Here is a 57,671-nt window from a genome sequence, read left to right as displayed (position 1 = left end):
AATGTAATTTCTGAACTAAAATTAAGAGCCGGTTACGGAGTAACGGGTAACCAGGAAATTGGAAATAATTACGGATATATCAGTTTCTTTACTCCAAGTGTACAGGGAGCCAGTTACCAGTTTGGCGACCGTTTTTATCAAACCCTTAGACCTGAAGAATTTGACGCAGATCTTAAATGGGAAGAGCTTCAAACCTATAACGTTGGTATAGATTTCGGTTTCTTTACCAACCGGTTCACCGGTAGTGTGGATGCTTACCATAGAACAACAGACGGACTTTTAGCTGTTGTCCCTGTTCCCGCAGGTTCCAACTTATCAGATCAACTGGTCACCAACGTAGGAGAAACTGTAAGTAAAGGTATAGAGGTGGGGCTTAACGCAGGAATTGTCAGGACAGATAACCTGGATTGGAATGTAAATTACAATATAACCTTTGAGGATCTTGAGATCACCAGGTTGGATTTAGGTGAAAACCCAAACTTCTTCATCCCACAGGGAGGTATCAGTGGAGGAGTTGGTAATACAATTCAACTATGGAAAACAGGAATTGATCCTACTACTTTCTTCGTGTACAGACAGGTTTATGAACAAAACGGTGAACCTGTAGAAGGTGCCTATGTGGATGTTAATGGAGATAATGTGATCACTGAAGCCGACAGGCAGCCTTACAAAAAAGCAAGTCCTGATTTCTTTATGGGATTAACCAATAACTTTACCTATAAGGATTTTGATTTCAGCTTTACCTTTAGAGGAAGTTTTGGAGGTTATATGTACAACAACACTCAATCCAGTAGTGGATTTAGAACTGCGGGTACAGTCACCCCACAACCATATTACTCCAATTTCAACGTTAACGTACTTGAAACTAATTTTCAGAACAGTCAGTTTTTCTCAGATTACTATGTGAGAAGTGCTGATTTCGTAAAACTGGATAACATTTCGGTAGGATATTTAGTTCCGGGTGACAAAGTAGATTTCAGAGCTACTTTAACTGCGACCAATGTTTTGACCATTACAGATTATGAAGGACTTGATCCTGAAATCGCGGGAGGAATTGACAACAATTTCTATCCAAGACCAAGAACTTTTGTATTGGGACTTAACCTTCAATTTTAAAAAATAAGACTATGTATAATAAAGTAAAATCATTCTTTCTCATTTTCCTGAGCCTTACCATTTTGGGGGCCTGTGAGAGTGAATTGGACTTGACACCAGAAGATAACCGGGAAGGTCCCGATCAAATCTTTCAGGACGCTGAAGCCTATAAGCAATTCCTGGCCAAATTATATGCTGGTCTCGCAGTAAGCGGACAGCAAGGCCCGGCAGGTAACCCCGATTTAATAGGATTGGACGAAGGTTTTTCTCAATATCTGCGCCTTTACTGGATGCTCCAGGAATTACCTACAGAAGAAGCGGTAATTGGCTGGAACGATGGAACCATTCTTACGCTGCACGGTCATACCTGGACCTCTGGTAATGAATTTATCAGGACAATGTACTCCAGGATCCTGTATCAGGTAGCTCAGACAAATGCTTTTATTCGTCAAACAAGTGATGCAGAACTTGACGCCTTTGGCATAGACCAGGCTAAACGTGAAGAAATTAAAGTATTCCGTGCAGAAGCCCGTTTCCTTAGAGCACTTAGTTATTACCACGCTCTTGACCTGTTTGGAAATCCTCCTTTCATTACGAAAGATGATCCGGTGGGGGCCTTTTTACCTGAGCAAATTAATCGGGCAGATCTTTTTCTTCATATCGAAAAAGAACTGAATGAAATTGTGGACGAGCTTGCTCCTGCTCCACATGCCGAGTATGGTAGGGCTGACCAGGCAGCGGCCTGGACATTATTAGCCAAATTGTACCTTAATAATGAGGTTTTTTTGAAAGACAAATCATCTGCAGTTGCCGATCCTAATGAGTTTAAAACCTCACAACAATATTTTGAACTGGCGGTGACTAATTCAGAGAAAGTTATTAATGCAGGCTATGCCCTCACAGAAGACTATCAGGATCTGTTCCTTGCCGACAATCACAGACCAGAAGTAAGAAAAGAGATCATTTTCCCTATCAGATTTGACGGTTTAAATACCCGATCTTTTGGAGGAATGACCTTCCTTATAAGAGCTGCAATTGGTGGCGACATGGACCCGGCAGAGTTTGGAGTTAATTCAGGATGGGGTGGTTTGAGAACTACACCTGAATTTGTAAATCTATTCCCCGGCGGGGCAGATTCTGAGGATGAACGCGAAATGTTCTTTACTGACGGACAGAGTCTTGAAATCAATGATATTACAAGGTTTAATGATGGGTATGCGGTTGCCAAATTCCGTAACGTAACCAGTGAAGGAGTTGCCGGATCTGATCCAACAGGAGAACATCCCGATACAGATTTTCCATTGTTTAGGCTAGCCGATGTTTACCTAATGTATGCTGAAGCCGTTTTACGTGGTGGTGGCGGAAGTCAAGCCCAGGCTGTTACTTATATCAATGATCTTAGAGAACGAGCTTATGGTGATGACAGCGGTGATATTTCATCGAATGAACTTAACCTAAATTTCATTCTGGCCGAAAGAGGCAGGGAATTGTATTGGGAAGCGCACCGTCGTACAGATCTTGTTAGATTTGGGCAGTTCACTACTCAAGGTATTTGGGCCTGGAAAGGAAATGTTCCGCAGGGAACTACAACTGCAGGATTCAGGGATATATATCCAATTCCCGCATCAGATCTAGGTGTAAATACCAAATTAACTCAAAATCCAGGATACTAATTATAAACTTAGAACAATGAAAAAACTTTCAATATTAATATTTGCTTTAGTTGCTCTTACAGGCTTTAATTCCTGTACTTCAGACGATGATGTGGTTTTCATAGCACAACCAGATCCAGAGGGAATCTCTTTTATCAATACATTTTCTTCGGTATATATTCTCACAAATTCAACCGCAGAAAACACCGTGGAAAGATTTATTTGGAATGAGATTGACCTGGATGTACCTACCAATATAAATTACGATCTATTGGGATCTACATCTCCAGATATGGCCGATCCTGTTTTACTTGGAAGTACAGCCGGAACAAACCTGGCGGTCAAAGTGAAACAATTGATGAACCTGGCTAAAGATGCAGGATTAGATAATGATCCAGCTACTGAAGCTCCCAACACCGGGACCTTGTATGTACAAGTTGTAGCTACTGCAGGTACAGGTGGTGAAATGGCCCACGCTTCTGAAGTACAACCTCTTAATGTACTTATTCCCGAAACTGCTGAAGAAGAAGATGAAGACCTTCGTGAGTTCTATTTAGTAGGTAACGCTACACCAGATAACTGGAATAACAATGGAAATAATACTCCTTTGTTTAGAGATGCCGAGAACCCGGACCTTTACTACTACACAGGAAGATTTGTTGCAGGTGAATTTAAATTACTTGAGGTTAAAGGTCAGTGGCAACCACAGTGGGGACTTGATAACGGACAGTTGACAAGCAGTGACATTCTTGGAGGTGATCCGGGAGCCTTCACAGTTGATTCTGAAGGTTATTACACCCTGACTGTCAATGCAGATGATATGACCTATTCTTTCGAGCCTTATGATGAAAGTGGAGCTGCAACATACAGCACCATTGGATTAATTGGACCTGCTCAATCTGGAGGTTGGGATTCAGATACTGACATGACACAATTGGATTTTGATCCGCACATCTGGTTCATTAATGACATCGAGTTAGCTGACGGTGAATTCAAATTCCGTGCAGATGATGATTGGACCGATAACTGGGGAGCTGCATCTGATGCTTTAAGTGGAAAGGCAAATTATGGAGCGGGTGATAACATGACAGCTACAGCAGGAGTTTATGACATCTGGTTTAATGACCTAACCGGAAGGTATATTCTTATTCCTCAAGCAGACGAATAAATCTTTAAAATTTCAAAAAGGCTGCTTCACGGCAGCCTTTTTTGATAAAATACTAGTTATATGAAAAATGAAAATTTAATCTTATCTCTGTTTGTTACCATGCTACTTTTTGCAGGGTGTTCTTCAGATGATGATACGGTTGAGACAGATCCAGGGGACAATGGTCAAACCCCACCCCCTACTGCTGAGTATTCACCTCTTGACTTATCGAACTACGATAATGGTTCAGGTGTAATGATGCAAGGGTTTTACTGGGATGTAGAACCTGCAGGAGAATGGTGGAATATATTGGCAGATAAGGTTGATGGTTGGGCAGATGTCGGAATAAACCGTCTATGGCTTCCTCCTGCTTCAAAAGGACAATCTGGTGGCTTCTCTATGGGTTATGACCCTTCAGATTATTTTGACCTTGGAGAATATATGCAACACGGGACCGTGGAGACCAGGTTTGGTTCAAGGGAAGAACTGGATAATCTAATCGAGACGGCTCATGCTAATGGTATAGAAGTGATCGCCGATATAGTTCTCAACCACAATTCTGGTGGCGGATTGGAGTATAACCCATACAGGGGCTACGATACCTACACCTTGTTTAATGAGGAAAATGGCAATGCTTCCGGCTTGTTTAACCGTGACTATGAAAATTTCTATCCCAATAGTACAAGTCCTAATGATCCCGGAAGTCTGTTCTTTGCAGAAACCAATCTTGATCATCACCAGGAATACGTTCAAAACTGGCTGTGGGAAGCAGATTATTCAGTAGCAAATTACTATAAGAATGAAGTGGGATTTGACGGCTGGAGATTCGATTATGTATTAGGTTTTGAATCGTGGGTAGTAGAAGAATGGATGGATGAAGTTGGTGGATTTGCTGTTGCCGAACTATGGGACGGAAATCCTAATGTCCTTAGAAATTATATTGAAGAAACAGGAGTAGCGGTGTTTGACTTCGCTACTTTTTATAAACTCGATGAGGCATTTGACAGGTATGATGACCTTACCTATCTTACAGGAGATATGGTATGGCAAACTCATCCAGAAAAAGCAGTGACCTTTACTGCCAATCATGACACCGAAAAGGATGAAAACGAGGACAATTTCATAGCTATGGAAAATAAGCTGAAAGCTTATGCTTTTATCTTAACCCATCCCGGATATCCTACTATATTTTACTCAGATTACGAGAACCAACAGTTCCAGGAGCAGCTTAATCAATTAATTCTTATCAATAACACAATAGCCACGGGAGATGTAGAAGTACTTTATGTAGATGACGACGAATATATCATGAAAAGAGCTCGTACTCCATCAAATCCCGGTTTGATCCTGTACATAAATACTAATGGTAATGCAAAGATCAAAGAGAATATTGATACAGATTGGAATCTGGCAAGACTAATGGACTATAGCGGAAACATTGACTACAGTCCAATGACAGATAAAGACGGGAATGTTTCTTTACGTGCACCTGCTAATGGATTTGCAGTTTATTCTATTATGAAACAGGAATAAAATAAATTTGAAAATAGAAAGCCGATCAATTTTGATCGGCTTTTTGTTTTTACATACACTTTATTCCCACCTGTACTCCAAAAAGTAAACCAGTTGCATTCTTCAGAAATTTGGTCCATGAAAGTCAGTGATTTTACTGCCCACTAATCACTGCGAACAGCGCACTTTTCCTGCTCACTGATCACTGATCACTGATCACTCAAATTATTCCAGTCTCACTGAAATAATTCCAACTCCATGCTCCTCCTGTTGTTCTGCTTCAGTCAGGCCGGGACCGATAGAAAACTGCAGATTTTCGGCATTTTTCATGGCGAAGGGCTTCTGAATATTATGTTCAAAATACAGCGGCAAAAATGTAGGATACGGCCGCGGCAGAGTTACCGTTTTAACCGGCTCCAGGGAATTAAGGTCTATCTCATATTCCTCCACCTGAGGCTGCAATTCAATGACCTTTCCAAAAGACCGCCCGTTACTCATCACCAGTGCCACCTGTAGCTTCACCGGCTTTTCATTTAGCGCCCGACCTTTTAGCACCAGCTTCTTTTTATTTTGCAGAGCATCACTTCTCCCCTCCACTTTTCGGTTAAAATTGTATCTGAAAGAAAAATTATACACAGGTTCGGCATTCAAATTTTCGGGATCCACTTCAAAGAGGTTTTCGACATTCACCTGATATTCTGCCTCGCCGGGTTTTGCTGTAGGGACTGTATTTATTGTCGGCAACCATCTTCTCACCACATCATCGGAATCTTCTGCAGCGCTGAAAAGATACACCGGAGCCTCCTTTTTTGGAATAGCTGTCTTATAAGGTGCATCGGGATCAAAATCCCACTGACCGGGATTGCCCTTTTTACCACCAGGAAAGGTGTTTGTGCCTTCGGAAGTAGTAACGATAATACGGTACTCTAAAAAGCCATTTTTGAGCAGCTTTTCCGGAACCTGCGCAGCATATGTGTAAGGTTTTATTTGCTGAAGTTGCATACTTTCATAAATATTCCCGTTCCTAAACCATGCTTCTACCCTCTCAATACCTTCATTTGAGATGATTTCTGCTGAAATCTCATGTGGAGTAGCTTCTGTAAGCGAAGGAAGTGGTTCGTGAACCAGGTAAGTCCTATCCACAGTCCTTTCAGGAGCTACAAAAGCCCTGAGATTTTCCTCGCTCCAACCGGAATATGAAGACTTGCTTTTTTTGCCCTTTTTGGAGAGTAAGTAAGTGCCAGGTTCTACAGCAAAATTGTTTCCGGTAACAGATTTTGTTACTTCATTCCCTCCATTAAGACCGGAAACAGTAAAAGCTGATCCGAGATCTGTAAGATCTATACTCATCTCCCACTCCGAATGATTGATAACCGCCAGAGTTTTCTCAAGACTGTTATTTCCGAAAGGATTTTCTACCAAAATCGCATCTGGCATTACTTCCAGCCTCCATGCGCCATTTTCCAGTTTATCAAGAAAGTAGGCTCCTTTTCCTTCATATTTCACAACGGGAGAACTTCCGAAACCGGCAATCTGCTTGAGCTTTTTCTGATCTTTTGGGCGGGTTTCAGTTGTATTGGTGTAGATTAATTTTTCAGCGGAATTCATTTCAGCAAGATCTTTTTCATAGCTAATGCTGAAGTTTCCGAAGTTGAGATTTGCAGGATAAGCTCCCAGATCCTTATTCATTGGCAGATTCCTGAAGATCTCGCCGCTTATCATCAATGCCAGCGCTTTCGAGGGCGTGTAGGCGAGGTTCATGTAATGAGTGTCGTATTCTGTGTTGTATGGCGCCAGGAAAGTAGGATCATAGGCGAAATGAGTGCCTATCTGTATCCCCGCCTGCCTGAAGCTACGCGCCATTGCGGGATACATGTAACTCTTCATCACATCTGCCGCGTCAAATTCGTAAACAAGTTTTGCCAGTCCGTATTCCTCCCACACATCCTCAAAAGGAATTTTGTAATTGTTCACGTTTGGCAAAAGGTTTCCTTTCAGCTCTTTTCCAAAGCCCAATCCTGTAGGATACCATTGGAAAGTACCGCCATCTATTCCCGCTTTAGCATAGGTTTCGGCGAGATGAACGCTGTGGGTAACGTTATAAAAGATCGGCTTTTTGGTGCCGGTAGATTTTATGGATGCAATCATGCGCCCGATGAACTCCTGCACCTTCTCCGGACTCTCCCTGTGGTGTGGCTCGTTGCTGACTTCAAAGGCGATAACATTTGGCTCATCTTTGTAAGCGATTCCGGTGTAGGAATTCACATGATTAAGGAACTGCGCGAGGTAATTCTCCTGTGCTTTAATGGCTTCAGGATGTACCAGGCTTCCTTCTTTACCGTATTTATGGGAGAAGCCCGGAGTTTCCATATCAGGTTCAGGCCAGCCGCCTCCCCAATAAGCTATGGGAGTCAGCACGAAATTGATGCCGCGGTCCTTAAGTTCTTTGATCAAAAAATCAAAATGATCGAGCTGCTCATTTTGTAGCAGATTGCCTTCTGCATCACTAATTTCGGTATCCCAGATGTGGATGCGGTAAAGATCAAAACCCAGGCGGGAAAAATGATAAACATCCTCCTGCATAGCCTTCTTGATATCTACTCCCATCTTTTGACCGCTCCTGAAGGCGTGGGCAAAGGGAACTGAATAATTCACTCCAAAACCTTTCACCTCCTGCTTGTTATGGCCCCAGCGCATCACGCCCCTGTCATCGACATAAACATCTCCTTTTTTGTCATTTTTGACAGTCTGTGCAAAAGCATTATTTCCGGCGATTATAAATGCGGAGAGTAACAAAAGGTATTTTACTGAAATTTTCATCTGAAATTATTTTATAACCATGCTGGTTGACGGCAAATCTTCTGCCGTTGCCTCAATCTTCACCGGGTCTCTAAAATCTTTTGTCCTTAGTAGAATTGTGGCTATTCCTACTTCGGAAGCAGTTGGATTTTCCCCAATCAGCTCTGCATTTTCACCACCTGTTATTCTGAAAGTTACAGGATTAGCTGCGGTATGAACCAGATCTCCATTTTCATCCAGTATTCTCGCATACACGAATACAACATCTGAAGTTTCCCTGGCAATCTCTTTTCCTGAAACATCTATCGAAAGTTCAATTTTTGAAGCCTTACCCGGCGTCCTGACAATATGTGTAGCTACTTCCTTGCCGTTGATAAATCCTACCGCTCTTAATTCTCCGGGAGTAAATTCTGAAAGAGAGAATTTGTAAGGTGGATACCATAACTCATCTGAAAAAGCATCCCTCTCAGGTTTTTTTCTTTCGATAAGTTGATCGTTCAGGTACAAAGCTACTTCTTCTGTATTGCTGTAAACTGTAATATCTGTAGTGGAATTTGGCTGCCAGTAATTCGCAATGTAGACCATTGGTTCTGAAAAGTCCCCGCTATTTGGTGGCTTCTGACTTTTATAAAAATAGTAGCTGAATTTCGGGATTCTAAATATATCTGAAATTCCCGATGCTTCAAGATCATCGGCATAACCACGGTTGTAATCGAACATCAACCAGTTGGACATGCCAATGGTCTGTTCCCCTTTTAAGTTAGAATTTGTTGCTTCCTGAAAATTCAGCGCCTGCTGTAAAAGCCTTTTTTCACCGGCTCCTCTTAGTTGCCGACTCGTGCGCTCCTCTTCCTGAAGATCTGCGAATGCCTTCTGGTTAAATCCGGCATTTTGTGCGTAATACTCCCAGTCCCCATATTCAGCAATAAGAATAGGACAATCGGGTTTGTTATAGTCATTCCAGTAAGACGGTGGTTTCGCGTGCTGCCGTGCGGGAATAAAAAGGTCGTACGCGGGGTGATCCATCCATCCGGCACTAAAGGTATTTTCATAAGGTAATTCGGCCTTTAAGACTTTGTTTGCCTTTAGGATAAATTCATCTGTCATTCCGGATTCATTCAGGGAATTCTCCCAGAAAACTACACTGGGGTGATTGCGGTCGCGGCGCACCATGTCTTTCACATCCTGCAGTGCATTTTCCACAAATTCTCCTTCTTCATAATATTGCCAGCCGGGAATGGCATTCATCACCAGCAATCCCAGCTCATCACAAGCCTCTAGAAAGGAGGTGGCGTGAGGATAATGGGAAAGGCGCACGAAATTAAAGCCGGCTTCCTTTATCTTATAAGCGTCGCGGTAATTGGCTGCGTCTGAAATGGCATAACCAACATAAGGATATTCCTGATGCCTGTTGGTCCCATTAATGAATAATTCTTCCCCATTAAGGTAGAATGCCGTACCGGTGAGTTCAATTTTCCTTATTCCTGTTTTTATGCTCATTTCATCCAGGACTTCTTTGCCCGACAAAATTTCCACTCGCAGCTCATAGAGATTTGGATCATCTGGGGACCACAGCTGCGGATCTTCAACTGCTATTTCCTGAATAAAATGTCGATCTCCTCCGGAAGACACATTTTGCACAGGTGTCAAAAATGTCATTTTTGAGCCCTCTTCTGAAGTAAGGGAAGTACGGATTTGCAGCTCTTCCGCAGTTTCAGAATTATTGCGCACGTGTACTTTTACAAATCCTGAAGCTCTTTCAGCCGAGACTTCATCAAAATGCACAAGTTTTCCGCCGCCATTGACCTCTTCGGCATGAACAGCATCGGTTATGTGAATTTCATTGGTCTTTATGAGCTGTACGTTGCGGTAAATTCCGCCGTATAAATTGAAATCCAGATCAGCAAGAGGTTTACCGGGAGGAATTGTGGAATTATCAATGTTGATCACCTCTACTTCAATTGTATTTTCTGAATTATTTATGAGGTGAGGAGTCGCGTCTATGGTAAAGGGCAGGTATCCTCCTTTGTGGATCCTTACCAGAGAATCATTTATATTTATTCGGGCTTCCTGCATTACCCCTTCAAAATGAAAGAAATACTTTTGATTTTCCCGGAGGTCAACATTGAAGTTTTTCCGGTAAAGAGAAGTTCCCTGCCACTGGTCATTTACAATAAGAGGTTCAATTTTGACCGTGTGGGGCAGAAAAACAGTATCCCAGTCGTCGGTTTGGTAAGTTGTAGTTTCGAGACGCTGAAACTGCCAGTCATTTCCGAAGTTAATAACTTCCCGGGAAACTTGCTGTTGCCCCCCTACTTTTTTAGAGCGAGGTAGGGGCTGGCAACTAAAAAAAGTAAGGGTTAAACAGACAAAAATGATACATTTCAACTGTTGCAGCATACAGCAGTTTATTAAATGTAAATATTACCATTATTTTTGAATTCCGGAAATTTTTTTTCCAAAATCTGCAGCAAAATTTTCAATTACCAGATTTCGAAATCGTAACCTTTTTCGGTGAGTTTTTTATACCGGTTATGATCGAATTTATAGAGATAAGCACCTCGTTTTGAAGAGGTCTTGTCCTTCTCATCAAGCTTTACAAGCACATTATGAGAAAGTACTTTTTTCCTGAAGTTACGGGCATCAAGTGGCTTCTGAAAAATAGCTTCATAAACACTTTGAAGTTGAGGAATAGTAAATTTTTCGGGAAGCAATTCGAATCCTAAAGGTTGGATGCGTGCTTTTTGTTTGAGCTTTTCCAAAGCCTCCTTTACCATTTGGTTATGATCGAGCACCAAATCTGGTAATTCTTCTACATCAAACCATTCGGCACCATGCTCTTTCACCAGCTTCCTGTCGTAGTCACTGAGCCGGATTAGAGCATACTGACCTACCGAAATACATCTGAATCCCGGATCCCTGTCTGCCGCGCCATACACCTTCAACTCTTCCATGTACACATTTTTTAAACCTGTGATCTCCTCCAAAACACGTTCAGCAGCTGTGGACACATCCTCATCCAGTTTCACAAAACTTCCTATTAAAGACCATTCTCCCGCTAAAGGAGAAACTCGTCTTCTAAAAAGTAGCAGCTTTAAATTACCGGAATCGAATCCAAAAATGATACAGTCTGTAGCCACGTACATCTTATCATTTTGTTTATACAAATCCTGGGGTACAGATTCAAATTCCTGCTTTTCTTCGTACATTGATGATGGTGTTAGTTGTGTACAAAAAAACCACTTTTTATTGGAATAAAAAATGAACGTACAATTTACATTTATTATCTTTGAGATGATTTAAAATGGGAACTTTGGAAACAAGAGACAATATGATTCCTGAAATTTTCAGGAACTTCAGGAAAGAATTTACTGTATTTGCACCGGGACGGATCAATCTTATTGGAGAACATACAGATTACAACAATGGATTCGTTTTGCCTACAGCAATAGATAGAACAATTAAAATCCATTTTGCCGCTAACTCCACCCCTTATCAATCTAACGTTTACAGCCAAACTTTAAATCGATCCTTTTCGTTTGATCTAAGAAAGATAGCCAGAAGTGAACATCAATGGGAAAATTATATTTTGGGGGTAATAAATGAGATTCAGAAAAGGGGAAAATATCCTGAAGGTTTTGATTGCATTATAGAAAGTGATTTACCGGTAGGTGCAGGGATAAGCTCTTCAGCTGCCCTTGAATGCGGGATAGCTTATGGTCTTAATGAATTATTTAACCTGGATCTATCGAAGGAGATCATCGCAGAACTCTCCCGCGATGCAGAGCACAATTATGTGGGCACCAAATGCGGGATAATGGATCAATACGCATCTGTTCTGGGCAAAGAAGGACATCTCATCCTTCTTGACTGCCGTAGCCTTGAGGCAACTTATGTTCCTGCAGAATTCGAAGATCATAAGATCCTGCTGCTTAATACCATGGTTTCCCATAGCCTTGCCTCCAGCGAATACAACACCCGCAGGAAAGAATGTGATAACATTGTAGCCATGATTAATGAAAGATATCCTGAAGTTCGTTCCCTGCGGGACGTGAATCTAAAGCGACTACAGGAATTCAAAGAAAATATTTCAGAAACCCTTTACAAAAGAGCTCATTATGTGATTGCTGAAAATGACCGGGTATTAAAAGCTGTAGAGGCTATAAAATCCGGAGATCTTGATCACTTCGGTTTGTTAATGTACGCCTCACATAAAGGCTTGCGGGATAATTACGAGGTTAGCTGCCCCGAACTGGATTTCCTGGTCGATTTTTCTACAGACTATGATGCTGTCAAAGGAGCACGCATGATGGGAGGTGGTTTTGGAGGCTGCACTATCAATTTGATAGAAGAAGATGCCATAGACGATTTTGTTCAGAAAGCTTCGGAAGCTTATGAGCGCAAATTTAATATTATCCCCGAGGCAATTATAGTTTCCCCGAGTAAGGGAACTTATATCAGAAAAAACTAGAGTACTATGTCAGGAGAATTTAATCAACATCCTCACAGAAGATATAATATCCTAACGGGAGAGTGGATTCTAGTCTCTCCACACAGAACCAAAAGACCCTGGCAAGGGCGACTTGAAAAAGTAGCAGGTGAAGAAAGGCCTTCCTATGACGCAGATTGCTTCCTGTGCCCCGGAAATAAGCGTGCGGGCGGCGAGGTCAATCCAGATTATACAGACCCTTACAGTTTTCAAAATGACTTTTCGGCCCTGCTGTCCGAAGGTCCCGGAGAAGAAATAAACGACGGATTATTAAAAGCCAGTTCAGAAACAGGAATTTGTAGGGTTGTGTGTTTCCATCCCGATCATTCCCTGACTTTACCCCTCATGGAGACTGCCGACATTGTAAAGGTGATCCAAAAATGGAAAGAAGAATATAAAGATTTGGGAAGTCGTGAAGATATTAATTATGTTATGATCTTCGAGAATAAAGGTGATATGATGGGTTGCAGCAATCCGCACCCGCATGGACAAATTTGGTCTCAGCTTTCAGTGCCGGTAGAAGTGCAAAAGAAGTCTGAAAATCAAAAAGCTTACTGGACCCGGAATAAAAAAAGTCTGCTGGGAGAATATCTGAAGCAGGAACTGGAGTTAAAGGAACGCATCGTTCTGAAAAATGATCATTTCGTTGTCCTTGTGCCCTATTGGGCAGTCTGGCCATATGAAACTATGATCATTCCCCGCCGACAAATGCAGCATATTGGTCAGCTGAATTCTGAAGAAGAAAAAGCCTATGCCGAAATTCTGAAGCAGCTTACCATTAGATATGATAATTTGTTCCAAACCTCCTTCCCCTACTCCTCGGGAATTCATCAACAACCTACAAATAGCCGGGATTATCCTGAATGGCATTTCCACATGTCTTTCTATCCGCCGCTGTTGCGTTCCAAAACAGTGAAAAAATTCATGGTAGGCTACGAACTTTTCGCCGGACCACAAAGAGACATCACCGCCGAACAGGCTGCGGAGACTTTAAGAGAGCTTCCGGAGAAATATTACCTCAACAATGATCAATGAGCAACTAACAATTAGCAATGAATAATAATTTGCAATTAGCAGACAGCAAGATCTCCCGGAAAATTTGACTTCATAAAATTCAAGAACATGAACTATTTTATATTTCACACAGAGAGCACGAAGAGCCAATAAAGCTCACAAACCTGTGTAAATTTTAAACCGTTACTTTCCGCCTATTACCCCACTTTGGAACTTGTTGCCTGGAATTTGGAATTTCCACACACCTTGAACCTTGAACTTTAAACTTTGAACCCGGAATCCGCTCCGCGGTTTACCAAAACATCGCATATAGCATCACCAGGATAAGACAGATTGCAAAGGCTCCTATATTAAATGCAGGTCCTGTTTTGAATAAACCTTTGGTAATAACAATGGACTTCTCCTGGTTCTTTCCTTTGCCTTCAAAATAACTAATGCCCACCATCACAAGCATTGTGAGTATCCACGTAAGGAACATTTGATGCATGAACGGAAACTCCACAAACAAAGGATTATCAATCCAGTCATTCGGTCCTACCTTGAAGTATAAAGCTATAGGTATCGAGGCAAGTACCCCCCAAATAGCGGCATTATTAGTCGTTTTCCTCCAGAAGAGACCTAGCATAAACACCGCCAGGATCCCCGGACTTACTACTCCGGTATATTCCTGAATATATTGGAAAACCTGTCCCAAACTCTTCAACTGGGGAGCAAGGAATACTGCAATTACCAGTGCAAGAGTCGCAGAGATCCTTCCCACTTTGACAAGGTTTTTCTCTGAAGAACCTCTTTGGAAGTAGGGCTTATAAATATCCATTGTAAAGATCGTAGCAGTGGAGTTAAGCATGGAAGCAACAGAGGATACAATTGCAGCCGCAAGAGCTGCCAGCACCAATCCTTTAAGCCCTACCGGAATAAATTCCTTGATAAGCCATGGAGCTGCATTATCGTTTATAATTCGGCCGCCTTCTGCAATGAAGGAAGGATCTGTAAATTCAGGGCCAAATGCTCCTCCGGGCCCGGTGTTAAGAACGTATGCAATGATTCCCGGGACTACAACGATCAGCGGTAAAAGCAGCTTCAGGAAACCGGCAAGAATGATCCCCTTTTGAGACTCCTTAAGATTTTTTGCGGCAAGGGTACGTTGGATGATATATTGATTGAATCCCCAATAATATAAATTGGCAACCCACATCCCGCCAAGCAGTACTGCAAGGCCGGGAAGATCCCACCAGGCATCTTTGCCATTTGGTGTAATGATCTCTCCCTGCTCAAGGATCATGGAAAATTTCTCGGGAACCTGGTCATAGATAGCTACTATTCCATCAATAACTCCTCCACTCTCTGTTACATGTGTAAGACCGATAAAAGTGGTAATTAGACCTCCCAGGATCAACAAAACTACCTGTACAACATCTGTCCATGCCACTGCCGAAAGTCCGCCGTAAAGCGAATAAGCTGCTGCGAACATCGCAAGACCAAGTACAGAATACATAAAGATCGAACCGTCACCGTCTCCAATTATGGTATCAAGCGCGGTAGCTCCCAGGTAAAGTACAGAGGTAAGGTTGACAAAGATGAAAAGCGCGATCCAGAATACAGCAAGAATGGTTTTCAAGTTCGTACCATAACGCACTTCAATAAATTCAGGAATGGTATATAATTTCTTCTCTATGAAAATGGGTAGGAAAAATTTTCCGACTATAATCAGAGTCAGAGCTGCCATCCATTCATAGGAGGCAATAGCCAGGCCTATAGCAAATCCGGACCCCGACATTCCAATGAATTGTTCTGCAGAGATGTTCGCAGCAATAAGAGAAGTTCCTATGGCCCACCAGGGCAGTGATTTTCCCGCCAGAAAATAATCTTCAGAGGTTTTTCCCTTTCCCCGGGAAACCCAAAGACCTATACTTATGATCATTAACGCATAGGCAGCGAAAATTATCTGATCAAGGAGCGCAAATTCCATACTTAAAAGTTGAAGAGTGTATATTCATTTTCAGCCTTTAGAACCGGAACTTCTTTGAAATCTGCCGATTCTAAAAGTTTTGTTAAATATAAAATTTTACAGAATAAATGTAAGAGCTACTTTTTAAAAGTTATGAACCGAAGTTGAATTTCCAACTGGTCATATTCTTAAAGATTTATCCGGGTTTTAGCATTACAGATGGAAAATTCGGATTATGAGGTGCATCGGGAAATTTCTGAGTTTCAAGACAAATTCCCGGCCGTCTATCCGCTACTACAGTACCATACTCCCATTGTGCAGGTAGTGATGGCGGCACGTAAACGACTACAGCAGGTTGATTGGTCTCCACTTGAAGAGTTATCGGGCTGTCACTTTTAAGAACAATTCGTCCATTTTCTTTTGGGGAGAACACCGTGTCGAGTTCAAGTGTTCCGATTTCTTTTGAACTACGAAATCGACTCCTTTCCCTTCAACCGGACGCAGTTTGCCTGTGGGAACATTCCTGGTATCGACCTCCAGTACCTCTTCGGCAGGAATTTCCAGTTTATGGGTATTTATACTTCCGTGGCGGTTTATGGCCGTTTAAATTGAAATAGGTGTGGTTGGTTAGATTTACCACTGTTACTGTGACGGTTTCAGCAGTATATTCCACGTCAACAACGTTGATTTCGGTTAGCGTATATTTCACCTGAACCTGAAGATTACCCGGGTAGCCTTCTTCTCCATCTGGCGAAAAATATGAGAGAACGACAAAAGGTAGTTCTCCCTCACCAATTTCCTGTATTTCCCAGAACTTATCTGAAAAACCGTATTCACCTCCGTGAAGATGCATTCCTTCCCTTGCGAAAAGAGGAAAATTTTTCTCGTTAACTTTAAAAATTTTCGTTTGAGATCCTGCCGGCATGCCTACCTAAAGAAGCTCCAAAATGTTTGCCTTCTGCAAAATAAGCTTCCGTCAAGTAATCCTTCGGATTCTTAGGACCCACTACCACATTGGTCTTACCATTTAGCTCGAGACTAAAAACACTGGCCCCGAAATTCAGGATTTTAAGGATGGTGCCATGAGTATTTTTCAAAACCACCACCTCTAAGGCTTCCCTTACTTCAGGATCTCTCACGCAGCCTTCTCTTTTTCCACCCATTCCACTACCATTTCTTCAAGAACATTAAGAGGTACGGAACCATTGCTGAGAATTATATCGTGGAACTCTTTAATATCGAAGTTGTCACCCAATTCTTCTTTGGCGTATTCCCGAAGCTCAAGAATTTTATTCATCCCAATTTTATAGGCAGTAGCCTGGCCGGGCATTACAATATGACGTTCCACCATTTTAATGGCATCACTCTCGGCATTAGGAGAATTCTGAACATAAAAATCAATCGCTTCTTCCCGTGTCCATTGTTTTTCATGAATTCCGGTATCTACCACTAATCTTATTGACCTCCAAAGCTCCATTGCCAGTCTGCCGAAATCTGAATATGGATCCTCGTACAATCCAATTTCCGTGGGCAAAATTTCACTGTATAAGCCCCAGCCTTCTACATAGGCAGTAGTGGTCTCCAGTTTCCTGAACATGGGCAGGTTGTCGAGCTCCTGGGCAATTGCCAGCTGCATATGATGTCCCGGAATTCCTTCATGATAGGCCAGAGCTTCCATTTGATAAACCGGCATCGCCTTCATATCGTAAAGGTTTGCATAATAAATTCCGGGCCGGGAACCATCTATGGCGGGCTGTTGATAAAACGCCTTACCTGCACTTTTTTCCCGGAATGGCTCTACTGCTTTTACTACAATATCTGCTTCGGGTTTCGTTAGGAAAAGCTCATCCAGTCTGCCTTTCATATTATCGATGATCTCCCTTGCTTCGGCTAAATATTTTTCTTTACCTTCGGGAGTATTCTGGTAGTAAAACTGCTCATCGTCCCTCATGAATCTGAAAAAGTCCTGCAGACTTCCTTCAAACCCAACAGCCTTCATGATCTCCTCCATTTCTTTATGGATCCGGGCAACTTCATTTAGACCGATCTGGTGAATCTCTTCTGCAGAAAGATTAGTGGTCGTACTTCTCTTTAAGGCAACTTCATAAAACTTTTTCCCTTTGGGTAATTTCCATACCCCGGCATCTGCGGTAGCTCGCTGCCGCTGATCTTCCATTTTTGCTATCAGCTTTTCATAGGCAGGTTTTACAGCAGTGAGCAGCACTTCCTGGGCCTCCAGCACGAGATCAGTCTTTTCTGAAGAAGGAATATCCAGTTTTTCAACCTTTTCCTTAAAATCCTGAAGCAAAGTACTGGCTTCAGCCGATTTTTCAAAAGGTCTTCCCTTAAGAAGGTTTCTGGAAGCTTCGATAGTATGTGCAAATACAAATTTTGGAGGCACTATATGATTCATTTCCCTCAATTCCATAGCTTCGGTCACTTCATCCACTACCCTGGGAATCCCTGCCAGCCGTTCTAAATATGCCCTGGCATCACCAACAGAGTCTATCTTATGCATGTTTATCAAAAAAGCCGGAAGCTGCGCATGCACCCCAAACATCTGATTTACCGGATAATTATAGAACCTATAATCATAATCTTCGATCTCCTCCTCAAGATTTTGCCGGTAAAGCCTGTAGCTTAGAGCATCCTGCCCTCTTAAAGCTTTGGCATCAATGGAATTCTTTAGAAATTCGAGGCGTCGTTTTGCTTTTTTAAGATCTTCTGCATGTCGCAAATGGGAAAAGCTATCCCAGGAACCGTAATCTTCTTTAATACCCAGACGGGTTTGCATCATGGGGGAATCCTCCAGATCTGTTTGAAATTCTTCTTCAAAAAAAGTGTTTAGCCTGGCAGATTCCTGTTCAATTTCTTCGGAAGTATAACTATTTTCTTCTGAGCTTTCCCTACATCCAAAAAGATTAAGGAAGACCAGCAACAAAAGAAAAGTCTTTAAATATCTTAAGTTCATAATCAAATGTTTCAGCTGTTTTACAGCCTGTGAAATGTAATAAAAAAACATTTTTTTTGAGCCAGTAAAAGCCCTCAAAAATGTCATTTTAGAAGATCTTCTATTTATTCAAGCACACTAAAAATAATCTCGGAATCATGAAAGACTTTGTGTGTCTGCTTCTGAAAATCTTCTTTTTCAGCTTTGAAAATATTGTCGACGTATGTCTGTGGATTCCTGTCAATTAACGGAAACCAGGTACTCTGCACCTGTATTTGCAGTTTATGACCTTTCTTGAAAGTATGATGCACATCCTGAAGCTGAAAATTTACAGCAGTCTTCTTATTAGGCTCAAAAGGTTCGGGTTCAGAAAAGCTGTTTCTGAATCGGCCTCGTATCACCTCACTTCTTACCATCATGTGATAGTTACTCATGGAAAGATAATCCTGTGTCTCTTCGTAATCTTCTGCATCGGCAGGATGGACATCAATGATCTTCACTACCCAGTCGGCAGCGGTTCCGGTGGTGGCAACATTCAACTTTGCCAGAACTTCTCCTGCCAAAGTAAGATCTTCTTTAAGCACCTCTGTTTCATATACGAGAACATCCGGCCTCCGGGCTGCAAAACGTTGATCATCTGTCATGTACTTTCGTGGGGTGAAGCTAATTTTAATATCTTCAGAGTACGGTACCGGCTTATTGGGATCACTTACAAATTCTTCGGCACCATCAGCCAATGTAGGCAGATCCACGGTCCCCTCTACAAGTTGTTCATTGTTTCCAAGGAAATAATTCTTTTTTACCGCATTTTTGGGAGGCCAGGCCTCGTAAGATTTCCATTCATGAAGACCGGTGTCGAACATATAGGCTTCAGGCAAGGCTACAGAACCATCTCCTTTACCCTTTAAAAAGTGGTTAAAAAATACAGTTTCAATATCCTTTTGATAATTAGCAGAAATGTCATCACCAAAATATATATTCCCTATTGCCTGTCTTTTCCTGTTGCGGGACCAATCCCCATGGCTCCAGGGTCCCATCACCAGCATATTGAAGTTATTGCTGTTCTTCTCAATAGACTTATAAATATTAAAAGGACCATAAAGATCTTCGGCATCAAAAAGACCTCCTACAACCATCACGGCAGGTTTTATATTTTTCATATGTTGAACTATACCGCGTGACTGCCAGAATTCGTCATAATCTGGATGTTCCTTTAGCTGTTGCCAGAAAACATTGTCTTCTCCATAATATTTATCGAGGTTCTTAAGTGGACCTGCATCCATAAAGAACTGATACTGATCTTTTGTTCCCAGGTCGGGCAAAGAATACCAGGCAGTATCGCTGGGGGTGGTTTTTTCATGGCCAAATAAGGCTGTTGCCCGCCAGTAACTCAAAAAATATGCTCCATTATGATGGAAATCATCAAAGAAAAAGTCTCCTATTGGAGCCTGCGGGGATACAGCTTTAATTGCCGGATGTTCTGCCAACAAAGCATATGCTGCATAAAAACCGGGATAGGAAATTCCCCAGAGTCCAACGTGACCGTTATGATTTTTTAAATTTTTCACCAGCCATTCAACGCTATCGTAGGTATCACTGGCTTCATCGACCTGCTTTCCCTTTTTATTGGGAATGAAGGCCCGCATGTTATCATATACACCTTCGCTCATCCAGCGGCCTCTAACATCCTGGTACACGAAGATGTTCCCCTCTTTCATAAGTTGTTGATTGGGTCCCAGAAGAGATCTGAATTTTCCTTCTCCATAAGGCCGGGAGCTGTAAGGAGTCCTGGTCATGAGGATCGGGTATTTTTTTGAAGTATCTTTAGGAGAATAGATAGTGGTGTGAAGTTTTATTCCATCACGCATGGTGATCACCACCTCCTGCTTGTTGTACTGGTCTTTAACATCAAAGCCGGTTTCGTTCTGTGCGTTTCCCGGTTTCCCTGTTATTAAAAACAGGAAGGAAATAAATAGTAATCTGGAAAATTTCATCTGGAGGATTTTTATAAAGGCCCTAATATAGAAATTCCCTTCAAAAATAAAGGCTTACCTGCTCCTGCTATTTTCAAACTCTGCCACTCCTTCTTCCAGCCATTCCCTAAATTCATCTGAATCAGGTGTATAGCCCACCGGCTGATTCAGCATATTCATATCCTCATCCAGAAGTACATAAAACGGCTGAGAATTATTTTTAAAATTAAGCGTCTGGAAGGTGGCCCATTTGTCACCAATAGTCTTGATCTCCTTTACGCCACCCCCGGGTTTCTGGTAGTTGAACCTTTGATCTTCGGGAAGTGATTTCCGGTCATCAACGTAAAGAGAGATAAGGATAAAATCTTCCTGCATGATCTTAAAAACAGCAGGATCGCTCCACACCTGCTCTTCCATCTTTCGACAGTTCACACATGCCCACCCGGTAAAGTCAAGAAGAATGGGTTTACTTTCTGCCTTTGCTGCTGCAACACCTTCGTCAAAATCTTTGTAGGCCTTTAGACCTAAAGGTCCCTCTGTTTCCTTCTCGTAAATACTGTAGAACAAAGGCGGTGGGAATCCGCTTAGCAGCTTTAAATTGGCACTGGGAGTATTTGTAAGACCGGGAATCAGGTAGCCAACAAAGGCGAGGGTTATGATCCCCATAAAGATCCTTCCTTTACTAAGTTTAGTTTTAGGCCCGTCGTGAGGAAAACGTAGAATTCCGAAGAGATAAAGCATAAGACCAATTCCCACGAGTATCCAGATCCCAATAAATATTTCTCTTTTTAAAATTCCCCAATGCTCCACCAGGTCGGCATTAGAAAGAAATTTAAAAGCCAGCGCCAGTTCAATGAATCCTAACACCACCTTCACAGAATTAAGCCATCCTCCACTCTTTGGCAGAGAATTGAGCCAGTTAGGAAATAAAGCAAAGAGCGCAAAGGGAAGTGCCAATGCCAGCCCAAATCCTCCCATTCCGAAAGACAGTTGTGTAGCACCACCATCTGTGGTGAGGGAACTTCCAAGTAGAGATCCGAGAATAGGACCTGTACAGGAGAAGGATACTATTGCAAGGGTGAGCGCCATAAAGAATACCCCGAGAATTCCGCCAAAGCTCGATGCCTTATCATCCATTTTGTTGCTCCATGAACTTGGTAAGGTGATTTCATAGTATCCAAAAAATGAAAATGCAAAGAAGATGAAGATCAGGAAGAAAATGACATTGAGTGTGGTATTGGTGGAAATATTATTTAAAATTTCGGGATCTACAGAGTCGAGCAGGTGAAATGGCAAACTGAGTAGAAGGTAGATAGCAAAGATGAAAACTCCATACATAATTGCATTTACAAGTCCTTTTTTCCTTGTTCTGGCTCCTTTGGTGAAAAAGGAAACCGTAAGCGGTATCATTGGAAACACACAGGGAGTAAGCAAAGCAATAAGGCCTCCAACGAAGCCAAGGAAAAAAATAGTGGTATAGCCACTGCTCTCCTCCTCTTCCAGTGCCACTCCGCCAACACCCTTAACATCTATATTTAAAGCTTCGGTTAGCTGTTGATCCTTATCTGAAACTTCAAGATTAGTAAAGCCTTCAACAATCTTATTGTCTTCTATGGAGATAGTAAAACGCTGCGTATCTGGCGGGAGACATTTTTCATCATCACAAACAGAGTAGTAAACTTCTGCCGTGATTACCAGGTCCTGGGGATCAAAGACTTTTATCTTTTGCCGGAATTCTGCTTCATTTTCAAAATAGGTGATATCTGCCTCAAAAACTGCATCGTATTTAGCAGGAACATCGGGCTCTTCTGTACTTCCCAATAATTCATATTTCCCCGAAGCTTCTGTATAGGTAAAAGCAGTGGGTATTGGTGCAATTTCAATATCTACTACTTCCTGAGAATACAAATGCCAGCCGCGTTCTAAAAATGCCGTAAAAACCAGCGTATATATTGAATCATTTTCCTTCTCTAAACCGGCCTCCCATTTTATGGGATCTTCAATACCCGATCCAAGATTATTAGGATCGAAAATTTGTGCCTGGGCTGAAAAAAAACTCGTAATGAAAAGGAAAATAACGGCCGTAATTCTCATGGTGTAAAACTTATTCGTAATATCTTTTTAGTGTTAGCATCAACAGCAAATCGTGCATCAAATCGATACCCTATTACCCAAATGATCTTTTCTCCGGAACAGAGTAACCAACAATTTTCTTTTTGCGGCAAAGATAGCTTCTCATCCTTAAAATATTTGCTCAGCTTCTTTTTACCCTGCATCCCGAAGGGATAAAAGTAGTCGCCCCGCTGCCATTTCCTTACAGTTAACGGGTATTCCGGTTTTGCAACATCAATGAAAATTATCTTTCCTTCTTCCTCCTTTAATTCCTCAACCTGCTCAAAATGAAATGTTCCCATTGGCAGCATCACCACTTCTTCACCTTCCTTTATCTGGTAAATTTTATCGTTTTTTTCCGGAATTACCGTAAGCAAAAGACTTTCCCTGTCCCGAATTAGCCTGTGAGTTCGGGAATAAACTATCTTACCCGGCTGGGCATCTATAAGGCAATGAACATCATCCCATTCTGTAAAGCCGAAAGATTTGAAAAGTGCGTAAAGTACAGACTTAAGATTGGGAAGCGTTTTTAGCATTTTTATACTAAATGAATAACCATAATCTTCCTCCCTGGCTATTTGCGGAAATAAAGCAGACATGTAGTCTTCAATTAACATCGAACTTTGCTGAAGATGACTTCGGGTTCTCCCGAAACTTTCCAATAGCTGCGGATTCAATTCCAGCAGTTTTGGAACGACTTCAAGCCTTACCTTATTCCTGAAATATTTTAAAGATTGATTGCTGCTGTCTTCGCGCCATTTCAGTTTGTTGTTATTGGCATAATTCTCAATATCTTCCCGTGTAAAAGGTAGTAAAGGACGAATCACACAGCCATTAAGATCGGGGATACCCGTTAATCCATCTAAACCTGTACCACGAATGAAATTTATCAATACCGTTTCCAGGTTATCATTGGCATGATGAGCTGTAAATATGTAATCAAATTGCAGGGTTTCACAGAGTTCGTTGAACCAGTTGTACCTCAGTTCCCGGGCTGCCATCTGTACAGAAATCTTTTTCTCTGCAGCATAGGCTTCAGTTTCAAAGCCTTCGATAAAAACGTCGGTATCGAGAGCATCAGCCAGTTCCATTACAAAATCTTCATCGCTATCACTTTCCTTTCCGCGTAAATTAAAATTACAGTGGGCAATAGCAAAATCGAGCTTGGCTTCCCGGCACAAATGTGCAAGAACCACACTGTCCACACCGCCACTCACGGCAACGAGGATACGCGAATCCTCCACTTTTCGGAATTGATCCTGTAAATGATTTTTAAAGGCTAACAGCATAGGCTCAAAGATATCAAAAAGAACTTCCTTTTAGCTTTCTCCCCTCAAAGAATTAGTGCTGCAAATCACCTTCCAGCACCTGTTTTAGTGCAGCAGCCTTCACAAGACACTCTTCATATTCTTTATAAGGTGAAGATTTGGAAGTAATTGCCCCACCTACCGAAAATGAAACATAGTTTTTTTGAGCATTGTAAAGAATACTGCGAATCACAACATTAAAGTCAAAATCAGCGACAGGATCAAAGTACCCAACGGCGCCGCTGTATAAGCCGCGTTTAGTCTCTTCCAAAGTTTCTATGATCTCCATTGCAGATATTTTAGGTGCTCCTGTCATACTACCCATTGGAAAAGTAGTTCTAAGCACCTCTACTGCGGGTATTCCTTCTTCAAGTTGGGCCGTAACGGTTGAGATCATTTGATGTACCTGTTGAAAGCTGTATACTTTACAAAGTTCCGCCACTTCAACGCTGCCTTTTTTTGCTGTTTTTGAAAGGTCATTTCGAACCAGATCAACGATCATCACATTTTCTGAACGCTCTTTTGTATCCTGCTCCAGATCTTTTGCCAGTTTCAGATCTTTATCTTTATCATCATGAGCACGGGGAGCTGTTCCCTTTATAGGCTGTGAAATTAATGTCCTGCCTTTTTTCTGAAGGTATCTCTCCGGCGAGGCAGAAAGCAGGTAGTGGTCGTGATTCCGGAGAAATGTGGCAAAAGGAGGATGGGAGATCGTATTTAATGCCCTAAAGGTTTTAAAAGGATGAATATTTGCATCCTCGGCATAGAATTCCTGACAAAAATTGGCTTCATAAATATCTCCACGCTGAATATGATCAAGCATTTTCTCCACTTTTTGGACATATTCTTCCTTGGTAATACGCGGCTTCATTACTACCGGCTTAGCTTCAGAAAAAAAATCCTTCTTGAAATGCCTTTTTTGAAGGATCTGTTCCAGGTCTTCTTCTATCTCTTCATCCACCATTCCCAGGTATAGAAGCTCCAACTCCTCTCCCTTAAGAAAAAAGATCTTCTTAGGCTGAAAGAAAAAGATATCAGGAAATTGAAGTCCGTCGAAGTTAGCCGATGCCAGATCTTCAACATCATTTTTAAGATCATAAGAAAGGTACCCAAATATCCAGTCTGCCGTGGTTTCCTGGTACTCCTTTAGTTTGTCAAATGCATTTAGAGTGTCTGTTTGAATAGCCGTAAATGCATCCACTGCAAGTATAGCATCAAACCGGGAATACAGGTTTGAATGATCATTGCTGTCAAACCAGACTATTTCATTGAATTGGTGAGACCAGTCGAGCAGCGCTTCTTTGACTTCGGAAACCTCTTCTATTTTCACTTTTTTGGATACCCGCACCTATTCTTTTATTTCCTGAGAAAAAGCAGTAACAACTTCGCTTACTCCCAAATCAAAAACTTCATTTACTATGCTTCCTTTCTCGGAATCAAAATTCTCGTAAAACTGCGGCAAACTAAAACTTTCCACCACTTCTCCTCCAAACCTTGGAAACTGACTTTTACAATATTCCAGAGCCGATGCTCCTCCCCTTTTCCCGGGAGAAGTGCTCATGAGGAGGATCTTTTTCCCTTCTAAAAATTTCCTATCCACACGGGATAGCCAGTCCAAAATATTTTTAAAAAATCCTGATACGTTTGCATTATACTCATTAACGGAAATGATTAAAGCCGGGTGATCCATTATCTTCTCAAAAAGGAATTTTATATTCTGCGGAATACCTTCTTTTTCCTTTACAATGCTGTAAACCGGAAAATCAATTTCATGTAGTTCCAAAACCTCTACCTGGTGTTCCTCAATCCTTCGGGTGACGTTGAGTATCAATTGATGATTAATGGAAGTTGGGCTGCTGGAGCCGGCAAAGGCCAGGATCTTTTTCATAGTGCGCAATTTTGTTGTTCAAAAATACAAATTCATAAGAAAGCACAACCTATTTATATTCAGCCGGAGTAAAACAACTGGGCTTTCAACAATTTAAACTTACCTTTGCCCATTTAAATTTCATTTGCTGTGACTTTTCAGGACTTAAATCTTACTACTCCATTAATTAATGCCCTTGAAGATCTTGGGTTATCCACTCCTACTCCTATACAGGAGCAATCTTTTCCTGTGATCCTTTCGGGAAGAGATATGGTAGGAATTGCGCAGACCGGTACGGGGAAGACCCTGGCTTACCTCCTGCCTCTTTTAAAAACCCTGAAATATTCTGAGCAAAAGAACCCACGTATTCTTATTATGGTCCCCACCAGGGAACTGGTAGTGCAGGTAGTTGAGGAACTCGAAAAGCTCACAACATATATTAATGCACGAATCCTCGGAATTTACGGCGGCACCAATATTAATACCCAGAAACAACTGGTGGCACAGGGACTGGATGTCCTGGTAGCTACACCCGGAAGATTGTATGACCTTGCCATAAACAGGGATCTGCAACTTAAATCTATTCAAAAACTGGTTATAGATGAAGTTGATGTCATGCTGGATCTGGGTTTCAGGTTTCAGCTAAACAACATCCTGGAACTGCTCCCTGCAAACCGGCAAAATATCATGTTTTCGGCCACTATGACTGTGGAAGTGGAACGGGTGATCGCCGAATACTTCAGGAATCCCGAAACAATTTCTGTTGCAGCAAGTGGAACTCCTTTAGAAAATATCCACCAGCAAATGTTTGAAGTACCAAACTTCTATACTAAAGTTAATTTGCTGCAACATCTTTTAAAGGATAAAGAAACTTTTCACAAAGTGCTCGTCTTTGCAGGGAATAAACGTATTGCCGACAGGCTTTTCAATCAGCTCGATCCCTTATTTCCGGAAGAATGTACAATTATCCATTCCAATAAAACCCAGAATTACCGTCTTAGAAGTATAAGACAGTTTGGAGATGGCTTTTGCCGAATTCTTGTGGCTACAGATGTCATGGCCCGCGGTCTCGATATTGAACAGGTGAGCCATGTGATTAATTTTGACACACCTGCTTACCCTGAAAATTATATGCACAGGATTGGTCGTACAGGTAGAGCAGAAAGAGAGGGACAATCTATACTTTTTACCACCTCTTCAGAAACTGAAGCGCTTGAAAAGATAGAATCTTTAATGAATAGAAAAATTGAAGTAAGTCCCTTACCGGAAGCTGTAGAAATTTCTTCTGAACTTATTCCCGAAGAACAACCTAAAGATCAGGAGATTTATAATCCTTTGAGCCATACAGACGAAGATAAACCGGGACCGGCTTTTCACGAAAAAAGTGAAAAGAATAAAAAGGTTAATCTTGGAGGTTCTTACCGCAGGGAGATCAAGAAAAAGTATAAAAAACCAAAAACCCGCGGAGATAAGAATTATAACCGGAAAAAGAAAAAATAGCTCCATCCCCTCATTTTTATTTATTTAACATTAAGAATTCTTTTTGTGAAAAATTAGTTAAGAAAAAATGTAGGATTTTATCGACAAAAACCCTTCGTTGTTGGAATCTGTCTCTTGTTGATTGTTTTTGAATCAACCTTTTTCCTGATCTTTCCATTTGGCGTAATGCTAAATTGATGCTTTTTAAGCCATTACATCCTCTGTTAGGTGTGTGTTTTTGTAGAAATTTACCAAAAAACGGCTCTTTTTTTAACGTACTGGTATTTCCTATCGCAGCACCCACGCGGATTCGGCACCGGAAAAGAAAAAATTATAAAAAACTGTACCTGTGATACTTATAAATTAAAAATTTATATTAAATTTAACGTTACCCCCTGCTTGATAATTGTAGCATGTACAACTAAAATTTCCTTCCTGTTGTTCAAATTTATTTTTCCTGATGAAGAAAACTACTTTTATGCCGGAGAATTATTCCATAGGGGCCGCTCACAGTTTGTTTAATGCATATAACGGGCATGACAATCAGGAATTTCTTTTATTTATAAGTTCGCTCAAAAATCTTTCTTTAAAAGCGACTAATTATAAAAGTCTCAATTACTTTAAAGAACTTCTTCCGATCACCCACAATGGAGATGATTTTTTCCAAAGCATCCTGCACCCGGAAGATTATAATATATTTCAAAATTTTGCGCAGCGATGTGTAAGCTGTGTGGAAGCGGAAGAAAAGGGGGTCATTGTCCGTGTACGTTCTCCATTTGGATACTGGAAAAAATTCCATTTTAAAAGTCGGTCCTATTCCGGGTTTGGAGAAGAAGGAGAAAATTTCATCCTAACTTTTGCCAGGCCTGTGGAATCTTTAAGGAATCCGGGGAAAAAAGGAATAAATATTGAAACAGAGAAATCTCTTCAGGAGAGTTTGAGCAGGTACAGGGCACTTGTAAATTCACTGGATCAGGGTTTTGTGGTCATGGAAATGATCTTTGACCTTCAAAAGAAACCAATAGATTATTTATTTGTGGAAATAAATCCGGCCTTTGAGGCGCATACAGGTTTGGAGAATCCTCTTGGCCGTACTATGAAGGAGTTTTTCCAAAAACAGGAAAGTTATTGGTTTAACACCTTTGGAAAAGTAGCATACACTGGAGAACCCGTACGTTTTGAAGATTATTCACTAGGCCAGAACCGGTGGTATGATGTATATGCTTTTCCCATTGGCAGCAAAAGGAGCAGAAAGGTGGCCTGTCTCTTCTCAGACATTACAGAGCGCAAAGAAAGTGAGGAAAATTTAAGGAAACTTAATGAAGACCTGGAATTAAAGGTAAGAAGCCGCACCTCTGAACTTGAAGAAAAAAATGAACTCCTTCAAATGGTTTTTGATACCGTAAACCAGGGAATATTTCTTTTAAAACCCTTGTTTGGAGAAAACTATGATATTATTGACTTTACCTTTGTGCGCGTTAACAAAGTAGTTAGCCGATACTATTCCAAAAAGAATATGGTTGGTAAAAGTTTTTTAACCTTAAATCCTCACGCTGCGAAAAGAGGTGTTTTTGAAGCATTTAAACAAACCATGCTGACAGGGGAATCAAAGGATTTCGAAATATCCTTTGAGCAGGGAGGAAGAACCAATTGGATAAGGCTCACCAGCAGGCGACAAAAAGGACTACTCATCAACTCTTTTGAAAATATTACCCGGGAGAAAATGAAAGCCAAAAACCTTCGGGAAAATATTAGGTTCAAAAGACAATTGATACAAACATCACCCGATGTCATCCTGATCTTTAATCTCTATGATGAAAAGATAAGATTCGTCAACAAAGATCTTAGGAATCAGATAGGAATGAGCGTAGAAAAAGTCCAGGGAATGCCTCTGTTAGACATCCTTCCTTTAGTCCATCCCCAGGACAGGCAGAAAGCCATGGAATTTCATACACGTATTACCCAGGCTTCAGACAATGACGTAATAGAAATAGAATTCAGGCTGAAAAGTAAAGAGAAGTCCTGGGAGTGTTTTAGCGCGAGGGGAAAAGTTTTCATGAGAAATAAAAAGGGAAATGTGTACGAATACATCGTATTGCTAAGAAATGTACAGTCAGAAAAAAGAATGCAGCAGGCCCTTATTTCGGCAGAAAAATTATCTATAAAAGGGGAGATCGCCCGCACAATAGCTCATGAATTGCGTAATCCTCTTGCAAGTATAGGAATGTCTGCAGATATATTGGAAAAGGTGATCCAGAGTTCCGAAAAAAAGACCGTGAAAAATTATTTAGGGATCATAAGAAGAAGCGCCACTACTCTTAACAACCTGGTTACAGACCTGCTTTCAGCATCAAATTATTCTAAACCAAAGATGGCTAAGTGCTGCCTGGCAAAAACCACAAATAAAGCTTTGTCCCAGGCCAGGGATCGCATATATCTCACCGGAATACATGTTGTAAAAAAATACAGAGGACCTTATTTCATCAATGCAGATGAAGAAAAATTAAAGATTGCCATCCTTAATATCATAGTGAATGCAAGTGAAGCGATGGAGCCGGAGAATGGAGAACTTATTCTTCATATAAATAAAAAAAAGGATAGCTATTCTCTTACCATAACCGACAATGGTTGCGGAATTGAAAAGGAGCAGCTTAATAAATTGTTTGATTCATTTTACACCCAAAAACCGGGCGGATTAGGAATTGGCTTAAGTTCTGTAAAAAATATTCTCGACGATCACGGTGCAACTATAGAAGTATTTAGTGTACCCAATGAAGGTACAAGCTTTGTCCTTACTTTCCCATGTCATGAGGATGTTTTAAAGTAAATTGTTCAGAAGCAGGTGCAAAAAACCGATTATTGTTTATCTTCGGCCTTGAAAAGAACATGAAATATATTTAATTTCATGGATCAACAAAATAAAACCTGGAACCTGAAATATGGGGATAATTGATTCCATAGGAAATCTGGTAATGAAAAACCGGATAGATGATTTAGAAAATGCTGTAAATAACCCTCATGAAACTCAGAAAAAGGTTTTAACCAACCTTTTGGAAACTACCAAAAATACTTTTTACGGTAAAAAGTTTCATTTTAAAGATATTTCTAATTATCGCCAGTTTACTGAGCAGGTACCTTTAAATAGTTACGAAGATCTGTTTCCGTACATAGATCTCATTCTCAAAGGTGAGGCAAATGTCCTGTGGCCCACTCCTATCAAGTGGTTTGCCAAATCATCGGGTACAACCGGGGCAACAAGCAAGATCATTCCGGTTTCCACAGAAGGCCTGGAACAGTGCCATTACCAGGGAGGACGCGATATGCTCGCCCTTTACATTAGAAATTACCCCAATGCACAACTTTTTTCGGGTAAGAACCTTTCTATAGGAGGCAGCCAGGAAGCCTACTCGGGCAATGATGGCATTTACATGGCAAACATTTCTGCAATTGTCATGAAGAATTTGCCTTTTTGGGCCCAGTTTGGCCGCACCCCGGGACTTGAGGTAACCATGATGAACAATTGGGAAGAGAAGATCAAAAAAATTGCAGAGATCACCACCCAGCAACGGGTTACCAGCCTCGCAGGTTCTCCAATGTGGATGTTGCTCCTTTTGCAGCATATCATCAGAGAGAAGAAAATAACTCATATTCAGGAGATCTGGCCAGATCTGGAAGTGTTTTTCCACGGTTCGGTTTCATTTAGTCCTTACAGGCCGCTTTTCGAGGAATTAGATCGGGATAAAAGCCTGCATTACCTGGAGATCTTTAATGCTACTGAAGGTTTTTTTGCCCTGCAGGACCAAACAGATGATACTTCTCTTCTGCTAATGGTCAATTACGGGATCTTTTATGAATTCATTCCTGAAAAAGAGTTCACGTCAGACAATCCTCCAGTTATTCCTTTAAGTGAAGTGGAATTAGGGAAAAACTACTCTATGGTGATCAGCACCAATTCAGGTCTATGGCGGTATAAGATTGGAGATACCATAAAATTTACAAGCCTTAAACCATACCGGTTTATAATTAGCGGGCGTACCAAACATTGCATCAATGTCTTTGGAGAAGATCTGTTTGCAGAACATGCAGAAAAGGCAGTTTCCCTGGCATGTAGAGAAACCGGAGCTATCCTGAGGGATTTTACTGCCGCGCCATACTTCTACGATCGCAGCAAAAAAGGATACCACGAGTGGCTTATTGAGTTTGTTCGTTCCCCGCAGGAAAAGGAAAGTTTTGTAGAAATTCTGGACAGAGAACTCGGAAAATACAACGACGACTATAAATCAAAGAGAAAAAATGATGTTGCCATAGAAAGGCCGGTGGTAAGAGAAATGCCTGAAGGTACTTTTTATGAATGGCTTAAACGCAAGAATAAACTGGGAGGACAACATAAAGTACCACGTTTATCCAACAGCCGCGAATTTGTAGAAGAGCTGCTTAGCATTCAGAATTCACTGCAAACAGAGATCTAATATTCCTCCTCTAAAAGTTCATCGAGAAAATCCTTAAATCCGGAATCGTTCCAATTGGCAGAACCCTTTTTATTTACCACAATTTTTCCGCTTCGGGAGATCACATATGTAGTGGGAAGACTGCGTGACTGCATCTTTTCGGGAGCCAGGCTTAAAGGCTGATAAACCGGAAGATCATAATTCTTTTTATCTAAAAATAGCTGTAGCTTCCCGTTATCTTCAGAAGAGACAAAATAAAAATTCACTTTATCGCCATATTCATTGTAGAGTTTCTGAAATGAGGGCATCTCGGCTATACAGGGAGGGCACCAGGTCGCCCATAGATTCACTACAGCAACTTCGCCTATGCTTTGTTTGAAATTCAGCGGTTGTCCCTGCAGGTCCACAAGGTTCCAGTTATAATCATTCAGGCTCTCTCTGTTCTTTTCAGAAATCTTCGAAGGGCTGAAAGCAATGATCTGGTTGAGTCCAACCTGAATGGGTTTCCTGGTTTGTGGAATGATCAACAGGATAATGATTATAATGAAAAGTATGTTGGACCAGTTTTTTTTCAGAAATTCCATCACAGGTGAATATGGCACAAAAATAGGTTATAATTATTTCCTGCGAAAAATGGCATTTTTGGAGCCTATCATTTTTTCGAATATTAGTATCTTGGAAAACGAAATAAAATAAAATAAAAAGATGATCCCCACAAAGAAAATTAGTACTGGTTTAATTACAGCCATGATAATTGCCGGGTGTGGTTCGGGAAGTACTAACACTCCTGCCCCAACCTCCGAACCGGCTGTAACAGCTGAAAAAACTACTATGGAAAATATATTATTACAGGAATGGAAAGGACCTTATGGCGGAGTCCCTGCCTTTGATAAAATGCGCCTGGAAGACCTGCAGCCCGCCATGGAGCAGGGAATGGCCGAACACCTCAAGGAAATCATGGCGATAGCAGCAAACCCTGCACCGCCAACCTTTGATAATACTATCCTGGCAATGCAGCAATCAGGAGAGGAGCTGGATAGGGCTTTTACTTACTACAGTATCTGGAGCAGCAATATGTCCTCACCGGAGTTCAGACAAATACAGCAGGTACTGGCTCCGAAGATCTCAGAATACTCTTCAAAGATCTCTCAGAATTCCCAACTTTTCGAGAGGATCAAAGCGGTATATGAGCAATCTCTAAAATCCCCGCTTCCTCCACAGGAACAAAGGGCAGTACAGCTTATTTATGAAGACTTTGCCATGGAAGGCGCAGATCTTAATGAAGCCGACAAAGAACGATATGCAGCAATTAATAAGGAACTGTCGAGTCTGTACACTAAGTTTTCAAATAACGTTTTGGCCGAGGAAGAGAACTATGAAGTATTCCTTACAGAAGATCAATTAAGCGGACTACCGGAATCTTATGTAAAAGCTGCGGCAAAAGCTGCGGCCGATCGTGGGGAAGAAGGTAAATATGCTGTTATAAATACCCGCTCCTCTATGGATCCTTTCCTCACCTATTCAGATGAAAGAGAACTTAGAAAGGAAGTCTGGACCAATTATTACTCAAGAGGAGACAATAATGATGAGTATGATAATAAGGACCTCATAAAAGAGATCCTTAAGTTGAGAGATGAACGGGTAGAATTACTTGGTTATGAAAATTATGCACAGTGGAGGTTGCAAAACCGAATGGCAAAAACTCCCGAAAGAGCAATGGAACTTATGGAGGCTGTTTGGCCGGCTGCACTAGCACGTGTGGAAGAAGAAGTGGCCGACATGCAGGCACTTGCCAAAGCTGAAGGAAAGGATATTATAATCGCTCCCTGGGATTACCGGTATTATGCTGAAAAGGTAAGACAACAAAAATATGATCTCGAATCTGACGAAGTAAAGCAGTACCTGCAACTGGATAAGCTAACAGATGCCCTTTTCTACACTGCTGCCGAAGTCTTCAATTATGATTTCACCCCTGTTCCTGAGGGTACAGTTCCTGTGTTCCATGAGGATGTAAAGGTATGGGAAGTAAAAGATCAGGCTACAGGAGAACACATTGGACTTTGGTATCTCGACCCTTACGCGCGCACCGGGAAAAGATCTGGTGCATGGGCCTCTCAGTACCGCAGCCATTCAGAAATGGAAGGAGAAAAAGAGACTGTTCTGGCTTCAAATAATTCCAATTTTGTAAAACCTGCCCCGGGAGAACCTGCACTTATCTCATGGGATGATGCTACTACCTTCTTCCATGAATTTGGACATGCGCTGCACTTTTTCGCTTCCGAGGTAAAATACCCGGTATTGAATGGAGGAGTAAGAGATTATACAGAATTCCAGTCACAACTCCTGGAAAGATGGCTTTCTACAGATGAGGTGATCAACAGGTTCCTTGTACACCATGAGACCGGAGAACCAATGCCACAGGAGTTGGTAGCAAAAATCAAAAAGGCTTCCACCTTCAACCAGGGTTTTGCTACTACCGAATTTCTTGCATCGGCTTTAATGGATATGAAATTACACACTACAGATCCTGATGATATTGATATGGATACCTTTGAAGAGGAAACACTCTCGGCTCTTAATATGCCTGAAGAAATTGTGATGCGTCACAGAACTCCTCACTTTGGACATGTATTTGCCGGGGAAGGATATGCCACAGGATACTACGGTTACTTGTGGGCAGATGTTCTGACTTCAGATGCTGCGGAAGCTTTTAGAGAATCACCGGGAGGTTTTTACGACAAAAATGTAGCTGCAAAACTGGTACAGTATCTTTTTGCGCCACGAAATGCTATGGATCCTGCCGAAGCCTACAGGATGTTTAGAGGCAGGGATGCGACCATTGATGCTCTTATGAGAGACCGCGGATTCCCGGTGCCATCTCAGGAAGACCAACAATAAAATTAAATTTTGAAAAATGAAACGCCGGATCTGCAGATCCGGCGTTTTTGTTTTTTAGAGAAGTTCCTTAAAATGATCCTTAAGTGCTTTTTGGGCAGCATGGAAGCCACACATTCCATGAACGCCACCTCCCGGCGGTGTAGATGAAGAACAGATATAAACCCGGGGATCTGGCGTGGAATATGGGGAAATCTTAGCAATAGGGCGGGTAAACAGCTGCGTAATATCCTGCTTACCACCGTTGATGTCACCTCCCACGAGATTTGGATCGAAATGCTGCAGGTCGATGGAATTCATTTTTGAACGGGCCAGGATGGTATCTTTAAAACCCGGAGCTGCACGTTCGATCTGGTTCTCCACTATTTCAGAGAAATCTGCTGTACTCCCATTGGGAACATGAATGTACGCCCAGGCAGTATGTTTTCCTGCAGGAGCACGACTGTCGTCGAAAGGGGAATGTTGGGCTACCAAAACATAAGGAGTACTGGTAATATTCTTTTGATGGATCTCTTTTTCAGAATTTTCGATCTCTTCTTTTGTAAAGCCAATATGTACTGTTGCCGCTTTACGGCATTTCTCATTTGTAAAAGGAATAGGTTCTGAAAGTGCCCAATCCATTTTAAAAACACCGGCTCCATATTTAAAGGCTTCCATCCTGCGGCGATAAAGAGAGTTAAAATTAAGTCCTTCTATTTTCAGTAACTGTTTAGGTGTGAGATCGAATAAATAGGCATAGGCATTTGGCAGGTCCCGAATATCCTCCACCCATTGATTCAAAAATAATTCTCCGCCAAGGGATGAATAGTATTCCAGTAAAGCTTTGGTGAAATTACCCGCTCCACCTTTGGGAAAAGGCCAGTTATATTTATGAGCACTGGTGGTCAAAACAAGACCGAAAGATGCCGAGGCAATATTGGTTAAAGGCAAAGTAGAATGTGCTGCAGACCCGTAGAAGAAAACTTTGGTTTTTTCATTTTTAAAATAGTGATTGACCAGCATTTGCGCTGATGGAAGAGCCTTTAGCCCAAATTCCATGAAGGGAAGCGGATTTTCGGGAATCCCCAAAGGGCCCAGCAGATCATTATTTAGCCGATCCCAATTTTCCAGCAAAGGCCGAAAAAGTTTTAAATATGCTTCTTCGTCTGTCCCAAGTTGGGAAGCTGTTCTTTCAATATCCTGATAACAGCCAAAAGCTGTTCCATCGTCAAAAGGGTGAGCGTAGGCGATCTCGGGATAGATCCACTCCAAACCAAAATCCTTTAAAGGCAGGTTTCGGAAGAAGGGAGATGCGAGCCCCAACGGTAGGATTGCAGAACCTACATCATGTTTAAACCCGGGCAAAGTCAATTCCTGTGTCCGCGTAGCACCTCCCGGTGTAGCTGCCTGCTCAAAAATAGCAGTTTTAAGTCCTTTTTTTTGCAATTGAAGAGCTGCAGCAATACCATTACTACCACTACCAATTACTATCGCGTCGTACTTTGCTGACATTTCTATGGTAAATCTTTTTCCAGATCCAGGCTGTTAAGATATTCCTCAAAGGTAATTTCTCCATGTTTTTCTCCAATCATATCGTTGGTAGTAACAAATTTGAAATACTTTAATTTTGCAGAGACATCATCGTCCACCATTTCGGGAAGAAACATCCCCCACTCTGCCACCTTCTCCGGAACCTGGATCACCTTTCCTCCGATTTTCTTCTCGATCATTTTGGCCATTTCCATACGGGTATGAACAAGGGGTCCACCAACCTCTCTTATTTCGGGACCTTCATAGAGATGATCAACAACTACTTTTGCAAGATCTTTTTGATGAATACTGTTGGTCCTGGCATGTCCATCTCCTACGATGGGTATTACTTTTCGTTTAGCCATAATTGCAAGGTCATTCAGACCCGAGAAGAAGCCCACAGGCCTTATAATAGTATAATTCAGTCCCGATGCCTGTAAGGCATCTTCAAACATTTTATGGGATTTTGCGACTTCGTATTCGAGAGCCTTGTCTGCCCCCTTGATGGAAACATAAATAAATCTTTCCACCCCGTTCTTTACGGCGTCATCCAGAACGTTACTATTCGCGTAAAAATCGTTTTCTACAAAAGATTTACCCCTGTTAGTAAAGAGACTTACACTTTTACCGAGGGTAGAAATTACTATAGAAATATCCTTAGTGATGTCTTTAATTTTCTCAGTGCCTTCACTGGCATCGGCCCTCCAGATATCCTGAGTATAGGCGCCGACTTTTTCGACTCCATCTGCGGAATGCACAAGTGCCCTAACCTCCTCCTCCCGGTCATGTAAAAGTTTCAATACTTCCAGTCCCAAAGCTCCGGAAGCTCCGGCTAATAAGATTTTCTTCTTCATAACAGCTCATTTCCTCCTGAAATTACAGGAAAAATTCTGAAGAACTAAAGTAAAACAGGTGATTAACAAAAAATTAGAGGACAGGCCGCTTATTTCGCTCCTTTTCCATTTCCCGGAGACAGAATTGTTTTAAGTGCTCTTTTGCTTTCGTCAGGGATCGCACCTTTCGATGATGACAGGTGACCTGTAAAGGCCTAGAAGAATTAATGCGTTTTAAAAGAGATTTTTTTTCCGAAGGGTTTAAAAGATCGAGGTGAGGCTTCATCAATTTGTAAAGCGTATCGGCATCCATAATGAAAGGTTTTGAGCATAAGGCTCTGATTATCTCTCCTTAAATATAATAAATTTTGTCTAAAAAACAGGGATGAAGGAAAGCAGCATTTCAGAATAAAACATACTTATGTACCCCTTGTATTAAAAAAGAGGTACACAATTATTTTTTTTGGGCTACTTAATGAATTCCAGGATCACCAACACAATAGCCAGAATCGCTATCAGGAAGATCATTCCAAGAACGATAGCCACAATAACTTTTTGCGTAGTGGAAAACTCAACTGTATAGTTATTCCAAATATTCGTTAAAGCGTTCATAATGTAAGGAGTTTTCAGTAGTTTTTTAAATCATATAAATTATTAACATATTAATTTCCATTAAATTACGAAAATTATTAAACTTCTACAATACAGGCGAAGGCTCAATAAGTTAAATCTTGAATTTTTTCGACGATTAGACCTGTTTAGTAAATTGTAAACAGGAAGTTTCGTACAATTTTTTCCTGCCTCGGAGGCTATCCCGGCTCTGGGAATTATTAAATTTTTAGGAAATAAAACCTATCCGCTGCCCTATTTTTGCAGGATCAATGAAACAGCAAAGGAAATATACCGAGGGCAGGATCTTTAATTCTCTTTTCAATCTCGCCGTTCCTATAATTTTTGCTAATATCCTTCAAACTGCCTATCAGTTGATCGACACCTTTTGGTTGGGTAGATTAGGTGCGAACGCAGTTGCCGCGGTAAGCATAAGCTTCCCTTTGCTGTTTTTAGTCCTTTCGCTTGGTTCGGGGCTTACTCTGGCCGGTACTGTTTTAGTATCACAATATTTTGGAGCTGAAGATCAGAAGAAAGTAGATTTCAATTCATCTCAGACCATTGCCCTCATTTTTTTTGTTTCCCTGTTCCTTTCTATTTTGAGTTACCATTCTGCCGGTCCTTTGATGAGACTTATTGGAGCCGGGCCGGAAATTCTCAGCGATTCTGTGAGCTACTTTAAGGTCTCCTCCCTTGGTTTTGTATTCCTCTTTATGTTCTTCGCTTTCCAGTCTTTAATGAGAGGAATTGGAAATGTAATGCTGCCCGTTTACATCGTACTTTTCACGGTCTTTTTAAATCTAATTCTGGACCCGCTTTTCATTTATGGTTACGGTCCGATACCGGGTTACGGGGTGGCAGGCGCAGCTGTGGCCAGTGTGGTTACACAGGCATTGTCGGCTTTTATCGGACTTTGGATCCTCTTTAGAGGTAAGAGCGGAATAAGGATTCATTTAAATAAAATGAGACCTCATCTCTTCACCTTAAAGAGAATAGTAAACCTCGGCATTCCTGCTTCAATCGAGCAGTCCACACGGGCTCTTGGAATGACATTCATGGTGGTACTCGTAACTGGCTTTGGCAGTGAAGTAGTCGCGGCATACGGAATAGGTGCACGGATCCTGAGTTTCATCGTGATTCCCGCTCTGGGCCTCGCCATCGCAACAACCTCCCTGGTGGGCCAGAATATTGGGGCGATCAAAATAAAAAGAGCCGAAAAAGTTGCTAATCTAAGTAGTCAAATTGCTTTCTTCGGACTCACCGGTATGGGAATTCTTATGTACTTATTTGCAGTACCCATTACTTCCTTCTTCATCCCCAACGATCCCGAAGTAATACAGGATGCTTCCCTCTTCATAAAGATCATGGCTCCCAGTTTCGGGCTTCTGGGAGTGCAACAGGTGTTTAACGGGGTGTTTAATGGTGCCGGATTCACAAAAGCCTCCATGCTCATCTCTATTCTCAATCTCTGGATCATTCGGTTTCCCCTCGCTTTTTTACTTTCGCATAAGACGGAGTTAGGTGCAGAAGGCATCTGGTGGGCCTTTCCTGTTTCCAATGCTATTGCTGCCCTGGCTGCTTTTATCTACTTCAGGCAGGGCTATTGGAAATTGAGGCTGTTTAGAAAAAGAAAATAGAGAAACTTTCAGTTCACAATAGGTTAACACAAAAATTATTTTGCTGTTAAAACTCTTTCACTTCCGTAGCAAAAATTTGAATTTAGAGTAATAAATAACCTAAAAGCTCGAACAATGGCAAATTCTGATTCTAAAACCACAAAAGATCACAACACTATTAAAAAATGGACCGAAGAACGGGATGGACAACCTGCCGTGGTAGAAAGTACATCCAACAGCAGTAAAGGTGGCGGGCTATTACGGATTAATTTTCCCGGATATGCCGAAGATAATCTCAAGAACATTTCCTGGGAGGAGTTTTTCAGGATCTTTGACGAAAACAATCTGCAGTTCCTTTATCAGGAGAAAACCAAGGACGGTGGAGAAAGCAGGTTCTTCAAATTTGTAAGTGACGAATAGTAGAAGAATTTAATTAACCATTCTAAAAAGAAAAGGCTGTCTTTCCGGAGACAGCCTTTCATATTTTCTGATATAACTATGATCTGTTTTTCTTCTTTGCGGCTTTGGCAGCACGCTTCTCTTTTAGACTCAGCACAGGTTCTTTCTTGGCTGAATTCTTTGATGGTGACTTTTCTTTTGGCATGATTCCCAGATTTTTAAATAAGATATAAATGTAATGAAAGGATCAATACGGAAATGGGGAGATCAGAAAATTTTTTTAGGCTATACCACCAAAAAAATAACCTCCCAAAAATGTCATTTTCGGAAGGTTATTCTTGAATTTTTAATGGTTCTTACATATGGATCGGCCGGTTTTCGGTAGCTGCCAGGGCAGCTTCCTTAACGGCTTCAGCATAAGTAGGGTGAGCATGACTCATTCTGGAAATATCTTCAGCCGAGGCACGGAATTCCATCGCGGTAACAGCTTCAGCAATAAGATCGGCCGTCCTGGCGCCAATCATGTGAACCCCTAAGACTTCATCTGTACTTTCATCAGAAAGAATTTTCACAAAACCATCTGTATCCCCACTGGCTCTTGATCTTCCAAGGGCACGCATTGGGAATCTACCTTCTTTATACTTTACACCCGCTTCTTTCAACTCCTCTTCGGTCTTTCCTACAGAAGCTACTTCGGGCCAGGTATAGACCACTCCGGGAATGAGGTTATAGTTGATATGCGGCTTTTGTCCGGCAATAACTTCAGCAACAAGAGTACCTTCTTCCGAAGCTTTGTGAGCCAACATAGGCCCTTTGATCACGTCCCCGATAGCATAAATATTCTTTACACTGGTTTGCAGGTGATCATTCACTTCCACCATCCCTCGCTTATCGATCTTTACCCCCGCAGCATCTGCATTCAAACCATCAGTATAAGGTCTTCTTCCAACAGAAACCAGGCAATAATCTCCTTTAAATTCTACTTCTTCTCCTTTTTTATTTTTGGCTTTTACAACAACCTCATCGCCATTTCTTTCTACAGCAGTCACCTGGTGAGAAACATTGAATTTAAAACCCTGCTTTTTCAGAACTTTTGTTAGCTCCTTAGAAAGAGCGGAATCCATGGTAGGAATGATCCTGTCCATATATTCAACCACGGTCACTTCCGCACCAAGACGTTTATATACCTGTCCCAACTCCAGACCTATAACTCCGCCACCAATAACTATAAGATGTTTTGGCACTTCTTTGAGCTTCAGGGCTTCAGTAGAAGTAATAACACGCTCCTTATCCAGTTCAATGAACGGAAGGTTTGAGGGTTTGGAACCCGTTGCAATAATGATGTTCTTAGCCTCTATGGTTTCAGTTTCGCCTTCAGACTTTTTGATGTCAATATGAGTTGCATCCTTAAATGATCCTATCCCTTCAAAAACTTCGATCTTGTTCTTGTTCATAAGGAATTTGATTCCATCTACCGTTTGGTTGACCACAGATTCTTTTCTCTCGATCATTTTTTCCAGGTTCACCTTAACCTCACCGGTAAGTTCGATTCCGTGATCTTCAAAATGTTTTACAGCATCTTCATAATGGTGAGAAGAATCGAGTAAAGCCTTACTGGGAATACATCCTACGTTTAAACAAGTTCCTCCAAGGCTGGAGTATTTTTCTATAAGAGCGGTTTTCATTCCCAACTGGGCGCAGCGAATCGCAGCCACGTAACCTCCCGGCCCGGAACCTATAACAGCAACATCATATGTGCTCATAAGTAATTTTTTTGTTGATTTTTTATAAGAATAACAAAAGTACGACTATTAATGACAAATGAAAAGAGTAGTTAGTATTGAGAAGTTAGTATTGAGTAGTGAGAAGTTGCGGGTTGTGGGTTGCCGGTTGCAGGTTCCATCTTTCAGGTTCCATGTTTCAGGTTCCATGTTACCATATTCCATAACCATTACTGCTACTAATTACTGCGAACTCCCTACTGAAAAGCGGGTTGCAGGTTCCAGGTTCCGGGTTCCCTGTTTCAGGTTCCATGTTTCAGGTTTCAGGTCCAAGTTGACCTTGCCTGAATATGGTTGCCTTTTTCAATACCTTGAATTTTGAATATTAAATATTCAAAGCCGTTGTATTCTTCACCGGACTTATGACAAAGGTGCTCTGGGTGCTGCCAATATGGTCAAGAGCAGTAAGTTTGTTAAGCATGAAATCGCGGTAAGCTTCCATGTCTTTCACCATAACCTTTAAAATGTAGTCATACTCGCCGCTTACATGGAAAACTTCAAGAACTTCAGAAAGCTGTGAGACCTGTTTTTCAAAACGCGTCACATTTCCTTTAGTATGTTGCACCAGTTTGATCTGGCAAAAAGCAGTAAAGGACCGCTCAATTCTTTCAGGTTTTACAAGGGCTACATATTTGGAGATCACTTCCCCCCTTTCCAGCTTTCGGATCCTTTCATACACTGCCGTTACCGAAAGCTCTAGTTTTCCTGCGATTTCTTTATTTGTTCTTCTTGAATTCTCCTGTAAGAGAGCAAGTAGTTTTTTATCTATGACATCCAGCTTCATCTGTTTAATTTTCTAAAAATCTTTTGCAAACATAATTCTTTCGGTTCAAAAATCTAATTAGTACTCATTTATTAGATATTTTTTCTACACTTGATCTTTATCATTGATTTTTAGCAAGCATAGTATTTACTTTGATGAAATTGAAATCATTTAGTTATGAAATTTAAACCGGCAGATAATATCCAGGATTTACAGTATTTTGGTGAATTTGGAGGGGTGAACCCCAGTATTTCGGATTCTTCAACATACACATTTCTTTCAGCAAAAACTATGTTTGACACCTTTGAAGGTAATGCTGAAGGTTGTTATTTATACTCCCGGCACTCCTCTCCTTCCAACCTCTATTTAGGAGAAGCTTTAGCGGCAATGGAGGGTACAGAAGCAGCGAATGTTGCAGCCAGCGGCATGGGCGCTATTACTCCTGTGCTTCTACAACTCTGCCAGGCAGGTGATCACATCATTTCCAGCCGCACCATTTATGGAGGCACCTACGCTTTTTTAAAGAATTTTGCTCCAAGGCTTAATATCAACACTTCTTTTGTAGATATTACCAATCTCGAAAAAGTAGAAGCTGCAATCACAAAAAACACTAAAGTATTATATTGTGAGGCAGTTAGTAATCCGCTGCTCGAAGTAGCTGATCTTCCAGCCCTTTCAAAAATAGCAAAAAAGCACGGCCTTAAATTAGTCGTGGACAATACCTTTTCTCCTTTGGCTATCTCGCCTGCTACAATGGGAGCCGATGTAGTGATCCACAGTCTTACAAAATTCATCAATGGTTCAAGTGACACAGTAGGTGGTGTTGCCTGTGGCACCCAGGAATTCATTAATGAACTCCGGAGTGTAAATGACGGGGCAAGCATGTTGTTGGGACCTACTATGGACAGCCTCAGAGCAGCTTCTATCTTAAAGAACCTCCGTACGCTTCACATTCGCATAAAGCAGCACAGTTACAATGCTATGTATCTGGCTGAAAAATTTGAGCAGGATGGATTAAGAACTGTGTATCCGGGTCTGGAAAGCCATCCCGGCCACGAACTTTATAAAAGTATGTACAATGAGGAGTACGGCTTTGGCGGTATGCTCGTGGTAGATGCCGGTTCCCTCGAAAAAGCGAATGCTTTAATGGAACTCATGCAGCAAAGAAATCTGGGATATCTTGCGGTGAGCCTTGGTTTCTACAAAACCCTCTTTAGCGCACCGGGGACATCAACTTCTTCTGAAATTCCTGAGGATGAACAGAAGGAAATGGGATTGACAGACGGGATCATCCGTTTTTCTATTGGTATAGATAACGACATTGAAAGAACATATAACATGATGAGGGAATGCATGGAAGAACTGGGAATTCTTAATTCTTCAAATATTACAAACGCCTAACTTCAAATCTATTTCAGAAATTTATAAATAATTGATTTTGAAGTTAAAAAGAGAGGATCCAAAAATGACATTTTTTGGATCCTCTCTTTTTTATTGATTTCATAAAAATTGCCATTATGAATCTTTATATTTGCGAGGTTTCGCCCTACAGAAGCAGAGTTTCATCTATTGACTCAGATCATTTTTTAGGTGAGAACAATAAATCATTTTTGTAAAAACATGTTATATGATTGAAATAAATAAATACATTGATCATACTATTCTTAAGGCAACGGCAACAGAGGAGGATATTATCGAACTATGCAAAGAGGCATTAGAATATGAATTCTTTTCTGTATGTGTCAACAGCGGCTATGTTAGCCTTGCAAAAAAGAATCTGGAAGGATCACAGGTTAAAGTCTGTACGGTGGTAGGCTTCCCATTGGGCGCAATGTCTACCGCAGCAAAGGTTTTTGAAGCATCAAAGGCCTTGGAAGACGGAGCAGAAGAATTTGATATGGTGGTCAATATTGGCGAACTCAAATCAAAGAACTTCAGCAAAGTAGAAGAAGATATTGCAGCCGTAAAACACGCTGTAGATCGTAAGGTTTTAAAGGTGATCATTGAAACCTGCTATCTTACTCCGGAAGAAATTGTAGAAGCCAGTGAGCTTGCCGTAAAAGCCGGGGCCGATTATGTAAAGACTTCCACCGGTTTTGGAAATGACGGTGCCCGTCTGGAAAATATTGAACTTATGAAAAAAGCTGTCAACGGAAAGGCAAAACTTAAAGCATCCGGAGGCATAAAAAATTTAGATACTGCACTTTCTTTTATTGAGGCAGGTGTAGAAAGAATAGGAACTTCTTCGGGAGTATCAATTGTAAAGGAATTAAATAAATGAGTATACACATTGGCGCCCAAAAGGGCGATATAGCAGAAACAGTTTTATTACCGGGAGACCCTTTAAGAGCAAAATGGATAGCAGAGACTTATCTTGAGGATATCCAGTGCTACAATAAAGTCCGCAATATGTTTGGTTACACCGGCACCTACAAAGGCCGGAGAATTTCTGTGCAGGGCACAGGGATGGGAGTCCCTTCCATTTCGATTTACGCCCACGAACTTATTAATGATTTTGATGTGAAAAATCTTATCAGGGTAGGTAGTGCAGGTTCTTACCAAAAGAGTGTAAAACTCCGGGACATTGTTATCGCAATGGCAGCTTCTTCGACCTCCGGGATCAACCAGTACAGGTTCCAGGGAGCCGATTTCGCTCCTACTGCGGATTTTGGTTTATTTCAGCAGGCTATTGATCTGGCAAAATCAAAAGGTATTGAGGTCAAGGCAGGTAATGTACTTACCAGTGATGAATTCTACGCAGATGAATTTGAGTCATATCAAATGTGGTCAAATTTCGGGGTTTTATGTGTAGAGATGGAAACCTCGGGACTTTATACATTGGCAGCCAAACATGGGGTAAATGCTCTTTCCTTACTAACAATTTCAGATTCATTGGTTACAGGTGAAAAAACCACTACAGAGGAACGGGAATCTACCTTTAAAGGAATGGTAGAAATCGCTCTCGAATTGGGATAAATTTTTCCTTATATTTTTACAAAAGCGGAAGTTCTTATTTGAGGATTTCCGCTTTTGTTTTTTTAGAGCTTGTAAAACTGTATACAGATCAATGTTTTTTGTTCAATTAATGTACAATGGCAGGAACAAAGACCGGGGCAATTTTCAACTTTTACTGAAAAATCGTAACATTACGCACTCAAAATTTTACATCCCCCATAAATGGAAGACGAAAAGTTCATTAAAGACACCCAGATCCTTGAAAACCGTGAATTGAATATATGGGAAGCTTTGATCCCCGTTTTTGCCTTAATTGGGATGCTCGCTTACAATGTTTATGTTTACGGTGATGATTCCCTGGGTGGGTCCAATCAATTTATTCTTCTCCTGGGCGGTGCCATTGCAGCTATTGTAGGCTTGTACAATAAAGTCTCTTTCGACACCATGATCGAAGAGGTGGCTAATAATATTAAATCAACAACGGGTGCCATCCTAATTCTGTTAATGGTAGGTTCCCTTGCCGGGACCTGGCTTGTTAGTGGAATTATTCCTACCATGATCTACTACGGACTTCAAATACTGAACCCGACAATTTTCCTGGCTGCCACGGTGATTATCTGTGCCGTGATCTCTGTCGCTACCGGAAGTAGCTGGACTACTTCTGCAACAGTAGGTATCGCTTTAATTGGAATTGCAGATGCCCTGGGAGTATCTGTGGGTATGACAGCAGGAGCAATACTTTCCGGAGCCTATTTTGGAGATAAGATGTCTCCCTTGAGTGATACTACTAATTTAGCTCCTGCAATGGCCGGAACAGATTTGTTCACACATATAAGATATATGGCCTATACAACTGTACCAACCATCACAATTACGCTCCTTATATTCGTTATCCTCGGCTTTACAGTTGAAACTGAAGGAATAGCAGATACAGGCGTAATTCTCAGCTCTATTGACAAGGCATTTAATATTACTCCCTGGCTTTTCATTGTCCCTGTTCTGGTCATTGTATTGATCATAATGAAAACCTCTCCCCTTATCGCCCTGCTTTTAGGGACTCTACTTGGCGCAGCTGCTGCGGTGATCTTTCAACCTGCAATTCTCACTGAAGTTTCGGGCTATGAATATCTCTCTTTTGAAGCTGCATACGTTGGAATAATGAATGCTATAACCATAGATACTTCGATTGTAACCGATAATGAACAACTTAATGACCTGTTTTCTTCGGGTGGTATGGCAGGTATGCTTGGTACTATATGGCTCATCATCTGCGCCATGGTGTTTGGAGGTGTTATGGATGCCATTGGAGCCCTTGCCACCATAAGTCGGACGTTACTTCAACTTTTCCACACTACTTTCGGCTTATTCGCCAGTACTGTATTAAGTTGTATCACCCTCAACGCTACAGCATCAGACCAGTATCTCGCCATTGTTGTTCCCGGAAAGATGTTTGCAAAAGCCTACCGCGATAAAGGTCTGGCGCCCGAAAACCTGAGTAGATCACTCGAGGATTCGGGAACAGTAACTTCTGTACATTGTGCCATGGAATACTTGTGGAGCCTACCACAGCGGAGTCCTGGGGGTACCGGTTGCCTCCTATTTCGTTTATGCGATCTTCAACTATCTCAGCCCCTTTATGACGCTTTTTTATGCGGCATTTAATATTAAAATCAGGCAGCTGGCAAAGAGACCAACAGTAGCATAACTGAAATTTATATTCGCTGATTAATTGAATAGGAAAAAACTATACTAAAATAAAAAATAAAGATTTGCGGCCTTACTAAGGCCGCTCTTTGTTTTTATATTTGCACACGAATTAAATCAATAACTATAAAACTTAAAATACTATGGCATTAGTAGGAAGAAAATTTCCAAACTTAGAGGTTAACGCAATGAATGATATGGGTGACACCTTTAAGATCAATGTTTTTGAAGAAGCAAAGAATAATGGAAAAAAAGTTTTGCTTTTCTGGTACCCAAAAGATTTCACTTTTGTGTGTCCAACAGAATTGCATGCTTTCCAGGAGGCTCTTGCTGAGTTCGAAAAGAGAAATGTAATGGTGATAGGTGCTTCATGTGATACACCCGAAGTTCACTTTGCATGGTTGAACACTTCAAAAGACAATGGAGGAATAGAAGGAGTAACTTATCCAATTCTTGCCGACTCCAATAGAAACCTGGCCAACCAGCTTGGTATTCTGGATATCACCAACGAAAATTACAACGAAGAAACAGGCGTTTATACTGTAGAAGGTGACAATGTAACTTACCGCGCTACTTATCTTATCGATGAGGAAGGTACTATCTTCCATGAAAGTGTGAATCACATGCCACTTGGAAGAAACGTAAAGGAATTTATGAGATTGATCGATGCCTACACTCATGTTCAGGAAAAAGGTGAAGTTTGTCCTGCAAACTGGGAAGAAGGTAAAGAGGCGATGAATGCCAACCGCGACGGAGTAGCTTCTTACTTAAGCGCTAACTAAAAAAAGCAAAAGATCATGAGAGAATTAACTAATGATAATCTTGCAGAGGAAGTTTCCCAAAATGATACCGTGGTCGTACAATACATGGCCGGGTGGTGTGGAAACTGCAGGGTAATGAAACCCAAGTTTAAAAAACTGGCTGCAGAAAATCAAAATGCAACTTTTCTCCTGGTTGATGCCGAAAAATTCCCGGAATCCCGAAAACTGGCCAAAGTTGACAATTTACCTACTTTCGCTACTTTCAGGAACGGGGAATTGGTAAACCAGGTGCAGACAAATAAATTTGAACTTTTAAAAGACCTAGTTAATGAAGTTACCAGTAATTAGACATCTGCAAAAGAACAATGATCAGGAAAAACTTGAACACACACTCGAAGTTCTGGAATCGTTTTGCGACCACAGGTCAGTAACCGATGAAGAAATGGATGTGCTGGGAGAATTGATCAGTAATATTTGCGGAGCTCTTGAAGTTCAAAAAATGATCGATGAAGGAATGGCCGAGCGAGATGCTGCAAATTCCTTCATGCAAAAAGTACTTGGTTCAATAGACAAGTAATTTTTAAAATAAATAAAGAAAGGCTGCTTTTAATAAGATAAAGGCAGCCTTTTTTGTTTTATGACAATTTTAGTAAAATACAAACCCTAAAATTTTAAATTTAGTAGCTCAACCACCAAGGAATAATATATGTCACAAATAGTCCATAATGGAAAGCCTGTAACTACCTATGGCCACCTTCCGGAAAAAGGAGAAAGAGCTCCTCATTTCGAATTATTGAAATCTGATCTCAGTGTAGCAACACTTCAGGATTTCAAAGGGAAGAGGGTTATTATGAATATCTTTCCCAGTATAGATACCAATGTCTGTGCTACTTCTGTAAGGAATTTCAATGAAAGAGTAGCCGAACTGGACAATGTAGTGGTACTCAATATATCAAGGGATCTTCCTTTTGCACAGGAGCGTTTTAAAAATGAGAATGACGTTGGGAATGTCACTAATCTTTCCGATTTTAAGGAACGAAATTTCGGGAAAGACTATGGCCTGGAAATGATCGATGGTGAATGGGAGGGCCTTTTGTCACGCGTTGTTATCGTACTGGATGAGAACGGAAAGATCCTGCATACCGAGCAGGTTAAGGAAATTGATCAGGAACCCGACTATCTTGAGGCACTAAAACCCCTGTTATAATGTATGATTTTATCACCGGCCGAATTAAAGGAGGTGGTTATGCAATAAAAGGAGCCTGGCTGCTGTTGAGACACGAACCCAGCATTCAGGTGCAATTTGTGCTTGCTATTCTCGTGACTATCGCCGGATTCTATTTTGATATAACTGCCACAGAATGGATCATGCAGTTCCTGGCGATTGGCCTTGTTATGGGAATAGAGGGACTTAATACGGCGGTTGAAAACATAGCTGATTTTGTACACCCCGATTTTCATGTAAAGATTGGCCGGATAAAAGACGTAGCCGCAGGTGCAGTTTTCTTTGCTGCCATAATTGCCGTAATTATTGGATTCATCATATACCTTCCCTATATTCTCAACATCCTGGAGTAAAACTTTGGTGCCTTAAAAAAGAACTTTCAAATAGATTTTCCTTTTCTTTATATTAGCTGGTGCGAATTTGTATTTTTGCCCCCAAACCCTAAGTTCCAACATGGCTAAAAGAAAAGCTGTCAAAAAACCTTCTTCAAAATCCTCTTTTTCGAAGTCCTCCTTCACGCTTTCTCCCAAAGGGAAAGTGATTCTGGGAAGTTTTCTGATCTTTTTTGGATTGGCCCTGTTCATTGCTTTCACCTCGTTCCTTTTCAACTGGCAAACAGATCAAAGTACCCTTGGGGAATTTGCGAACCGTGAAGTAGAAGCACGAAACCTGTTGAGCAAATTTGGAGCAGCCATCAGCGATTTTTTCATATATGACGGCTTTGGAATTGCAGCGTTTGCAATAGCTATTTTAACCATAACTACAGGAATTTATTTCTTTTTAAGTCTTAATAAGAAACCCCTGTTTCGATTCTGGTTTTGGGGAATACTGGTAATGATCTGGCTCTCAGTATTCCTAGGTTTTTTTGCCGAATCTAATTCCCTGCTGGGAGGTACGGTTGGATTTGAGATGAATGATTATCTACAGGATTATCTTGGTTTCACGGGTACTATTCTGCTTCTAACCTTCCTGCTCATTGTTTATCTCGTAGTACGCTTTAAACTTACACCAGAGAAGATCTTTTCGGCTTATAGAAATACCAGAAATGATATTTCTGAAGATTTTAAAACTGCTTCCTCTGTTTCAGAAGACATTAAAGTTCGAAAACCTTCAGAAGAAAACAAGCAGGCAGCTCGACAAAAACCGGATGTTTCCGAAGCTGTAAAACCTGCCTCTCCTCCCCCTGCCCCGGAAAAAGTAGTAATCAAGTATGAAGAAAATCCAGATGATGTGGCCATGGAAGTGGAAACAGCACCCGAAGAAGAAGTAGACGGCAGCATAAGTAAAAAACTTGTTGAAGATTACGGAGAGTTTGATCCCACCCTGGAACTAAAAAATTACCAGTTCCCAACCCTGGAGCTTTTGATAGATTATAACGCCAGTGGAGGTGGTATTACCATCAACCAGGAAGAACTCGAGGAAAACAAGAACAAGATTGTAGATACCCTTAAGAATTACAAGATTGATATCGCACAGATAAAAGCTACTGTTGGTCCAACTGTAACTTTATATGAAATTATTCCTGAAGCCGGAATAAGGATCTCAAAGATCAAAAGCCTTGAAGATGACATTGCGCTCTCCCTTTCTGCCCTCGGGATACGAATCATTGCTCCTATTCCCGGGAAAGGAACAATAGGAATTGAAGTTCCTAATAAGAATCCGACTATGGTTTCTATGAGAAGTGTGATAGCTTCTCCCCGCTTTCAAAATGCCGAAATGGAATTACCAATGGCTTTAGGTAAAACTATTTCCAACGAAACCTTCGTGGTTGACCTTGCGAAAATGCCGCACCTGCTTATGGCGGGAGCAACAGGCCAGGGTAAATCTGTAGGTTTAAATGCCATCCTTACTTCCCTACTATACAGCAAGCATCCGGCAGAAGTAAAATTCATTCTTGTCGATCCTAAAAAGGTAGAATTAACGCTCTTTAATAAAATTGAGAGACATTATCTCGCCAAACTTCCCGATACAGAAGAGGCTATTATCACCGATAATACCAAGGTGATCAATACCCTCAACTCCCTTTGTATTGAGATGGACAACCGTTATGAATTGCTCAAGGATGCGATGGTGAGGAATATAAAAGAGTATAACACGAAATTTAAGGCACGAAAACTTAACCCTGAACAGGGACATAAGTTTCTTCCCTATATAGTTCTTGTTGTGGATGAGTTCGCAGATCTTATCATGACTGCAGGAAAAGAAGTTGAAGCTCCTATTGCCCGTCTCGCGCAACTTGCACGCGCTATTGGAATTCATCTCATCATTGCGACTCAAAGACCATCTGTTAATGTCATCACAGGTATTATAAAAGCTAACTTTCCGGCAAGGATCGCCTTTAGAGTTACTTCCAAGATTGACTCCAGGACGATTCTTGACAGCCAGGGAGCCGATCAATTAATTGGGAAAGGAGATATGCTTTTCACACAGGGAAATACACTGCTAAGGTTACAATGTGCTTTTGTTGACACTCCCGAGGTAGACAAGATCACCGAATTTATTGGTTCGCAAAAAGCCTATGCAGACGCTTATCACCTTCCGGAATACAATGGAGAGGAAAGTGGCACATCTCTTGATATTGATGTAAGCGATCGGGACAACCTCTTCCGCGAAGCCGCCGAAGTCATAGTAATTGCACAACAAGGCTCGGCCTCCTTACTTCAGAGAAAACTGAAATTGGGATATAACAGAGCAGGAAGAATCATCGATCAGTTAGAAGCAGCCGGGGTGGTTGGACCTTTTGAAGGAAGCAAGGCACGGCAGGTGTTGGTTCAGGATCTTGAAGGTCTTAACCAGCTATTGAATGATGAATAGAAAAATAAAAAAATGAAAAGATTAATTTTAGTAACAGTTGCATTCATGAGCATAATGACAGGAAGAGCTCAGTCTGCAGACAAGGCTACTTCCCTGCTCAATGAAGTATCTTCAAAAGTAAACTCCTACGAAAATATTGTGATCGAATTCAAGTACGGGCTTGAAAATACTGCAGAAAATATAAAGCATGAGACCAGGGGTGATGTAAGTCTTCATGGAGAAAAATACCTTCTGAACATCATGGGGACTACCCGACTTTTTGACGGAAAAAAATTATATACTATTATTCCGGAAGATGAAGAAATAAACATCTCCACCTATGATCCTAAAAAGGACCAGGATATCACTCCTTCCAAAATGCTTACCTTCTACAATTCGGGTTATAAGGCAGAATGGGGACCTATGCAGGACATAAAAGGTCGAAAGATCCAGTATGTCAAACTTACACCAATAGATTCTAAAGCAGAGATCAAAGAAATCCAGTTGGGAATAGACAAGCAAACCAAACATATCTATAACCTTATTCAAACCCAGGACAACGGGACTAAGATCACGATTACCGTCAATAGTTTTAAGACAGATCAACCCCTTCCCCAGTCAATGTTTGAGTTTAAAGAAAACAGATATAAGGATTACTATATTAACAGGCTCGACTAATTGAAAATTCTAGACAGGTACATACTTACCAGCTACCTTAAGACATTCTTTTCGGTTTTTGTAATACTCATGTTCATATTTGTGTTACAAACCATCTGGCTGTACATTGGGGAGCTGGCAGGTAAAGATCTCGACGTAGAGGTCATCATGAAATTCCTGCTCTATTTTAGTCCTAAACTGGTACCACTGGTACTGCCGCTTACCATTCTACTTACTTCCATTATGACCTTTGGAAGTTTTGCTGAAAATTACGAATTCGCCGCCATGAAATCTGCCGGAATTTCCCTGCAGCGGGCGATGCGCTCTCTAACCGTTTTCATTCTTCTGGTTAGTGTTACCGCATTTCTTTTTGCAAATAATGTTATTCCTGCGGCAGAATACAAACAAATCAACCTTCGAAAGAACATTGCACAGCTAAAGCCGGCCATGGTTATTTCTGAAGGAGTTTTTAATGATCTGGGGCAGATCAACATAAAGGTTGACGAAAAAACCGGTGAAAATGATCAATATCTTCAAAATGTGATCATTCATAAAAAGAACGAAAGACGCCCGGGAAACCACACAGTAATAAAGGCTACAGAAGGTGAGCTTGTTGGAAGTACAGGCTCAAATGTTCTAAGTCTTATTTTAAGAGATGGTAATTATTATGATGAAATAATGCCTACTTCTCCCAAAAACCAGATTAAAAAGCCTTTTGCAAAGAGTTATTTTGAAGAGTACACTATCAACATGGACCTTTCCGGTTTTAATGAGGTAGATCTTGATGAGGAGAGATATAGTAATTCGCATAACATGCTAAAGATCTCTGAATTAAACCAAACTATCGATTCGTTTTCCACTTCCTATAACAGGGATATTGAAATACTTTCCAGGAACATGTATAATCGTACAGGACTGGAAAATTTAAAAATGGAGGTAAATCCCCGGGACACTATCGCAGATCTGGAACAGGGGATCCTTCCTTTGTATGAGCCTTACCAGGCTTCGCAGGTAATCAATCTTGCCTTAGGAAACGTAAATGGTGCAGTTGCCACCATTAATGCTAAACAGGGAGAACTTACACAGGCCTCTAAAAGGTTAAATAAATTTGAGATCGCCCTGCATGAAAAATATGTACTTGCTTTCGCCTGTATCATTTTATTTTTTGTAGGAGCCCCTCTTGGAGCAATTATCCGCAAAGGAGGGATGGGATTACCTATGGTAGTCGCAATTCTTATATTTCTCACTTATCATTTTATTGGAATATTTGCCAAGAACAGCGCAGAAGAGGGACAAATAAGTCCTTTCCTTGGTACCTGGCTTTCCACTTTAATAATGCTTCCGTTAGGGATTCTTTTAACCTACAGAGCAACTACAGATCAAGGCTTGTTTAGCTTCAGTATTCTATTTGAACCTATTAGAAAGCTTCTGAAAAAGGCCCAGATTATGGGTCGTTCCGAAAAGGATTAATATCTTTGCCTGCAAATAATTTCCAGGGTAAAAATGACCAAAGAAAATTCCTTCAAACTACATTCTATAAAAGAAGCTATTGACGACATAAGAGCCGGAAAGGTGATCATTGTTGTTGATGATGAGGACCGGGAAAATGAAGGAGATTTTCTTGCAGCCGCTGAAAAAGTGACTCCCGAAATGATCAATTTTATGGCCACTCACGGTCGCGGATTGATCTGTGCTCCTCTTACCGAGAAGCGCTGTAAAGAATTAAAGCTCGAAATGATGGTGGGCACGAATACAGATCCCATGGAAACTGCCTTCACTATTTCTGTAGACCTTAATGGAAAAGGAGTTACTACGGGTATTTCAGCTTCAGACAGGGCAGAGACAATTCGCTCTCTTATAGATCCTGATACCCGTCCACATGATCTTAGCCGCCCCGGCCATGTCTTTCCTTTAAAAGCCAAAGAAGGCGGCGTGCTGAGACGCACAGGGCATACCGAAGCTGCTATTGATTTTGCACGATTGGCAGGTTTTGAACCCGCAGGAGTGATCGTTGAGATCATGAATGAAGATGGAACAATGGCCCGGCTTCCCCAACTAAGAAAGGTGGCCGAAAAGTTTGATCTAAAGATCGTCTCAATAGAAGAGCTTGTGGCCTACAGGATGCAACATGATTCTTTAATTGTCAAAAAAGAAGATTTCGACATTAATACCAGGTTTGGCACCTTCAGGTTAAGAGCTTACCAGCAAACTACCAATAAACAGGTGCATATTGCTCTAACTAAAGGAGCATGGAAATCAACAGATCCTGTTTTGGTACGTGTGAATTCAACGCTCGTCAATAATGACATTTTAGGCACTCTTACCAGTGACGCAGATAAGAAACTGGATTATATGTTTAAAGCAATTAATGAAGAAGGTAAGGGAGCTATTGTATTCATTAATCAGGAAAATCAATCCATGAACCTGCTAAACAGGTTAAATGAATTAAAAAGTCTTCAGAAAGCAGGAGAAATGAAAGCTCCTCCCCTGGTAATGGACTCCAAAGATTTTGGAATAGGCGCTCAAATCTTACATGATCTTGAAATTCACAAGATCCGTTTGCTTTCCAACACCAAACAAACAAAGCGGGTGGGGATGATTGGATATGGCCTGGAAATCACAGAATATGTGAACTATTAGATTTCTATCACTGTTTCTTCCACAGGTCTTCTCACTTTTTTAAGTCCGGCAAAAAAATCATCTTCCGCACGGTAACCAACCGGTAAAGCCAGTACGGCTTCGAGATTGTAGTTTTTCAAGCCTAATATTTCATTGTACTTCCCTGGCTCAAAGCCTTCCATGGGACAGGAGTCAATTTCCTCTACTGCGCAAATAGTTAAAAGAGTTCCCAAAACAAGATAAGCCTGGTGAGTAGCCCATATTTTTATGTCATCAACAGGTTTATCCTCAAAGTCTTCAATAAGAGATTCACGGAAAGGTTCCAGAATTTCCTCAGGAGTCTTGCGGATATCCTGTACCATTTTAAAATGTTTTTCAATAAACTCCTTTCCTACAGATCTCTCGATACATATCACCAAAAGATGAGAGGCCGTTCCAATTTGTTTTTGATTATAGGAGGCTGCCATTAATTGATCCTGAAGTTCCTTATCCTTCACTACCACCAGCTTAAGGGGTTGTAACCCATAAGAGGTCGCTGTGAGGTTAAAAGCTGTTTTTAAGATCTCAATTTTTTCAGCAGAAAGAATTCTTTGGGAATCGAATTTTTTTGTGGCGTATCGCCACTTTAAAGCAGGTACACTTTTCATTTTTCAACTTTCAACAAAGATACACCAGCTTTGCTGAGGCTCCAAATTACAATAGCCGTAGATAAAGTTAGAATTTGTTACGCTTACGCTCTTTACGTTCCTGGTACATGCTGTAAATTTTGCGAAAGAGGAACCCGCTCACAAGCAACACCACTAATATCTCCAGTCCCAGTATTAAATAGAATACAGCCATTAAAAATATATATTAAAAAGAATCCAGTGAAAGAGAATTCTTGAATAAAAATCAAATCTAACTTAAAGAAGCGTTAAAGATTACCGCTTTTAGCACAATTGATACACATTATAACACAACTTTATAGCAGGGGCGTCATTTATTCCTTTATGTTTAGGTTAATGACATACTTTAGCAACCAACAAAAATAATCGAATATCCAGGTCATGGAAATTTTTGTAAAAGCGCTTCCTGTAGAGGAGATAGTTGAAAATCTTTCTAAACAATTTAAAGTCCCTCTTAAAAAGGATGGTGGAGAACTTACCTTAGAGCTTCCCGATAATCTTGGACAGGGTTTTATAAGAGCCGCCAGTTTTTCTTCGGGAGTTGGAATAATCGAATATAAAGTTACTTTTTTTGAGGATATGGAAATTCATTTCACTATCCACCAGACTCATCCAATAAAATTTATTTTCTGTTCCCAGGGTAGAGTAAATCATGCATTTGAAGAGAATTTGGACATGCATACCATAGATACTTATCAAAACGTGATTGTCTCCAGCAGTGGACATAATGGACATATTTTATTCTTCAAAGCTAATGAAACCGCCAGCGTTACCAGCCTTGAGATCATCCGGTCTGAATTTACCAACAGAAAAAATTATGACTTTAAAGGTCTAGAGCCCAGACTAGCAGAAGTTTTCAAGGATTCTGTAGCAGAAGAATTGTTCTTTTATCAGGGCAATTATAGTATACAGGCGGCAGATATTGTAGAAGCTATAACAAATAAAGAACATACCGGCTTCTTAAGATCTGTGTTTCTCGAAGGAAAAGCCTATGAAATGTTAGCCAAGCAAATAAGCCAGTATCATGATGATCAGGAGAATGGAAACAAATCTGTTATTCTAAGGAGAAAAGATGTTGAAAAAGTCCAGAAGGCTGTAGAACTTATACACGAGGACCTTAACAAGAATTATTCTGTAGATCACCTTGCAAAGGAAGTAGGTACCAACGTTAATAAACTTCAGGAAGGCTTTAAATATATGTTCAACCTAACTGTGAACAAGTATGTTCAACAGGTAAAGCTGGAAGCTGCCAAAGAAATGTTACATCATTCAGATTATAATATTTCGCAGATCGTGGGGCAAATAGGCCTTAACAACAGAAGTTACTTTTCCAAGATCTTTAAAGAAAAATACGGGGTGAGTCCAAAATATTTTCTTCAACACCAGTCGACAATTGGTGATCATGTAATAGAGGAAGATGACGATAGTGACGAATAGATAATATCTTTATTCAGATAATGCCTCTAAAGCTTTTTCAATGTCTATTCCTTTGCCGAGTACAGGTTTAAAAAGATCGGGTTTATTTTCAATTCTTTCAGGCATTGTTTTAATGGTAAAAGCTTTCATATCCAATCCTTTTTTGATTTCATTCCATTCCAGCGGAGCCGAAACTGTGGCACCGGGTTTTGGCCTTGCACAATAAGGGGCTGCAAGGGTCTGACCTTTGCGGTTTTGCAAAAAATCCAGGTATATCTTTCCTTTCCTCTTCTTCACATTGCGCTCCATTGATGTGAGCTGCGGAAGTTGCTCCTGAATAAAATAACACAGGATCTTTGTGAAATCACGGGCTTCATCATAACTGTATTTTGCACCTAACGGAATGTAAATATGAATTCCGCTGGAACCTGAAGTTTTAGGATAACCACGAATCTTTGCTTTATCCAGCACTTCTTTTGCCACCTGTGCGACTTCGATCACCTCTTCAAAAGTCGTTTTTTCGGAAGGATCTATATCTATAACTGTAAAATCGGGATTTAAAAGATGCTGCGCCCTCGAGTTCCAGGGATTTATTTCTATACACCCCAAATTTGCCATGTAAATAAGACTGGCTTCATTCTGGCACATGATATATTCGAGCTCCCTGTTATTATGTTTA

The 57,671-nt window shown here is 41.0% G+C and carries 45 protein-coding genes and 2 pseudogenes (2 of these 47 cut by a window edge); 26 read left to right on the top strand and 21 right to left on the bottom strand.

Going from position 1 to position 57,671, the window contains the following annotated elements; translation table 11 throughout:
- The 4 genes in view from G564_RS0100535 to G564_RS0100520 are tightly spaced (at most 60 nt apart) and all read left to right on the top strand, a layout consistent with a single transcriptional unit that may run on beyond the window.
- Positions 1-1,116 carry the end of a SusC/RagA family TonB-linked outer membrane protein gene (locus G564_RS0100535; RefSeq protein WP_029035934.1) on the top strand. It extends 1,803 nt beyond the left edge of the window, so 1,116 of the gene's 2,919 nt are visible here — the last part of the coding sequence; its start codon lies off the left edge, out of view; its stop codon occupies positions 1,114-1,116.
- 11 nt (positions 1,117-1,127) lie between these two features.
- On the top strand, positions 1,128-2,768 hold the full coding sequence (locus G564_RS0100530; RefSeq protein WP_029035933.1) for a RagB/SusD family nutrient uptake outer membrane protein: 1,641 nt from the start codon (positions 1,128-1,130) through the stop codon (positions 2,766-2,768).
- Between the two features lie 16 nt (positions 2,769-2,784).
- On the top strand, positions 2,785-3,915 hold the full coding sequence (locus tag G564_RS0100525; RefSeq protein WP_029035932.1) for a SusF/SusE family outer membrane protein: 1,131 nt from the start codon (positions 2,785-2,787) through the stop codon (positions 3,913-3,915).
- A 60-nt stretch (positions 3,916-3,975) separates the two neighbouring features.
- Entirely contained in the window at positions 3,976-5,427 is a 1,452-nt protein-coding gene (locus G564_RS0100520; protein ID WP_029035931.1) for an alpha-amylase, read from the top strand.
- 204 nt (positions 5,428-5,631) lie between these two features.
- Here the strand turns inward: G564_RS0100520 and G564_RS18195 are convergent, their stop codons facing one another.
- The 3 genes from G564_RS18195 to G564_RS0100505 form a co-directional block, all read right to left on the bottom strand.
- Positions 5,632-8,226 carry a cellulase family glycosylhydrolase gene (locus tag G564_RS18195; protein ID WP_051205206.1) on the bottom strand — a complete coding sequence of 865 codons (2,595 nt, stop codon included), beginning with the start codon at positions 8,224-8,226 and terminating at the stop codon, positions 5,632-5,634.
- Between the two features lie 6 nt (positions 8,227-8,232).
- On the bottom strand, positions 8,233-10,605 hold the full coding sequence (locus G564_RS0100510; RefSeq protein ID WP_029035930.1) for a glycoside hydrolase family 2 TIM barrel-domain containing protein: 2,373 nt from the start codon (positions 10,603-10,605) through the stop codon (positions 8,233-8,235).
- An 83-nt stretch (positions 10,606-10,688) separates the two neighbouring features.
- Positions 10,689-11,414: an NUDIX hydrolase gene (locus tag G564_RS0100505; RefSeq protein WP_051205204.1), complete on the bottom strand. Its 726-nt coding sequence runs from the start codon at positions 11,412-11,414 to the stop codon at positions 10,689-10,691.
- A gap of 104 nt (positions 11,415-11,518) precedes the next feature.
- Between G564_RS0100505 and galK the strand changes: the two genes are divergently transcribed.
- Both galK and G564_RS0100495 read left to right on the top strand, forming a co-directional pair.
- A complete protein-coding gene (gene galK, locus G564_RS0100500; RefSeq protein ID WP_245583638.1) occupies positions 11,519-12,676 on the top strand; it encodes a galactokinase in 1,158 nt (385 codons plus the stop codon).
- Between the two features lie 6 nt (positions 12,677-12,682).
- Positions 12,683-13,729 carry a UDP-glucose--hexose-1-phosphate uridylyltransferase gene (locus tag G564_RS0100495; protein ID WP_029035927.1) on the top strand — a complete coding sequence of 349 codons (1,047 nt, stop codon included), beginning with the start codon at positions 12,683-12,685 and terminating at the stop codon, positions 13,727-13,729.
- A 271-nt stretch (positions 13,730-14,000) separates the two neighbouring features.
- Here G564_RS0100495 and G564_RS0100490 read toward each other — a convergent pair whose 3' ends face one another.
- From G564_RS0100490 to G564_RS0100445, 9 genes and pseudogenes are all read right to left on the bottom strand, one after another.
- Positions 14,001-15,677: a sodium/sugar symporter gene (locus G564_RS0100490; RefSeq protein ID WP_029035926.1), complete on the bottom strand. Its 1,677-nt coding sequence runs from the start codon at positions 15,675-15,677 to the stop codon at positions 14,001-14,003.
- Between the two features lie 175 nt (positions 15,678-15,852).
- Positions 15,853-16,509: pseudogene (locus tag G564_RS20825) on the bottom strand (aldose epimerase family protein).
- Between the two features lie 40 nt (positions 16,510-16,549).
- Complete coding sequence (locus G564_RS20755) at positions 16,550-16,819, bottom strand: aldose epimerase family protein (RefSeq protein ID WP_029035923.1); 270 nt, start codon at positions 16,817-16,819, stop codon at positions 16,550-16,552.
- The gene (locus G564_RS0100470; protein WP_037373289.1) at positions 16,792-18,627 is read right to left on the bottom strand and encodes a DUF885 domain-containing protein; all 1,836 of its coding nucleotides are present in this window, start codon (positions 18,625-18,627) and stop codon (positions 16,792-16,794) included. Before G564_RS0100470 ends, G564_RS20755 begins: the two co-directional genes overlap by 28 nt.
- A gap of 104 nt (positions 18,628-18,731) precedes the next feature.
- Entirely contained in the window at positions 18,732-20,600 is a 1,869-nt protein-coding gene (locus G564_RS0100465) for a CocE/NonD family hydrolase (protein WP_029035921.1), read from the bottom strand.
- A 54-nt stretch (positions 20,601-20,654) separates the two neighbouring features.
- Positions 20,655-22,673 carry a protein-disulfide reductase DsbD family protein gene (locus G564_RS0100460; RefSeq protein ID WP_029035920.1) on the bottom strand — a complete coding sequence of 673 codons (2,019 nt, stop codon included), beginning with the start codon at positions 22,671-22,673 and terminating at the stop codon, positions 20,655-20,657.
- Complete coding sequence (tilS, locus tag G564_RS0100455; RefSeq protein ID WP_029035919.1) at positions 22,670-23,980, bottom strand: tRNA lysidine(34) synthetase TilS; 1,311 nt, start codon at positions 23,978-23,980, stop codon at positions 22,670-22,672. The genes G564_RS0100460 and tilS overlap by 4 nt, the downstream gene beginning before the upstream one ends.
- A 52-nt stretch (positions 23,981-24,032) precedes the next feature.
- Positions 24,033-25,346 (bottom strand): anthranilate synthase component I family protein, encoded by a 1,314-nt coding sequence (locus G564_RS0100450; protein ID WP_029035918.1) that lies wholly within the window; start codon positions 25,344-25,346, stop codon positions 24,033-24,035.
- A complete protein-coding gene (locus tag G564_RS0100445) occupies positions 25,347-25,886 on the bottom strand; it encodes an NADPH-dependent FMN reductase (protein WP_029035917.1) in 540 nt (179 codons plus the stop codon).
- Between the two features lie 129 nt (positions 25,887-26,015).
- Between G564_RS0100445 and G564_RS0100440 the strand changes: the two genes are divergently transcribed.
- The 3 genes from G564_RS0100440 to G564_RS0100425 all read left to right on the top strand — a co-directional run bounded on the left by G564_RS0100440 (position 26,016) and on the right by G564_RS0100425 (position 31,813).
- Entirely contained in the window at positions 26,016-27,365 is a 1,350-nt protein-coding gene (locus G564_RS0100440) for a DEAD/DEAH box helicase (protein ID WP_029035916.1), read from the top strand.
- 439 nt (positions 27,366-27,804) lie between these two features.
- On the top strand, positions 27,805-30,171 hold the full coding sequence (locus tag G564_RS0100430) for a PAS domain-containing sensor histidine kinase (protein ID WP_029035914.1): 2,367 nt from the start codon (positions 27,805-27,807) through the stop codon (positions 30,169-30,171).
- Between the two features lie 112 nt (positions 30,172-30,283).
- Positions 30,284-31,813 (top strand): GH3 auxin-responsive promoter family protein, encoded by a 1,530-nt coding sequence (locus G564_RS0100425; protein WP_029035913.1) that lies wholly within the window; start codon positions 30,284-30,286, stop codon positions 31,811-31,813.
- Here G564_RS0100425 and G564_RS0100420 read toward each other — a convergent pair.
- Positions 31,810-32,376 (bottom strand): TlpA family protein disulfide reductase, encoded by a 567-nt coding sequence (locus G564_RS0100420; RefSeq protein ID WP_029035912.1) that lies wholly within the window; start codon positions 32,374-32,376, stop codon positions 31,810-31,812. The genes G564_RS0100425 and G564_RS0100420 overlap by 4 nt on opposite strands.
- A 121-nt stretch (positions 32,377-32,497) precedes the next feature.
- Here G564_RS0100420 and G564_RS18185 point away from each other — a divergent pair, with 121 nt between their 5' ends.
- Positions 32,498-34,690, top strand: a complete 2,193-nt coding sequence (locus G564_RS18185) for a M3 family metallopeptidase (protein ID WP_037373231.1) — start codon at positions 32,498-32,500, stop codon at positions 34,688-34,690.
- Positions 34,691-34,744: 54 nt separating this feature from the next.
- On the opposite strand, the gene G564_RS0100410 is transcribed toward G564_RS18185, so the two are convergent.
- The 3 genes from G564_RS0100410 to G564_RS20235 form a co-directional block, all read right to left on the bottom strand.
- Positions 34,745-36,178 carry a phytoene desaturase family protein gene (locus G564_RS0100410; RefSeq protein WP_029035911.1) on the bottom strand — a complete coding sequence of 478 codons (1,434 nt, stop codon included), beginning with the start codon at positions 36,176-36,178 and terminating at the stop codon, positions 34,745-34,747.
- Positions 36,179-36,180: 2 nt separating this feature from the next.
- Entirely contained in the window at positions 36,181-37,050 is an 870-nt protein-coding gene (locus G564_RS0100405) for an SDR family oxidoreductase (protein ID WP_029035910.1), read from the bottom strand.
- Between the two features lie 447 nt (positions 37,051-37,497).
- On the bottom strand, positions 37,498-37,641 hold the full coding sequence (locus G564_RS20235) for a hypothetical protein (RefSeq protein ID WP_156879151.1): 144 nt from the start codon (positions 37,639-37,641) through the stop codon (positions 37,498-37,500).
- A 269-nt stretch (positions 37,642-37,910) separates the two neighbouring features.
- Between G564_RS20235 and G564_RS0100395 the strand changes: the two genes are divergently transcribed.
- Positions 37,911-39,275, top strand: coding sequence for an MATE family efflux transporter (locus tag G564_RS0100395; RefSeq protein WP_029035909.1), 1,365 nt, complete (start codon positions 37,911-37,913; stop codon positions 39,273-39,275).
- A 114-nt stretch (positions 39,276-39,389) separates the two neighbouring features.
- Positions 39,390-39,674: a hypothetical protein gene (locus tag G564_RS0100390; protein WP_029035908.1), complete on the top strand. Its 285-nt coding sequence runs from the start codon at positions 39,390-39,392 to the stop codon at positions 39,672-39,674.
- Positions 39,675-40,009: 335 nt separating this feature from the next.
- On the opposite strand, the gene lpdA is transcribed toward G564_RS0100390, so the two are convergent.
- Together lpdA and G564_RS0100370 are read right to left on the bottom strand one after the other, a co-directional pair.
- Positions 40,010-41,416: a dihydrolipoyl dehydrogenase gene (lpdA, locus tag G564_RS0100375; RefSeq protein ID WP_029035907.1), complete on the bottom strand. Its 1,407-nt coding sequence runs from the start codon at positions 41,414-41,416 to the stop codon at positions 40,010-40,012.
- Positions 41,417-41,759: 343 nt separating this feature from the next.
- Complete coding sequence (locus G564_RS0100370; protein WP_029035906.1) at positions 41,760-42,218, bottom strand: Lrp/AsnC family transcriptional regulator; 459 nt, start codon at positions 42,216-42,218, stop codon at positions 41,760-41,762.
- Between the two features lie 156 nt (positions 42,219-42,374).
- On the opposite strand from G564_RS0100370, the gene G564_RS0100365 reads away from it, so the two are divergent.
- The 13 genes and pseudogenes from G564_RS0100365 (at position 42,375) to ribB (ending at position 54,932) form a co-directional block, all read left to right on the top strand.
- On the top strand, positions 42,375-43,598 hold the full coding sequence (locus tag G564_RS0100365) for an aminotransferase class I/II-fold pyridoxal phosphate-dependent enzyme (RefSeq protein ID WP_029035905.1): 1,224 nt from the start codon (positions 42,375-42,377) through the stop codon (positions 43,596-43,598).
- A 229-nt stretch (positions 43,599-43,827) separates the two neighbouring features.
- Complete coding sequence (gene deoC, locus G564_RS0100360) at positions 43,828-44,478, top strand: deoxyribose-phosphate aldolase (RefSeq protein WP_029035904.1); 651 nt, start codon at positions 43,828-43,830, stop codon at positions 44,476-44,478.
- The gene (gene deoD / locus G564_RS0100355) at positions 44,475-45,173 is read left to right on the top strand and encodes a purine-nucleoside phosphorylase (protein WP_029035903.1); all 699 of its coding nucleotides are present in this window, start codon (positions 44,475-44,477) and stop codon (positions 45,171-45,173) included. Before deoC ends, deoD begins: the two co-directional genes overlap by 4 nt.
- Positions 45,174-45,374: 201 nt before the next feature.
- Positions 45,375-46,857: pseudogene (gene nhaC / locus G564_RS18175) on the top strand (Na+/H+ antiporter NhaC).
- Positions 46,858-46,999: 142 nt separating this feature from the next.
- Positions 47,000-47,638: a peroxiredoxin gene (locus G564_RS0100345; RefSeq protein ID WP_029035902.1), complete on the top strand. Its 639-nt coding sequence runs from the start codon at positions 47,000-47,002 to the stop codon at positions 47,636-47,638.
- Positions 47,639-47,653: 15 nt separating this feature from the next.
- A complete protein-coding gene (locus tag G564_RS0100340) occupies positions 47,654-47,965 on the top strand; it encodes a thioredoxin family protein (RefSeq protein ID WP_394330238.1) in 312 nt (103 codons plus the stop codon).
- A complete protein-coding gene (locus tag G564_RS0100335; protein WP_029035900.1) occupies positions 47,946-48,194 on the top strand; it encodes a DUF6952 family protein in 249 nt (82 codons plus the stop codon). The genes G564_RS0100340 and G564_RS0100335 overlap by 20 nt, the downstream gene beginning before the upstream one ends.
- Before the next feature lie 129 nt (positions 48,195-48,323).
- On the top strand, positions 48,324-48,824 hold the full coding sequence (tpx, locus tag G564_RS0100330; protein ID WP_029035899.1) for a thiol peroxidase: 501 nt from the start codon (positions 48,324-48,326) through the stop codon (positions 48,822-48,824).
- Positions 48,824-49,195 carry a diacylglycerol kinase family protein gene (locus tag G564_RS0100325; RefSeq protein WP_029035898.1) on the top strand — a complete coding sequence of 124 codons (372 nt, stop codon included), beginning with the start codon at positions 48,824-48,826 and terminating at the stop codon, positions 49,193-49,195. Before tpx ends, G564_RS0100325 begins: the two co-directional genes overlap by 1 nt.
- Positions 49,196-49,295: 100 nt before the next feature.
- Entirely contained in the window at positions 49,296-51,656 is a 2,361-nt protein-coding gene (locus tag G564_RS0100315; RefSeq protein ID WP_029035897.1) for an FtsK/SpoIIIE family DNA translocase, read from the top strand.
- Positions 51,657-51,668: 12 nt separating this feature from the next.
- Complete coding sequence (locus G564_RS0100310; RefSeq protein ID WP_029035896.1) at positions 51,669-52,313, top strand: LolA family protein; 645 nt, start codon at positions 51,669-51,671, stop codon at positions 52,311-52,313.
- Positions 52,314-53,762, top strand: a complete 1,449-nt coding sequence (locus tag G564_RS0100305; RefSeq protein ID WP_029035895.1) for an LptF/LptG family permease — start codon at positions 52,314-52,316, stop codon at positions 53,760-53,762.
- A gap of 33 nt (positions 53,763-53,795) precedes the next feature.
- Positions 53,796-54,932, top strand: coding sequence for a 3,4-dihydroxy-2-butanone-4-phosphate synthase (gene ribB, locus G564_RS0100300; protein ID WP_037373228.1), 1,137 nt, complete (start codon positions 53,796-53,798; stop codon positions 54,930-54,932).
- Here ribB and G564_RS0100295 read toward each other — a convergent pair.
- Positions 54,929-55,558, bottom strand: coding sequence for an NAD(P)H-dependent oxidoreductase (locus G564_RS0100295; RefSeq protein ID WP_029035893.1), 630 nt, complete (start codon positions 55,556-55,558; stop codon positions 54,929-54,931). The two genes, ribB and G564_RS0100295, sit on opposite strands and share 4 nt — an antisense overlap.
- 67 nt (positions 55,559-55,625) lie before the next feature.
- Positions 55,626-55,751 (bottom strand): hypothetical protein, encoded by a 126-nt coding sequence (locus G564_RS20750; RefSeq protein WP_262504830.1) that lies wholly within the window; start codon positions 55,749-55,751, stop codon positions 55,626-55,628.
- 206 nt (positions 55,752-55,957) lie between these two features.
- Here G564_RS20750 and G564_RS18170 point away from each other — a divergent pair, with 206 nt between their 5' ends.
- The gene (locus tag G564_RS18170) at positions 55,958-57,013 is read left to right on the top strand and encodes a helix-turn-helix domain-containing protein (RefSeq protein WP_051205202.1); all 1,056 of its coding nucleotides are present in this window, start codon (positions 55,958-55,960) and stop codon (positions 57,011-57,013) included.
- A 9-nt stretch (positions 57,014-57,022) separates the two neighbouring features.
- Here G564_RS18170 and ligD read toward each other — a convergent pair whose 3' ends face one another.
- Positions 57,023-57,671: the final stretch of a DNA ligase D gene (gene ligD, locus G564_RS0100285; protein WP_029035892.1), read on the bottom strand. It continues 1,775 nt past the right edge of the window; the window shows 649 of its 2,424 coding nt (coding positions 1,776-2,424); the start codon falls outside the window, past its right edge — the gene reads right to left on this strand; its stop codon occupies positions 57,023-57,025.

The organism is Salinimicrobium xinjiangense DSM 19287 (assembly GCF_000423585.1).
Lineage (GTDB): Bacteria > Bacteroidota > Bacteroidia > Flavobacteriales > Flavobacteriaceae > Salinimicrobium > Salinimicrobium xinjiangense.
This window is presented reverse-complemented; position numbering and strand designations above follow the sequence as displayed.

Bases quoted from the DNA above. Each gene is read 5' to 3' on its own strand.
- G564_RS0100530 (WP_029035933.1), top strand. From the start codon at position 1,128: ATGTATAATAAAGTAAAATCATTCTTTCTCATTTTCCTGAGCCTTACC.
- G564_RS0100525 (WP_029035932.1), top strand. From the start codon at position 2,785: ATGAAAAAACTTTCAATATTAATATTTGCTTTAGTTGCTCTTACAGGC.
- G564_RS0100520 (WP_029035931.1), top strand. From the start codon at position 3,976: ATGAAAAATGAAAATTTAATCTTATCTCTGTTTGTTACCATGCTACTT.
- G564_RS18195 (WP_051205206.1), bottom strand. From the start codon at position 8,226: ATGAAAATTTCAGTAAAATACCTTTTGTTACTCTCCGCATTTATAATC.
- G564_RS0100510 (WP_029035930.1), bottom strand. From the start codon at position 10,605: ATGCTGCAACAGTTGAAATGTATCATTTTTGTCTGTTTAACCCTTACT.
- G564_RS0100505 (WP_051205204.1), bottom strand. From the start codon at position 11,414: ATGTACGAAGAAAAGCAGGAATTTGAATCTGTACCCCAGGATTTGTAT.
- G564_RS0100495 (WP_029035927.1), top strand. From the start codon at position 12,683: ATGTCAGGAGAATTTAATCAACATCCTCACAGAAGATATAATATCCTA.
- G564_RS0100490 (WP_029035926.1), bottom strand. From the start codon at position 15,677: ATGGAATTTGCGCTCCTTGATCAGATAATTTTCGCTGCCTATGCGTTA.
- G564_RS20755 (WP_029035923.1), bottom strand. From the start codon at position 16,819: ATGGGTGGAAAAAGAGAAGGCTGCGTGAGAGATCCTGAAGTAAGGGAA.
- G564_RS0100470 (WP_037373289.1), bottom strand. From the start codon at position 18,627: ATGAACTTAAGATATTTAAAGACTTTTCTTTTGTTGCTGGTCTTCCTT.
- G564_RS0100465 (WP_029035921.1), bottom strand. From the start codon at position 20,600: ATGAAATTTTCCAGATTACTATTTATTTCCTTCCTGTTTTTAATAACA.
- G564_RS0100460 (WP_029035920.1), bottom strand. From the start codon at position 22,673: ATGAGAATTACGGCCGTTATTTTCCTTTTCATTACGAGTTTTTTTTCA.
- tilS (WP_029035919.1), bottom strand. From the start codon at position 23,980: ATGCTGTTAGCCTTTAAAAATCATTTACAGGATCAATTCCGAAAAGTG.
- G564_RS0100445 (WP_029035917.1), bottom strand. From the start codon at position 25,886: ATGAAAAAGATCCTGGCCTTTGCCGGCTCCAGCAGCCCAACTTCCATT.
- G564_RS0100430 (WP_029035914.1), top strand. From the start codon at position 27,805: ATGAAGAAAACTACTTTTATGCCGGAGAATTATTCCATAGGGGCCGCT.
- G564_RS0100425 (WP_029035913.1), top strand. From the start codon at position 30,284: ATGGGGATAATTGATTCCATAGGAAATCTGGTAATGAAAAACCGGATA.
- G564_RS0100420 (WP_029035912.1), bottom strand. From the start codon at position 32,376: ATGGAATTTCTGAAAAAAAACTGGTCCAACATACTTTTCATTATAATC.
- G564_RS18185 (WP_037373231.1), top strand. From the start codon at position 32,498: ATGATCCCCACAAAGAAAATTAGTACTGGTTTAATTACAGCCATGATA.
- G564_RS0100410 (WP_029035911.1), bottom strand. From the start codon at position 36,178: ATGTCAGCAAAGTACGACGCGATAGTAATTGGTAGTGGTAGTAATGGT.
- G564_RS0100405 (WP_029035910.1), bottom strand. From the start codon at position 37,050: ATGAAGAAGAAAATCTTATTAGCCGGAGCTTCCGGAGCTTTGGGACTG.
- G564_RS20235 (WP_156879151.1), bottom strand. From the start codon at position 37,641: ATGAACGCTTTAACGAATATTTGGAATAACTATACAGTTGAGTTTTCC.
- G564_RS0100395 (WP_029035909.1), top strand. From the start codon at position 37,911: ATGAAACAGCAAAGGAAATATACCGAGGGCAGGATCTTTAATTCTCTT.
- G564_RS0100390 (WP_029035908.1), top strand. From the start codon at position 39,390: ATGGCAAATTCTGATTCTAAAACCACAAAAGATCACAACACTATTAAA.
- lpdA (WP_029035907.1), bottom strand. From the start codon at position 41,416: ATGAGCACATATGATGTTGCTGTTATAGGTTCCGGGCCGGGAGGTTAC.
- G564_RS0100370 (WP_029035906.1), bottom strand. From the start codon at position 42,218: ATGAAGCTGGATGTCATAGATAAAAAACTACTTGCTCTCTTACAGGAG.
- G564_RS0100365 (WP_029035905.1), top strand. From the start codon at position 42,375: ATGAAATTTAAACCGGCAGATAATATCCAGGATTTACAGTATTTTGGT.
- deoD (WP_029035903.1), top strand. From the start codon at position 44,475: ATGAGTATACACATTGGCGCCCAAAAGGGCGATATAGCAGAAACAGTT.
- G564_RS0100345 (WP_029035902.1), top strand. From the start codon at position 47,000: ATGGCATTAGTAGGAAGAAAATTTCCAAACTTAGAGGTTAACGCAATG.
- G564_RS0100340 (WP_394330238.1), top strand. From the start codon at position 47,654: ATGAGAGAATTAACTAATGATAATCTTGCAGAGGAAGTTTCCCAAAAT.
- G564_RS0100335 (WP_029035900.1), top strand. From the start codon at position 47,946: ATGAAGTTACCAGTAATTAGACATCTGCAAAAGAACAATGATCAGGAA.
- tpx (WP_029035899.1), top strand. From the start codon at position 48,324: ATGTCACAAATAGTCCATAATGGAAAGCCTGTAACTACCTATGGCCAC.
- G564_RS0100325 (WP_029035898.1), top strand. From the start codon at position 48,824: ATGTATGATTTTATCACCGGCCGAATTAAAGGAGGTGGTTATGCAATA.
- G564_RS0100315 (WP_029035897.1), top strand. From the start codon at position 49,296: ATGGCTAAAAGAAAAGCTGTCAAAAAACCTTCTTCAAAATCCTCTTTT.
- G564_RS0100310 (WP_029035896.1), top strand. From the start codon at position 51,669: ATGAAAAGATTAATTTTAGTAACAGTTGCATTCATGAGCATAATGACA.
- ribB (WP_037373228.1), top strand. From the start codon at position 53,796: ATGACCAAAGAAAATTCCTTCAAACTACATTCTATAAAAGAAGCTATT.
- G564_RS0100295 (WP_029035893.1), bottom strand. From the start codon at position 55,558: ATGAAAAGTGTACCTGCTTTAAAGTGGCGATACGCCACAAAAAAATTC.
- G564_RS20750 (WP_262504830.1), bottom strand. From the start codon at position 55,751: ATGGCTGTATTCTATTTAATACTGGGACTGGAGATATTAGTGGTGTTG.
- G564_RS18170 (WP_051205202.1), top strand. From the start codon at position 55,958: ATGGAAATTTTTGTAAAAGCGCTTCCTGTAGAGGAGATAGTTGAAAAT.